This is a genomic window from Achromobacter arsenitoxydans SY8, from assembly GCF_000236785.1.
GTDB lineage: Bacteria > Pseudomonadota > Gammaproteobacteria > Burkholderiales > Burkholderiaceae_B > Achromobacter > Achromobacter arsenitoxydans.
The window spans coordinates 55,544-106,744 of record NZ_AGUF01000058.1 but is presented as its reverse complement, the minus strand read 5'-3'; the positions used below and the strand labels follow the sequence as shown (position 1 = coordinate 106,744).

Here is a 51,201-nt window from a genome sequence, read left to right as displayed (position 1 = left end):
GGCCAATGTTGGCTCGATTTTTTATAAGCCTTTGAAAACGCGGGATAAAAAACGGGCCAAAAATGGCCCGATCGGGCCAATATTGGCCCGCTTTGATCCTGAAGTGGGCGGCTACACGCGTCCTGCCTCGACCCTAATGCCTTGTCCAGTCCTTCACCGGTCAACACAAACCACGAGGCAGCACAATCGCGGCTCAGCGCCGGGGCGCGGCGATGCGCCCCAGTATTTTCTCCAGCGCCACGCCGATCGCGAGCACCTTGCGATCGGCGTCGGGCAATCCGTCTATCTCCAATCCCACCGGTAGCCCTCGCGCCGACAGTCCGGCGGGAACGCTCAGGCCGGGCAGTCCCGCGTTGCTGCCGGGATCGACGTTGCGCGCCAGGCGGGCGAAGGTCTCGAAGCTGCTGGCTTCGGGCGTGGCGGCGGGTGTTTCGACCGGCACGGTAGGGAACAGCAGGCCGTCCAGCGCGTGCGCCTGGAACGCGCGGCGGTAGACCTCGATGAGTTCGGCCCGATGCGTCGTGATGGCGCGTTCGTATAGCGGCTGCAACGGCAGGACCTGGCCGTCCGGCGTGGGCAGGACGCCCGGCACGATCAGGTTGTCGAATATGCCCTTCACATCGGGGCTGGATATCTGCGCCACCACGTCGTGGAAGCTCACGCCGACGCCGTGGCGGGCCAGGTAGTCCGTCAGGTCGGACTTCTGCTCGTACAGGCATAACGGCATGCCCACGGCCGCGTTGGCGGCGGGCAGGTCGGGCATGTCCAGGTCGACCAGTTGCACGCCGGCGGCGCGCAGGCGTTCCAGGGCCGCGTCCGCCACGGCCTGCAGCTCGGGGTCCAGATCGGTCCAGAAATAGCTTGCCAATCCCAGGCGGATGTCCGCGGCCGGCAGGGGCGCCAGCGGCTGCGTGTCGCCGGCCAGCACGGCGTCCAGCAGCACGATGTCCTCCATGCTGTTGGCAATGGGGCCCGGCGTGTCGCGGGTGCGCGAAATGGGCGTAATGCCAGAACCGTCGTAGCGGCCGACGCTGGGCCGGAAGCCCGCCGCCCCGTTCAGCGCGGCGGGCAGGCGCACCGACGCGCCGGTGTCGGTGCCCAGCGCGGCGGGGGCCAGGCGTGCGCCCACCGCCGCGCCGCTGCCGGACGACGAACCGCCGGCGATCAGCCGGGTATCGTAGGCATTGCGCGTGCCTTCGCCGTGCGGCCCGGGGAAGGCCGTGTTGTAGCCGGACACGCCAAACGCCAGCTCGTGCATGTTGGTCTTGCCCAGGATGACGGCGCCGGCCTGGCGCAGGCGCCGCACGACGGGCGCGTCCTCGCCGGGGCGGAAGTCGCGCAGCGCGGGCGTGCCGGCCGTGTTGGGCAGGCCGGCGACGTGGATGTTGTCTTTGATGGCGATGGGCACGCCGCCCAGCGCGCCTTTGCCGGGAGCGGCGTCGTAGGCGCGCGCCTCGGCCAGGGCGGCTTCGCGGTCCACGGTGATGAAGGCATTGAGGTCCTGGCGGGCGTCGATGCGGTCCAGGCAAGCCTGGGTCAGCGCAAGGCTGGTCAGTCGGCCCTGGCGGATCAGGGCCGCCGCGGCGGCGACGGTCAGGTCCGCCAGGGCGGACGGCAAGGGCTGTTCGGTCGTACTGGGCATAACGCTTTCCTTGGCGGTCTGTGGTCGACACGTATCTATACAAGGCCGCCGCCCAGCCTGTCGAGGGCAAGCCGCCCTTAGTGGTAAACCACGATAGCGAAAATTGGTGGACCAAATACGATTTGGTCTAACCAATTCGAGGCGCCATGACACAGCAACTGCTGTCCACGCCAGATGTTCCCGTCGCCCGTGCCGCGCCGGACCGCGGCTATGTCCGCCTGGCCGCCCAGATACACGCGCTGGTGGCGCGGGGCGAGTTTGCCGCCGGCCAGCGCCTGCCGGCCGAACGTGCGCTGGCGGAACGTTTCGACGTCAGCCGGACATCGGTGCGCGAAGCCATCATTGCGCTGGAGCTGCAGGGCGTGGTCGAGGTGCGGGGCGGGTCGGGCATCTATGTCTGCGACGCGGCGCCGGGCGCCGCTCGTGCGCCGGCCATGCAGGAGCCGGGAGCTGGCCCGTTCGAGCTGCTGCGCGCGCGCTGCCTCATCGAATCCGAGATCGCCGCGCTGGCCGCCGCCACCCGCAGCGACGCCGACCTGGACCGCATCTTCGAAGCGCTCACGGCCATGCGCGACCAGATGACCGACAAGGCCGCCAACGCCGAGGCCGACCGCCGCTTCCACCTGTGCATCGCGCAGTCCACCGGCAACAGCGTGCTGCTGGCGACCGTGACGTCGATGTGGGACCAGGCCCAGGGTCCGATCTGGGAAAAGATCGAACAGCACTTTCACACGCAGGCGCTGCGCCTGGCCTCGCAAGAAGACCATCAGCGCATCTTCGGCGCGCTGGTGGCGCGCGACGCGCCGGCGGCAAGGCAGGCGATGCGGGATCATATCGAGCGCGTCATCGGCGAATTCGCGCAGGGGTGGCGGTGATGCTCAACTGCACTATCCACGGGGCCAAGGACTTGCGCCTGGAACAACAGCCCGCCGAAGCCATCGGCCCCACGCAAGTGCGGGTGGGCGTCAAGGCGGTGGGCATCTGCGGATCGGACCTGCATTACTACCGGCACGGCCGCGTGGGCGATTTCGTCATCCGCGAACCGCTGACGCCCGGGCACGAGGCTTCGGGTCAGGTGCTGGAAGTGGGCGCCGCCGTCGCCACCGTCAAGCCGGGCGACCGCGTCGCGCTGGATCCGGCGCGCACCTGCGGCGTCTGCCGCTACTGCCGCCAGGGCGATTCCAACCATTGCGAGGCCGTGCATTTTTTCGGCAGCGCCAGCCGCTACCCGCACATGCAGGGCGCGATGCGCGAGCAGGTCGTGGTGGAGGCGCGGCAGTGCGTGCCCGTGCCTGACTCCCTGCCGTTCGAGCTGGCCGCCTTTGGCGAACCGTTGGCCGTGGCGCTGCACGCCGTGCGCAGCGCGGGGTCCCTGCTGGGCAAGACCGCCATGGTGGTGGGCGCCGGTCCGATTGGCGCCCTGGTCCTGATGGCAGCCCGCCTGGCGGGCGCCAGCCAGGTCATTGTGGTGGACATTGTGGATCAGACGCTGGCGGCCTGCGCCCGCGTGGGCGCCACGCGCACCATCAATGCCGCCGCCGACCCGGGCGCGCTGGACGCGCTGGCCGCGGGCAAGGGCTCGGTGGACGTGTGCTTCGAGGCATCCGGCAGTTATGCAGGATTGGCGAGCTGCCTGCGCGCGGCGCGGCCGCGCGGCGTCGTCGTCACGGTCGGCACGCTGGGCGGCAGCAGCGAGCATTGCCCGTTCAATCTGATCATGGTGAAGAGCCTGTCGTGCATCGGCAGCTTCCGATTCGTGGACGAATACGCCATGGCCGTGGACTGCCTGAGCCGCGGCGTGCTGGACGTGTCTGCGCTGCTGACGGCGGCGGTGCCGGCGGCGCGCGTGCACGACGCGTTTGCGCTGGCGGCCGACCGCCGCCAGGCGATGAAGGTGATGGTGACGTTCTGACCCGCGGGCCGCTGCAAGCGGCCTTTCCTCTCCTGTAGCCGGAAGTCCAAGATGAAGATTACGAATGCACGCGTGATTGTCTGTTCTCCGGGCCGCAACTTCGTGACCCTGAAGATCGAAACCGACCAGGGCTTGACCGGTATCGGCGACGCCACGCTGAACGGGCGTGAACTGGCGGTGGCCGCCTACCTGACCGAGCACGTGATTCCCTGCCTGATCGGGCGCGACGCGCACCAGATCGAGGACATCTGGCAATACCTGTACAAGGGCGCGTACTGGCGGCGCGGGCCGGTCACGATGACCGCCATCGCGGGCGTGGACACGGCCCTGTGGGACCTCAAGGCCAAGGCCGCGGGCCTGCCGCTGTACCAGCTGCTGGGCGGCAAGAGCCGCAGCGGCGTGATGGTGTACGGCCACGCCAACGGTTCCGACATCGAGCACACCGTGGACGAGGTGCTGCGCTACGCCGACATGGGCTATCGCGCCATCCGCGCGCAAAGCGGCGTGCCGGGGCTGGACAAGGTGTACGGCGTGGGCCGCGGCAGCCTGTTCTACGAACCGGCCGACGCCGACCTGCCCAGCGAGCACGACTGGTCCACCGAAAAATACCTGCGCCATGCGCCCAAGCTGTTTGAACGCATCCGTGAAAAGCTGGGCTTCGAGCATCACCTGCTGCATGACGTGCATCATCGGCTGACGCCCATCGAGGCAGGCAGGCTGGGCAAGTCGCTGGAACCCTGCAACCTGTTCTGGATGGAGGACGCCACGCCGGCCGAAAACCAGGAAGCGTTCCGGCTGATCCGGCAGCACACGACGACGCCGCTGGCGGTGGGCGAAATCTTCAACACCATCTGGGACTGCAAGGACCTGGTGCAGAACCAGTTGATCGACTACATCCGCACCACGGTAGTCCACGCCGGGGGCATCACGCACCTGCGGCGCATCGCCGACCTGGCTTCGCTCTACCAGGTGCGCACGGGCTGCCACGGCGCCACCGACCTGTCGCCGGTCTGCATGGGCGCGGCGCTGCACTTCGACCTGTGGGTGCCGAATTTCGGCATCCAGGAGTACATGCGCCATACCGAGGAGACGGACGCCGTGTTTCCCCATGCCTACACCTTCGAGCAGGGCATGCTGTATCCGGGCGACGCGCCCGGCCATGGCGTCGATATCGACGAAGCGCTGGCCGCCCGCTATCCGTACCAGCGCGCCTACCTGCCCGTGAATCGCCTGCAGCACGACGGCACGCTATGGAACTGGTAGCAGGCCGCCTGCATGCGGCAGGCGTGGCGGCGCTGCCGGCGGAGGTGGCGCGTCCCGGGTATGATCGGTCCGCGCTCAGGGCCGGCATCGTGCATCTGGGCCTGGGCGCGTTCGCGCGGGCCCATCTGGCGGCGGTGAACGACGCCGCGCTGCGCGCTGGCGCGGGCCCGGACTGGGGCATTTGCGGCGTGTCATTGCGCCAGCCCGCCACGCGCGACGCGCTGGCACCGCAGGACGGCCTGTACACGCTGGCCCTGCGCAGCGCGGACGATCTTGGCCGGCCGCGCCAGCAGTTGGGCGTGATCGGCTGCGTGCTGGAGGTCCTGGTCGCGCCCGAGGACCCGCAGGCCGTGCTGGCGCGCATCGCCAGCCCGGACACGCGCATCGTAAGCCTTACGGTCACCGAGAAAGGCTATTGCCATGACCCGGCGAGCGGATTGCTGAACCTGGCGCATCCCGACATCGTCCACGATCTGGCTCAGCCCGGCGCGCCGCGCAGCGCCATCGGCTTGCTGGCCTGGGGCCTGCGGCGCCGGCGGGAGGCGGGGCTGGGGCCGGTGACGCTGATGTCGCTGGACAACCTGCCCGCCAACGGCCGCCTGCTGCGCGGCATGGTGCTTGCGTTCGCGGCGCGGGTTGACGCGGCCCTGGCGGACTGGATCGCCTTGGGCTGCGCATTTCCGTGTTCGATGGTGGACCGCATCGTGCCCCGCACGACCGACGCCGATCGGCAGGAAATCGCCGACGCGCTGGGCGTGCGCGATGCCTGGCCCGTGCTGGCCGAGCCCTATCTGGAATGGGTGGTCGAAGACCGCTACGCGGCGGGGCGTCCGGACTGGACGGCGGGCGGAGCGCGCTTCGTGCCTGAAGCCGCGCCGTTCGAAACGCTGAAGCTGCGCATGGTCAACGGCGCGCATTCAGCCCTGGCCTACCTGTCGGTGATGGCGGGCTGGGCGACGGTGGATCAGGCCATTGCGCAGCCCGGCGTCGCGCGCTACCTGCGCGACATGATGCGCTCGGAAATCGAGCCCACGCTACCCAAGCTGCCCGGGCTGGATCTGGCGCGGTATCGCGAAGACTTGCTGCTGCGCTTCGCCAATCCGGCGCTCAGGCACCAGACGCTGCAGATCGCGATGGACGGCTCGCAAAAGCTGCCGCAGCGCCTGCTGGATACCGTGCGCGCGCGGCTGGCGGCGGACCTGCCCATGCCGGGATTGGCCCTGGCGGTGGCCGGTTGGCTGCATTTCCTGCGCGGCGCGGATCAGGCGGGGCGCCGCTACGACATCCAGGATCCGATGGCCGCTGCGCTGGCCGAGCGCTACGCGCAGGCCGAGCAGGCGGCGGGCCTGGCGGGCAAGGGGCCGCCGGCGATGCTGGCCTGGACCGGCGTGTTGACCGGCCTGGACGCCGTGTTCGGCGACCTGGGCCGGGACGCACGCTTTGTGCGGGCGGTGGCGCAGGCCGCGCAGTCGTTGCGCAGCCTGGGCGTGGCGGGGGCGCTGGACGCGCGGTATCCGCCGCCGCGCTGATCAGGCGGGCTTTTTCACTACGATCGTCGCGGTGTCGCTGGTGAAAGAGCCGTCATCGCGCACCTCGAAGTGCGCACGCACCACGTCCGGCGCGATGCCGCACATGTGGCGCAGCGCCGCCACCAGCGTGTCGGGGGTGCGCATGCGCGTGACCCAGGACTGGAATTCCAGCGGCAGGCGGCGAGGCGCCAGTTCCTGAAGGGTGAAGCCCGCCTCGGTCAGCATGCGGGTCCATTCGGCCACGGAGTAGTCGCGCACGTGCGACGTGTCGCGCAGCACTTCGATGGTCTGCAGCCAGGTATCGAGCAGCGGTTCGCCCGGCGACACCACGTCGGCGAACACGGCCGTGCCGCCGGGCTTGAGCACGCGGAAGGCTTCGCGCAGGCCGCGTCCCGCGTCCTGCCAGTGATGCGTGGAATAGCGCGACATCACCAGGTCGAACTCGCCGTCGCCGAACGGCAGGTATTCGGCCTTGCCCTGACAGGTGCCCAGGTTGGCCAGCCCGCGCTTGGCGGCTTCGCCCGCGACCACGTCCAGCATTTGCTGCGACAGGTCGTAGGCGGTGACCTGAGCGACCAGCGGCGCGACGTGAAAGCTCACGTGGCCGCCGCCACAGCCCAGGTCCAGCACCCGCGCGGCGGGATGACGGCCGGCAATGCCCGCCATCTGCAGCAAGTCTTCGCCCTGGGCGTGGACCGCGCTGGTCAGGTAGGCGGCCGCGCGCGGGCTGAACTGGCGGTCGACGGCGGCGTCATGCGAACTGGTAGTCATGGAAATCCTTGAATCGTGAAGGTGGGGCGGGTGCAGGCGCTAAGATAGGCGGGCCCGTATACACGTACAAGCCCATTGTTTATCCTGGTATGACTACTTCCCCCCAGGCCGGCGGCGCCGGCCACGAAGGCTCCCACCTGCGCCGCCAGGCGCTGGGCGAATTCGTGCGCAGCGCGCGCTCACGCATCACGCCCCAGATGGCCGGCCTGCCGGAAGGCTCGCGCCGCCGCACGCCAGGACTGCGGCGCGAAGAGGTGGCGCAGCTGTGCGGCATCAGCGTTACCTGGTACACGTGGATCGAACAGGGGCGCGAAGTGTCGGTGTCGCCGTCGGTGTGGTCGCGCATCGCCGGTGTGCTGCAACTGGCGCGCGCGGAACGCGCCTACCTGTTCGACCTGGCCGATTGCGCCGATCCGCAGCACGCCCGCGATGACGCGGGCGGAGCGCCCGGGCCGCTGCAGGAATGCGTGAACGCGATCAACGCGCCGGCCTATGTACTGGATCGCGCCTGGAACGTGCTGGCCTGCAACGAGCCGCTGCGCGACCTGTTCGACGACTGGCCCCAGCGCGACCCCGAGCCGAATCTGCTGCGCTACATCTTTCTGGACCCCGCCGCCCGAGAACTGGTGGTGGACTGGGACCAGCGCGCCCGCCGCGTGGTGGCGGAATTCCGCGCCGATGCCGGGGCGCATCTGGACGAGCCGGCGGTGCTGGCGCTGCTGGACAGCCTGAGCCGGCAGAGCGTGGTCTTCTCCCACTGGTGGACGCGCCACGCGGTCGTGGAGCGCGAAGGCGGCCTGCGGGAATTCCAGCACCCGCGCCGCGGCAAGCTCGCGTATCAGCAGATCACCTTCCGGCTGGCGACGCACCCGGATTTGAAGCTGGTGATGCTGCTGAGCGGGACCGGTGTCTGACACCGGGAGAGACAGTCTTGGGCTTGAGACAGTGCCGCGCGGGTGTCAGACACCCACGCAGAGAATGTCTACGCCGCGCCCTTTTCGCCGAACAGGCTGTCCTGCATCCCGGCGTCCACCAGACCCTGCAGCAATTTCTTCACCGGCGCGGGCAGCGCCATCGTGCCCAGCTTTTCGGCCGGCACCCAGCGTTCCGGCAAGGCCGGTTCGCGCAGGCTGGCCGCCCGCACGGGCACGAGCCAGGGGCGGATGTGCAGCCGGTAGTGCGTGAAGGTGTGGGCGAAGGCGGCCAGTTCGAAGCGCTGCTCCGGTTCCAGGCCCAGCGCGCGGGAGGCGCTGTCGGGATCGCCCGCGGCGTCGAATTCGGGCAGGCTCCACAGACCGCCCCATATGCCGGGCTCGGGCCGCTGCTGCAGCAGGAACGCGCCCTGGTGCCGCAGCACCAGCATACAGGTCTCGCGCTCCGGGATGGCCTTGCGCGCCTTGGGCGTGGGCAGCTCGGCCTGGCGGCCTTCGCGCCGGGCCACGCAGCTATCCATCACCGGGCACCTGTCGCAGGCGGGCTTGCCGCGCGTGCATAGCGTGGCGCCCAGATCCATCAGCCCCTGCGTGTAGGCGGCCATGTCCAGTCCGGGCGCGGCATCGACCTGCGCGTGCGCCAGCGCCCAAAGACGCTGTTCGACCTCGCGTTTAGCGGGATCGCCCGCGATGCCGAAGTGGCGCGTGAATACGCGCTTGACGTTGCCGTCCAGGATGGGAGAGCGCTCGCCATTGGCGAATGCCGCGATGGCCGCGGCGGTGGACCGGCCGATGCCCGGCAGGGTGGCGATGGCCTCGGCGGTCGGCGGAAAGCGCCCGTTCCAGTCGCGCACGATTTCCTGCGCGCAGCGGTGCAGGTTGCGGGCGCGGGCGTAGTAGCCCAGTCCCGCCCAGTACGGCATGACGTCTTCCTGCGAGGCGGCGGCCAGCGCCGCGACGTCCGGAAAGCGTTGCAGGAAGCGCTCGTAATAGGGAATGACGGTGGCCACCTGCGTTTGCTGCAGCATGATCTCGGATAGCCAGATCCGGTAGGGATCCCGGGTGTTTTGCCAGGGTAGATCGTGGCGGCCATGCTGGCGTTGCCAGGCGACGATGCGAGGGGCGAAGTCCATGCGGGCAATTATCGCATCGCCCTATTGCCGGGGTGGGGGGCAGCGGTTACAACCGAAAGGACGAGAAGCGCGATTCCGCCAGACTAACGCGCCGGGACTTCACTTTCACGGCCCTTGTTGGCCCGCGTGCGCTCCTCGGAGCCAACGCGCGAAGCTGGTGGGGGCATCAGGATACTGGAGTAGACATGAATGCCCCGCTTCCGCCCGCCGTCCGCGCGGCGCTTGAATCTGTCCAGCTCGACGACAAGTACACCCTGGAATCCGGCCGCGCCTGGATGAGCGGCATCCATGCCCTGGTGCGGCTGCCCATGATGCAGCGGATGCGCGACGCGCAGGCGGGCCTGAACACGGCGGGGTTCGTGTCGGGCTACCGGGGGTCGCCGCTGGGCGGCGTCGATCAGAACATGTGGAAGGCGGCCAGGCACCTGAAGGCCCACCACATCGAATTCCAGCCCGGCATCAACGAAGACCTGGCCGCGACCGCCGTGTGGGGCTCGCAGCAGGTCAATCTGTTTCCGGGCGCCCGGTACGACGGCGTCTTTGGCATGTGGTACGGCAAGGGGCCCGGCGTGGACCGCTGCGGCGACGTCTTCAAGCACGCGAACGCTGCGGGCACTTCGCGCCATGGCGGCGTGCTGGTGGTGGCGGGGGACGACCACCCCGCCAAGTCCTCGACCCTGCCGCACCAGAGCGACCACATCCTGAAGGCCTGCATGATCCCGGCGCTGTTCCCGTCCAGTGTGCAGGAAGTGCTGGATTACGGGCTGCACGGCTGGGCCATGAGCCGCTACGCGGGCGTGTGGGTCGGCATGAAGTGCATCACGGACATCGTCGAGGTTTCCGCGTCCGTCGACGTGGACCCGCAGCGCGTGCGGATCCTGCTGCCCGAGGATTTCCAGCTGCCGGCCGACGGCCTGAACATCCGGCTGCCGGATACGCCGCTGCAGCAGGAGGCGCGGCTCCTGGACTACAAGCTGTATGCGGCGCTGGCCTACGCGCGCGCGAACGGGCTGAATCGCGAGCTTTGGCAGGTGCCGCAGCACGATGCCCGCTTCGGCATCATGACCTCGGGCAAGGCTTATCTCGATACGCGCCAGGCGCTGGCGGACCTGGGCCTGTCCGACGACGTGTGCAAGCGCATCGGCCTGCGCCTCTTCAAGGTCGGCATGGTGTGGCCGCTGGAGTCGACCGGCATGCAACGGTTCGCGGAGGGGCTGGACGAGATTCTGGTGGTCGAGGAAAAGCGCCAGGTGCTGGAATATCAATTGAAGGAAGAGCTGTTCAGCTGGATCGGCAGCGGCAAGAAGATTCCGCGCGTGGTGGGCAAGTTCGACGACAAGGACGGCGGCGAGTGGTCCGTGCCCCAGGGCAACTGGCTGCTGCCGGCGCACTACGAGTTTTCGCCCGCCATGGTCGCCAAGGCCATCGCGGCGCGCCTGATGCGCTTTGAACTGCCGGACGACGTGCGCGCGGGCATCGAGGCGCGGCTGGCGTTCATCCGCGAACGCGTACAGGCGCTGGCGCGCCCGCGCGTGGTCGAAGAACGCAAGCCCTGGTTCTGTTCGGGCTGTCCGCACAATACCTCGACGCGGCTGCCGGAGGGCTCGCGCGGCATGGCGGGCATCGGCTGCCATTACATGGTCAGGTGGATGGACCGCGGCACGGATGTTTTCACGCAGATGGGGGGCGAAGGCGTGCCGTGGCTGGGACAGGCGCCGTTCACCGAGGAAAAGCACGTTTTCGCCAACCTGGGCGATGGCACTTACTTCCATTCGGGGCTGCTGGCGATACGCGCGGCGGTGGCCGCCAAGGCGCCCATCACGTACAAGATTCTGTTCAACGATGCGGTCGCGATGACGGGCGGGCAGCCGGTGGACGGGCCCATCAGCGTGCCCATGATCACGCGGCAGGTGGCGGCGGAAGGCATCGAGAAAATCGTGATCGTGACCGATGACCCGGCCAAGTACCTGGACGTGGGCGACCTGGCGCCGGGCGTGCCGGTGCGGCACCGGGACGAACTCGATGCCGTGATGCGCGAACTGCGCGAACATCCGGGCGTGTCGGTGCTGGTCTACGACCAGACTTGCGCTACCGAGAAGCGCCGCCGCCGCAAGCGCGGCGCCTATCCGGATCCGGCGCGCCGCGTGGTCATCAACGAACGGGTATGCGAGGGCTGCGGTGACTGCTCCACGGCGTCGAACTGCCTGTCGGTCGAGCCGCTGGATACCGAGTTCGGGCGCAAGCGCAAGATCAATCAATCGAGCTGCAATAAGGATTTTTCCTGTCTGAAGGGCTTTTGCCCCAGCCTGGTGACGGTGGAAGGCGGCAAGCTGAAAAAGCCGGCCGCGCTGGCCCAGGAAGACGAGGCGCCTGACGAGGACGTGCCGCTGCCGCGTGCGCATGCGCTGGATCAGCCTTATGGGGTGTTCATTGCGGGCGTGGGCGGCACGGGGGTGGTGACTATCGGGCAGTTGCTGGGCATGGCGGCGCACCTGGAGGGCAAGGGCTGTTCGGTGCTGGATATGGCGGGCCTGGCGCAGAAGGGCGGGGCGGTGTATTCGCATGTGGTGCTGGCGGGCTCGCCCGATCACCTGATGAATACGCGGGTGGCGATGGGCGAGGCGGACCTGCTGCTGGCCGGCGACCTGGTCGTGGCGACCAGCGCGGACGCGATGGCCAGGGTGAGCCCGGGCCGCACGCGGGTGCTGCTTAACAGCGATACCGCGCCGACCGCGGCGTTCGTGTCCAATCCTGGCTGGACGCTCCCGGCGGCGAGCCTGACCGGTGGGCTGCAGGAGGCTTGCGGCAAGGACCACCTGGACGCGGTGGATGCCGCGGCGATGGCCGTGGTGCTGCTGGGCGACGCCATCTATTCGAATCCGCTGATGATGGGCTATGCCTACCAGAAGGGCTGGATTCCGTTGTCGCGCGAGGCGCTGCTGCGCGCGATCGAGCTCAATGGGCAACAGGTGCCGTTGAATCTTGCGGCCTTCGCCTGGGGGCGGCGCGCGGCGCACGATGCGGCGGGCGTGGCGCGGCTGATGGCCAACGGCGGCGTGCCGGCCGCCAAGCCGCAGGACATTATCGAGATCAAGCGGCCGCGCGCGGCGAGCCCGGTGGTGGAATTGAAGAAGCCGGCGGGCGAGCTGGCGCAGGTGGTGGCGGTGCGCAAGGCGTTTCTGGCGCAGTACCAGGACGCTGCGTATGCGAAGCAGTACACGGACTTGGTGGACAAGGTGGCGCGCGCGGAGCGCGATGCCACAGGAACCGATCGGCTGGCGCTGGCGGTGGCGCGCTATTACTTCAAGCTGATGGCGTACAAGGACGAGTACGAGGTGGCGAGGCTGTATTCCGATGGCGAGTTCGTGAAGCGGGTGGGCGAGCAGTTCGAAGGGGACTGGAAGCTGCGTTTTCACCTGGCGCCGCCGGTGTTTGCGCGGCGGGATAAGGACGGGCATCTGATCAAGCGCAGCTATGGGCCGGGGATGCTGCGGGTGTTCCGCCTGTTGGCCAGGCTGCGGTTTTTGCGCGGGTCCAGGCTGGATCCGTTTGGGTATACGAAGGAACGGCGGGCCGAGCGCGAGCTCATCCGCGAATACGGCGAGACCATGTCGGCGATCCTGTCGAAGCTGAATCGGGGAAATCTGGACCGGGCGGTGGCCCTGGCGAGCGTGCCCGAGGAGATCCGGGGGTACGGGCACGTCAAGGAGGCGTCGATGGTTCGGGCGGAGGCGGTGCGGGAGGCGTTGCTGAAGGAGTTCAGCGCCAGGGTGGTTGCTATTGGGGTGCGGGCGGCTTGATGGGGAGTGTCAGGTTCTTTTGACGCCCGGCGCGTCGGCGGCCTGGGGCGCGCGGGGCTACGATTGCGGTCCGGAGCGTTCGCTCCGGACTTCCCCGTTGTCAACCTCGTCCGCCTTCGGCTCCCTACGGTTTCCCTCGGGCGCATCTACACGCCCCGCGCACCCCAGGCCGCCGCCACGCCGGGCTTCAGTGGTTGGATTTTGCCGGGTGCTGGGGCGGGCGGGGTTCTTTAGGTTCTTGCCAGCGCCGGGGTGGGGTTAGAGCGTCTTGCGGGGCCCGCCCCAGGCCGGCCGCGCGGGCGGCCTTTTGGGGCTTACGCGGTGTCTTGCGTCGGGGCGATGGCGCTGCGCGATGTTTCACCGGACCACTAAGCCATCGCCAAGTACTGGTGTGAGGCCTACTTCGCCGCGCCTGCCGACCAGCCCTTTGACAGTTCCACGGCCTGGCGCCACCGTTTCATGCGGGCCTCGCGTACGGATTGGGGCCAGGCGGGTTCGAAGGTGCGTTCGGCTTGCCACTTGGAGGCGAATTCGTCCTGGCTGGACCAGAAGCCGACGGCCAGGCCGGCGAGGCCGGCGGCGCCCAGGGCGGTGGATTCGGGGACGCGGGGGCGGACGACCGGGACGCCCAGGATGTCGGCCTGCATCTGCATCAGCAGGTCGTTGCGGGCGGCGCCGCCGTCGACGCGCAGTTCGGTCAGCGCGATGCCGCTGTCGGCGTTCATGCAGGTGAGCAGTTCGGCGCTTTGCAGGGCGATGGATTCCAGCGTGGCGCGGGCGATGTGGGCGCGGGAGGTGCCGCGGGTCAGGCCGACCAGGGTGCCGCGCGCGTAGGGGTCCCAGTGCGGGGCGCCCAGGCCGGCGAAGGCGGGGACCATGAAGACGTCGTCGGTGTCGGAGACGCTGGCGGCCAGCGATTCGATGTCTTCCGAGCGCTGGATGATGCCCAGGCCGTCGCGCAGCCACTGCACTGCGGCGCCGGCCACGAAGACGCCGCCTTCGAGCATGTAGGCGGGCTTCCAGCCGGCCTGGCCGGCCTGGGGCAGGCCCCAGCCGACGGTGGACAGCAGGTTGTTCCTGGACTGCACGGGCTTGTCGCCGACGTTCATCAGCATGAAGCAGCCGGTGCCGTAGGTGTTCTTGGCCATGCCGGGCTGGAAGCAGGCCTGGCCGAAGGTGGCGGCTTGCTGGTCGCCCGCCACGCCGGCGATGGGTACGGAGCCGCCCAGCCATTCGGGCAGGGCGTTGCCCACGATGGCGCTGCTGGGCGCGATCTGCGGCAGCACGCTGCGCGGGATCTTGAGCAGCGCCAGGATGTCGTCGTTCCAGTCCTGCGTGTGCAGGTCGAACAGCATGGTGCGGGAGGCGTTGCTGGGGTCGGTGCTGTGCACCGCGCCGCCGGTCAGTTGCCAGATCAGCCAGGTGTCGACGGTGCCGAAGGCGAGTTCGCCGCGGTCGGCCATCTGGCGCGCGCCGGGTACATGATCGAGCAGCCAGGCCAGCTTGGTGCCCGAGAAGTAGGCGTCCACCACCAGGCCGGTGCGCGACTGCAGGAAGTCGCCGTGGCCGTCTTTACGCAATTGGTCGCACAGGGGGGCGGTGCGGCGGTCTTGCCACACGATGGCGCGGGCCAGGGGGCGGCCGGTGGCGCGTTCCCAGATGAGGGTGGTTTCGCGCTGGTTGGTGATGCCGATGGCGGCCACGTCGGCGGCCGTCGCGGCGGCATTGCGCAGCGCTTCGCGCGCCACGTCGAGCTGGCTGTGCCAGATCTCGTTGGCATCGTGCTCGACCCAGCCCGGACGGGGGTAGTGCTGGCGGAATTCACGCTGGCCGACGCCGCGCACGACGCCTTCGCGGTCGAATACGATGGCTCGGGAGCTGGTCGTGCCCTGGTCCAGGGCTAGGACATATTCATTCGTCGTCACTGTTTTTCGCGCCGTTCAGGTGTGCCCCGGCCTGAGGGTCGAGGCGTCTAAAGGAGAAGGTCGATGCCATGCACAGCAGGCCGATGACGATGAAGCCCGCGACCACGTCGCTGATCGCCAGGGTTTCGGCGCCGCGCAAGGACATGCTGACGTTCAGCGTGACCGCGGCCACCCCGACGCCCAGGGTGATGCCCAGTTGCTGCGCCATGGCCGAGAAGCTGCTGGCGCGGCTCATTTTGGACGGGGGGATGTCGGCATAGGTTAGCGTATTTACCCCGGTGAACTGCAAGGACCGGAAGAAGCCCCCCACCAGGAGGATGGCGATCATCAGCCATACCGGCGTGGCGGGGCTGAACGTGCCGCAGACCACGATGAACAGGCCGGTGAGCAGGGCGTTCAAGGTCAGTACGCGGCGAAAGCCGAAGCGTTTCACGATGGGCGTGGCGACGAATTTCATGAGCAGCGCCCCGGCGGCGCTGGCGAAGGTGATCAGGCCGGCCGAAAACGGCGTCAGGCCGAAGCCCACCTGCAGCAGCATGGCCAGCAGGAAGGGGGTGGCGCCCACGGCAAAGCGGCACAGGTTGCCGCCCAGGGTGGAGATCGCGAAGGTGGGAATCCGCATCAGGGAAAGATCAATGATGGGGTGGTCCACGCGCCGGGCGTGCACGCCGTACAGCAGGCCGCAGGCGATGCCCAGGCCGATCAGGCCCAGCAGCACGGGCAGCGGCATCACGTCGCGGCCGATGGCCTCGAAGCCGCTGACCAGCGTGGCCAGGCAGACGGCGCTGAGCAGGAAGCCCACCCAGTCCAGCCGCGGGGCAGTTTCTTCGCGGATTTCCGCCACAAAGCGCAGCACCAGGAAGATGCCCAGGATGCCGATCGGGATGTTGATCAGGAAGATCCAGTGCCACGACATGTACGTGACCATGAAGCCGCCCAGCGGCGGGCCGATCACCGGCCCAAGCAGCGCCGGGATGGACAGGAAGGACATGGCCTTGAGCAGGTCTTGCTTGGGGACGGTGCGCAGCAGGATGATGCGGCCCACCGGGACCATCATGGCGCCCGCCATCCCCTGCACGATCCGCGAGATCACGAGTTGCGGCAGGTCTTGGGACAGGGCGCAGGCGACGGAACTCAGGGTGAACAGGCCGATGGCGGTTATGAACACGCGCCGGGCGCCGTAGCGGTCGGCCGCCCAGCCGCTGATGGGCACGAAGACGGCGACGGCCAGCAAATAGGATGTGATCGCCACATTGAGCCGCACCGGCGTGGATCCGAGGGCCCTGGCCATGGCCGGCAGGGCGGTGGCCACGACGGTGGCGTCGAGCATCTGCATGAACAGCGCGCAGCCCACGATGAAGGGAATCATGCGCGCCGCGCGCGCTGCGTCCAGGGTTGATGGCGGAGCGGGATTGGCGGCTGCTGCGGATTCTGCGGACATGTCGGGAGGCGGCGATGGGTGCCCGAAGATTGTAACGCCGGGGTTAAGCCCGCCGTGAAGTAAACTCCGGAGATCCGAAACCCATTGAAATTGGTGCCATGGCGACCAACTACGAATCCGAGATCACCCTTTTCCTGAAGGACTACAAGCAATCCCACCCTGGCACCGAAGAGCGCCAGCGCGAGGGCCGCGCCCGCCTTTGGGACAAACCGCAGGACTCGGAGCTGCTGGAAGGCTTCCGCGCGGCGCGCGTGCCGCAAAAGCCGTACGTGTATCAGGCAGACTGATACCCTTGCGGCGAAAATGGTCCAGAACCCCTCGGTGCCAGGCGATGCCCTGGCCGCGCTAGTGGAACCGTCCGTCGACAGCACGCCCGACACCATCGACAGCGTGGCGTTCGCGCGCCTCTATGGCGAGCCGCTGTTCCAGATGCCGACGGACCTGTACATTCCGCCCGATGCGCTGGAAGTCTTTCTCGAAGCGTTCGAAGGGCCCCTGGACCTGCTGCTTTACCTGATCCGCAAACAGAACTTCAACGTTCTGGACATCCCGATGGCGGATGTCACGCGGCAGTATCTGTCGTATGTGGACCAGATCCGCATCACCAACCTCGAACTGGCCGCCGAATATCTGCTGATGGCGGCCATGCTGATCGAGATCAAGTCGCGCATGCTGCTGCCGGTCAAGAAGACCGACACCGGCGAAGAGCCCGAAGACCCCCGCGCCGAACTCGTCCGCCGCCTGCTCGAATACGAGCAGATGAAGCTGGCCGCCCAGAAGCTGGACAAGATGCCGCAGCTGGGCCGCGACTTCGTCAGCAGCCAGGCCGTCGCCGACCTCAGCGTCGAGCGCGCGCTGCCCGATGTCAGCGTGGACGACCTGCGCGCGGCCTGGGCCGACATCATGAAGCGCGCCAAGCTGAATCAGCACCATCACATCACGCGCGAGCAGCTGTCGGTGCGCGATCACATGACGCACATCCTGCGCCGCCTGAACGACGTGCGCTTCATGGAATTCGGCGACCTGTTCATGGAGCGCGTGCGCGAAGGCGCGCCTGCGGCGGTTGTCGTCGTGCATTTCATCGCCATGCTGGAGCTGGCCCGCGAGTCGCTGCTGGAAATCACGCAGGCCGAGCCTTACGCTCCCATCTACGTGCGCCTGGCGTACACCAGCGTGGCGGCGGTCGCGGCCTGATCCTGACCGGGCTGCCCCAACCCCCGGAGATTCCCTTGAAAGTCGTACACACCATCCAGGAATTGCGCGATCACCTGCGCGGACAGAACCGCGTGTCGTTCGTGCCCACCATGGGCAACCTGCACGAAGGGCATCTTGCGCTCATGAAGCTGGCGCGCCAGCACGGCGATCCCGTGGTGGCCAGCATCTTCGTGAACCGCCTGCAGTTCGGCCCGAACGAGGATTTCGACCAATATCCGCGCACCCTGGCTGCCGACATCGAAAAGCTGGAACAGGCGCGCGACGTCTACGTGCTGTTCGCGCCGAACGAACGCGAGATGTACCCCGAACCGCAGAATTACCGGGTGCAGCCGCCCGACGATCTGGGCGACATCCTTGAAGGCGAGTTCCGCCCCGGGTTCTTCGCCGGCGTCAGCACGGTGGTGCTCAAGCTGTTCTCCTGCGTGCAGCCGCGCGTTGCGGTCTTCGGCAAGAAGGACTACCAGCAGCTCATGGTGGTGCGCAACATGTGCCGCCAGTTCCAGCTGCCCGTGGAAGTGCTGGCGCACGAGACCGTGCGCGCCGCCGACGGCCTGGCGCTGTCTTCGCGCAACCGCTACCTGAGCGACGCGGAACGCGCCGAGGCGCCGGCCCTGTACGCCGAGCTGCAGGAAATCGGCCGCCGGCTGTCCCAGGGCGAACGCGACGCCGCCGGCCTGGAGCACGACGCTGTCCAGCGCCTGAGCCAGCGCGGCTGGAAGGTGGACTACGTGGCCTTGCGCCGCCAGCGCGACCTGAAGCGCCCCGAGGCGGCCGACCTGCAGGCCGGCGAGCCCGTCGTGGCGCTGGCCGCCGCAAAGCTGGGCGCTACCCGCCTGATCGACAACCTGGAACTGGCCTACACGGCCTGATGCCATAGCGCGGCCATACCGGGGCGTTTTCATCCGCCCCTGTCAGAATTGCCAGCTTACGGCGGACGGGGCGTCCGGGCAGACTGGTTGCAATCCTATATTGCAAGCGAGCCGCCCATGCCGTCGCCCAGCCCCGATCTGGATGCCATCCTGTCGTCCCTTACTGCCCGTGAACGGCAGATCGTTGACTACGTGGCCGCCGGGCGGGCCAATAAAGTCATCGCCATCGACCTGGGCATCTCACTGCGCACGGTAGAGGCCCACCGCGCCAGAATCTTCGTCAAGCTGAACGCCCGCAATGCCATGCAACTGGCCTGCCGCCTCTGCGCGCACGGGAGGTCGGGCGCTACGCCGGTCCTGGCCGCCCGCAAGCAACATGCCACAGACGGCCGCGGGGCCGCACCAGCGTGCCGCGCGGGCGGCAATTCCGTGGTCTTGCACGAACCCGCAGGCGCATACGCGCCTGCGCCGCCGCCACAGCCGCACGTTGCCGGCCCCCATTCCGGGGCTGGTCCAAACCCTGATCCCTGGCCTGATTCCAATGCCTCGCCAGCGCCAGAATGAATCCGGGCCTGGCGGACAACGTGTCCGTCAGGCCCGGGGGCGTTGCTGCTGGCCAGCGGCGGTCAGGCGCCGCGGGCGGGGTTCAGGGGCACTTGGGCGACGCGGCCTTGGCCAGTTCGTCGATCGGGTCCAGATCCGGCTGGCGGGTCAGGTTGTAGTTCAGGTTGGGCGTCTGGCCGCCAATGGAACGCACGCGCAGCACGTTGTTGGCAGCCACCAGGAATTCCACGCGGACATTGCCCTGGCCGTCCATCAGAATGACGCGCGGCGGGCGTTCGTCGGTGGCGTCCCAGCAGCCTTGCTCGGCCACGGGCGGGCCCTTCTGGGGATCGTTGTCAAGGTAGGCCGTGCGACCACGCCAGCGGCCATTGGGCGCCAGGGTCAGCGTCACGCGCTGCGCCGTGCATTGCATGGCGGGCGAAAAACACGGCAGGGTGCCCATATAGGTCTGGGGCTGCGGCACCAGGCTGTGCGAAGCGGCGCTGGGGGCCGAGGCCGGAACCGCCGGGGCGACTGCGGCCGGCGACGATCCGCCCGCACTGCTATCGACGCCTTCCGGCACGGCCTGGCCGTCTTCGGTGGTCTGGCCTGCCGGGTTGGCCTGCGAGGCCTGGTTCTGCGTTCTGGGAGCGTCGCGCTTGAGTTCGATCTGCACCTGGGACGGCGCGCGGATGACGCTGCGGTATCCGGCGCCGGAGCCTTGGTATTGCGCGTCGGTTACCGTGCTTTCGGCGGGCAGGTCGTAATAGCCTTCGGTTTTCTGCTTGGCGCAGCCTGACACGCCGATCACGGTGCCCGCTAGCAGCAGCCCCATGACGCTGAGTTTGCGGGAGCGGGAAACGATGTCTACGCGCGCGGCCATGGCAGCTTATCCGTGAATTGAGTCTGTCTCCGATTTTACGCACTTATGCGAAGATTCGATACGTTCGCTTAGTTGTTGTTGGGTATTGCCGGTACTTTATGCACAAATTACGACAGGGCCTCTGGCGGCCCTTCATCCTTTGCGCCATCGCCCTCAAGGCGCAGGCTGCAACGCGCGCGCATCGCGGGGGCATCTGACGGCGATGTGGCACGTTTTCGACATGCCCCTGGGCGTTTTCATCGGGCTGGCGGCATTGGCCGGACTGTTCATCGGCAGTTGGCTCACGCTGCTGACCCACCGCCTGCCCCGCATGATGGAACGCGAATGGCAGGCGCAGTGCCTGGACGCGACGGGCGCCGCGCGGCCCGCTGGCGGCGCTTATGGCCTGCTGTCGCCGGCATCGCATTGCCCCGCCTGCAACGCGCCTGTCAGTCCCAAGGGGCGGATTCCCATCGTGGGCTGGATTCTGCTGCGCGGCCGCTGCGCCGCCTGCAGCGCGCCGATCGGCTGGCGCTATCCCGTGATCGAACTGCTGACGTGCGCGCTGTTCGCCGCCTGCGCGTGGCGCTTTGGCGCGACGCCCATCGCTCTGGCGGGCATGGGCCTGTCGGCCACGCTGGTGGCGCTGGCCTGGATCGACTTCGAGTCGACGCTGCTGCCTGATGTCCTGACCCAGCCCCTGTTGTGGGCGGGCCTGCTGGTCAATCTTTTCGACGCCTTCACGAGCCTGCAGATGGCGGTGGTCGGCGCCGTGGCGGGTTACCTCTTCCTGTGGGTTATCTTTCATGTGTTCCGCCTGCTGACCGGACGCGAAGGGATGGGCCAGGGCGACTTCAAACTGCTGGCTGCGCTAGGCGCATGGTTCGGCGTCGAGGCGCTGCCCATGCTGCTGCTGAGCGCTTCGCTGGTGGGCGTGCTGATCGGCGGCGCGCTGACGTTCAGCGGCCGCGCAAGCCGCGGCCAGCCTTTGCCCTTCGGGCCCTATCTGGCGCTGGCCGGCCTGGTCACGCTGTTGCTGGGCGGCGAGCAGGGACTCTGGCTGTTCATGAGCTAGGCAAGGACTAATGGGAAAGGCGGCATGTTCAAGATCGGACTTACAGGCGGTATCGGTTCGGGCAAGTCCCGCGTGGCGGACATGCTGGGCGAATGGGGCGCGACCCTGGTGGACACCGACGAAATCGCGCGCGCGCTGACCGCCGCGCAAGGCGCCGCCATGCCGGCCATCCTGCGCGAGTTCGGCCCGCAGGCGCTGGCGCCGGATGGCGCGCTGGACCGCGCCTGGATGCGCGCGCAGGCCTTCGCAGATCCGCGCGTTCGCCAGCGGCTGGAAGCCGTGCTGCATCCCGCCATCGGACGCGAAACCGAACGCCAGGCCGCCGCGGCCAGCGGATCGTATCTGGTGTTCGTGGTGCCGCTGCTGGTGGAGTCCCTGGACCGCTGGCGGTCGCGCGTGGACCGCATCTGCGTGGTCGACTGCGACCCCGAAACGCAGGTCGCCCGCGTGCAGCAGCGCAGCGGGCTGACGGAGCCGGACATCCGGCGTATCATGGCGGCACAGGCCGCGCGGGCAAGCCGGTTGGAGGTCGCGGACGACGTCATACTCAACGACGCCACGACATCGCCGGAACAATTGCGCGCGCGGGCATTGACCCTGCATGACCGCTGGCTGGCGCTGGCGACCACGACGGGCCGGTAAGCCAGCGGCTGCCGGCACCCCTGAATATTCTTGGCCCGGCGGCCAACCACTGATAGGGCCTGTAAAAAAGCGTGATCGTTTACGAATACCCCTTCAATGAGCGCATCCGCGCTTATCTGCGGCTGGAATACCTGTTCGACAGGCTGTTCTTCTTTGCTCGCGAAGGCGACTCACGCCAGCATCAGGTTGCCGTCACCTCCCTCTTTGATTTGCTCGACGCCTGCGAACGCACGGACGTCAAGGGCGCGGTCCTGCAAGACCTGGAACGCCAGCGCCTGGCGCTGGTCGGGCTGCGCGACCATCCCGGTGTGGCGCAGGATGCGCTGGAAGGGATGCTGCGCGAAATGGAAAAGGTGGCCGGCGCGCTGGCGGCGCCCGGCAAGACCGGCCAGTCGCTGCGCGAAAACGAATGGCTCACCAGCCTGCGGGGCCGCCTTTCCGTGCCGGGCAGCGCCACGCAGGTGGACATGCCGTCCTACTACGCCTGGCAGAACAAATCCGAAGCCGCCCGCTGCGCGGACCTGCAGGCCTGGGTGTCCCCCTTCATCCCCCTGTACGACGGCCTGACGCTGGCGCTGCGTCTCTTGCGCGAATCCGGCCGCAAGACCGATATCGTCGCGGAGCAGGGCGCCTACCAGCAGATGCTGGGCGGCAAGCAGTTCCAGCTGCTGCGCATCTGGGTAGATCCCGCCCAGGGCGTTTTTCCCGAGATCAGCGCCAATAAGTACATGATCTGGATACGTTTTTCCACCCAGGATGGTGAGTTCAAGCCCCAGCAGGTGGCGCGCGACGTATCCTTCCAGATGACGCTTTGCAGCTCATAGACGGAAGTTACGCAACGGTGACGCTGGCCTGATTCCTGTTGCGGGTAGTTTCAGCTTGACGGCCCGCCGGCCGAAACCGGGACGGTCTAGTAGACAATACGGCTTTCTCCGAGTGTGCCGGAACCGTTTCCATGTCCGATAGCCGTCCTGTTTCCCAACCCTCCCGCTGGAGCCGCCGCCGCATTGTCGGGCTGGCGCTGTTGGTGCTCGTCGTGGCCGGCGTCGCCTGGCTGGCGCTGCGGCCCTCGGCCAAGCAAGGCGGCCCGGGCGGAGCGGGGGCGCGCCCCGGCGGCCGGCCCCCCATGGCGGCCGCCATGGCGAACATGGCCGTGCCGGTGCGCGTCGCCACGGCAGCCCAGCAGGACATCGACATCTTCCTGCGCTCGCTCGGCACCGTCACCGCCTACAACACCGTTACCGTCAGAAGCCGCGTCAGCGGGGAACTCGTGGAGGTGGCCTTCCAGGAAGGCCAGCAGGTCAAGGCCGGCGACCTGTTGGCGCAGGTGGATCCGCGCGCGTTCCAGGTGGCGCTGGACCAGGCCCGCGGCACACAGATGCAGAACCTTGCGCAGCTGGAAAACGCCCGCCGCGACCTGCAGCGTTACCAGGCGCTTTTCAAGCAGGACTCCATCGCCCGGCAGCAGGTGGACACGCAAGCCGCACTGGTGCGCCAATACGAAGGCGCGGTCAAGAGCGACCAGGCCAATGTTGACAACGCCAAGCTGCAACTGGATTACGCGCGCATCACGGCGCCGATCAGCGGCCGCCTAGGCCTGCGCCAGGTCGACCGCGGCAACCTCGTGTCCAGTTCGGACACCAACGGCCTGGTTGTCATCACCCAGACCCAGCCCATCTCGGTGGTCTTCACGCTGCCCGAAACGCAGCTGCCCGAAGTGCGCGCCGAACTCGCGGCCGGCAGGACGCTGGCGGTCGAGGCCTACGACCGGGCCGATACGCGCCGCATCGCCACGGGCAAGCTGGAAACGCTGGACAACCAGATCGACGTCGCGACCGGCACGCTCAAGCTCAAGGCCCGGTTCGACAACACCGACGACGCGCTCTTCCCGAACCAGTTCGTCAACGTGCGGTTGCACGTGCTGACCCGCAAGGACGCGACCGCCATTCCCACGGCGGCGATCCAGCAGGGTTCGGCGGGCGCGTTCGTGTTCCTGGTGCAGCCCGACAACACGGTGGCCGTGCGCCAGGTGAAGCTGGGCGCCATCAACAGCGGCATGGTGGCCGTCAATGAAGGCCTGCAGCCCGGCGATCGCGTCGTCACCGAAGGCACCGACCGGCTGCGCGCCGGCGCCAAGGTCGAGATCGTGGGCGGCGAGCAAGTCATCCCCGCCACCCGCGACAAGACGCTGGGCCCCGGCGCCCCGGCCGGCACGACCCCGACCGCCAAGTAAGCAGGAAAGCCCGTGAGCCCGTCGCGTCTGTTCATCCTGCGCCCCGTGGCCACCACGCTGTCGATGGTGGCCATCCTGATCGCCGGCCTGATCGCCTACCGTTTTCTGCCCGTCTCCGCGCTGCCCGAGGTCGACTACCCGACGATCCAGGTGGTGACGCTGTATCCCGGCGCCAGCCCCGACGTGATGACGTCCCTGGTGACCTCGCCGCTAGAGCGGCAGTTTGGACAGATGCCGGGCCTGAACCAGATGTCGTCCACCAGTTCGGGCGGCGCTTCGGTCATCACCCTGCAGTTCAACCTGAGCCTTCCGCTGGACGTGGCCGAGCAGCAGGTGCAGGCGGCGATCAACGCGGCGTCGAACCTGCTGCCTTCGGACCTGCCGGTGCCGCCCACCTACAACAAGGTGAATCCGGCGGACGCGGCGGTGCTGACGCTGGCGATCACCTCGCCCACCATGCCCCTGCCGCAGGTGCGCGATCTGGTCGATACGCGGGTGGCGCAGAAGCTGTCGCAGATTCCCGGCGTGGGCCTGGTCAGCGTGGCGGGCGGTCAGCGGCCCGCGGTGCGGGTGCAGGTGAATCCGCAGGCGCTGGCGGCCAATGGCCTGTCGCTGTCGGACTTGCGCACCGCCATCGTCGGCGCCAACGTCAACCAGCCCAAGGGCAACCTGGACGGGCCCCAGCGGTCCACCACGATCAACGCCAACGACCAGCTCAAGACGCCCACCGACTACAACAGCCTGATCATCGCCTACAAGAACGGCGCGCCGCTGCGCCTGGCCGACGTGGCGCGCGCCGTCGAGGGCGCGGAAGACACTCGCCAGGCCGCGTGGGTCGGGGACAAGCCCGCGATCCTGCTGAACATCCAGCGCCAGCCCGGCGCCAACGTGATCGACGTGGTCAACCGGATCCAGGCGCTGATGCCGCAGCTGCGAGCCGCGCTGCCCGCCACGCTGGACCTGAGCGTGGTGTCCGACCGCACCCAGACCATCCGCGACTCCGTCGCCGACGTTCAGTTCGAAATGCTGCTGGCGGTGGGGCTGGTGGTCATGGTCACCTTCGTCTTCCTGCGCAGCCTGACGGCCACGCTGATTCCCAGCGTGGTGGTGCCGCTGTCGCTGGTGGGCACCTTCGGCATCATGTACCTGGCCGGCTTCTCCATCAACAACCTGACGCTGATGGCGCTGACCATCGCGACCGGCTTCGTGGTGGACGACGCCATCGTCATGATCGAGAACATCGCGCGCCACATCGAAGACGGCGAAAAGCCCATGCAGGCGGCGCTCAAGGGCGCCTCGCAGATCGGCTTCACGCTGATTTCGCTGACGTTCTCGCTGATCGCCGTGCTGATTCCGCTGCTGTTCATGACGGAAGTGGTGGGCCGCCTGTTCCGCGAATTCGCGATCACGCTGGCGGTGTCCATCCTGATTTCGCTGGTGGTGTCGCTGACGCTTACGCCCATGATGTGCGCGCGGCTGCTGCGCTCGGAATCCGAACAGAAGCACGGGCGCTTCCATCAGGCCACGGGCGCCTTCATCGACCGCGTCATCGCCGCCTACGACCGCATGTTGCAGGTCGTGCTGCGCCACCAGACGCTGACCCTGGTGGCGGCGCTGGCGACATTCGCGCTGACCGTGCTGCTGTATATGGTCGTGCCCAAGGGCTTCTTCCCGCAGCAGGACACCGGGCTGATCCAGGCCATCACCCAGGCGCCGCAGTCCATCTCGTTCCCCGCCATGGCCGAACGCCAGCAGGCCGCCGCGCGGCTGGTGCTGCAGGATCCTGACGTCCAGGCCGTGTCGTCCTTCATCGGGGTGGACGGCAGCAACGCCACCCTCAGCGCCGGCCGCATGCAGATATCGCTCAAGCCGCAGGCCGAGCGCACCGGCGACCTGCGCACGGTGATGGCGCGTCTGCAGGACGCGCTGAGCGCGCAGGACGGCCTGACCGTCTACATGCAGCCCGTGCAGGACCTGACCATCGAAGACCGCGTGAGCCGCACGCAGTACCAGATGACGCTGTCCAACCCCGACCTGAAGGTGCTGAGCGAATGGACGCCCAAGCTGGTCGACCGCCTGCGCAGCGTGCCGGGCCTGGTGGACGTGGCGGACGACCTGCAGGACGACGGCCTGCAGACCTGGGTCGAGATCGACCGCGATGCCGCCTCGCGCCTGGGCATCACGGCCGCCGTGATCGACGAGGCGCTGTACAACGCCTTCGGACAGCGCCTGATCTCCACGATCTTCACGCAGTCCAACCAGTACCGCGTGGTGCTGGAGGTGCAGCCGCAGTTCCAGATGTCGCCCGGCTCGCTGGGCCAGATCCATGTGCCGACGTCAACGGGCGCGCAGGTGCCGCTGTCGTCCGTGGCGCGCATCAGCGAAGGCAGGACGGTGCTGGCCGTCAACCGCCTGGATCAGTTCCCCATGGTGACGGTGTCGTTCAACCTGGCGCCGGGCGCGTCGCTGTCCGACGCCGTGCAGAACATCACCGCGGCCGAAGCCGAAATCGGCATGCCCGCCGCCGTGGAAACGCGCTTCCAGGGCGCGGCGCTGGCGTTCCAGAACTCGCTGTCCAGCACGCTGTGGCTGATCCTGGCGGCCGTGGTCACCATGTACATCGTGCTGGGCGTGCTGTACGAAAGCTACATCCATCCCATCACCATCCTGTCCACGTTGCCGTCCGCTGGCGTCGGCGCGCTGCTGGCGCTGCTGATCAGCGGCACCGAGCTCGACATGATCGGCATCATCGGGATCATCCTGCTGATCGGCATCGTCAAGAAGAACGCCATCATGATGATCGACTTCGCGCTGGACGCCGAGCGCAAGCGCGGCCTGGCCCCGCGCGCGGCCATCCACGAAGCGGCGCTGCTGCGCTTTCGCCCCATCCTGATGACCACGCTGGCGGCCCTGTTCGGCGCCTTGCCGCTGATGCTGTCCACCGGCACCGGCGCTGAACTGCGCCAGCCGCTGGGCCTGGTCATGGTGGGCGGCCTGCTGCTGTCGCAGGTGCTGACCCTGTTCACCACGCCGGTCATCTACCTGATGTTCGACCGCATGTCGCGCCGCTGGCGCGGCGTGGCCGAGGCGCCGGCCGGAGACGCCCGATGATCCTGTCGGCGCCCTTCATCGTCCGGCCGGTGGCGACCACGCTGCTGAGCCTGGCGGTCGTGCTGGCCGGCCTGCTTGCGTTCTTCCTGTTGCCCGTGGCGCCGCTGCCGCAGGTGGATATTCCCACCATCTCGGTGTCGGCCAGCCTGCCGGGCGCCAGTCCGGAAACCATGGCGTCCAGCGTGGCGACGCCGTTGGAGCGGTCGCTGGGCAGCATTGCGGGCGTGACCGAAATGACGTCGCGCAGCTCGCAGGGCTCCACCCGCATCACGCTGCAGTTCGACTTGTCGCGCGACATCAACGGCGCGGCGCGCGACGTGCAGGCGGCGATCAACGCGGCCCGTTCGCTACTGCCGACCAGCCTGCGCAGCAATCCCACGTATCACAAGTCCAATCCGTCGGACGCGCCCATCATGACGCTGGCGATGACGTCCGACACCCTCAGCCAGGGCCAGCTCTATGACCTGGCGTCCACCATCGTGGCGCAGAAGCTGTCGCAGGTGGACGGCGTGGGCGAGGTCACCGTGGGCGGCAGCTCGCTGCCTGCCGTGCGCGTCACCGTGCTGCCCGGGGCGCTGGCCAACCAGGGCGTGTCGCTGGATGAGCTGCGCGCCACGCTGTCCAACGCCAACGCCAACCGGCCCAAGGGCGTGCTCGAAAACGACCGCTACCACTGGCAGATCATGGCCAGCGACCAGCTCAACCGCGCCGAACAATACCGCCCGCTGATCGTCGCCTGGCGCGATGGCCGGCCGGTGCGCGTGTCGGACGTCGCCAAGGTCGAGGACTCGGTCGAAGACCTGTACCAGACCGGTTTCTACAACGAGCGCAACGCGATCCTGATGGTCGTGCGGCGGCAGGCGGACGCGAACATCATCGAGGCCGTGGACGCCGTGCGCGCGCAGCTGCCCGTGCTGCAGGCGCTGATGCCCGCGGACGTAACCATGACGGTCGCGCAAGACCGCACGCCCAGCATCCGGGCATCGCTGCACGAAGCCGAACTGACCCTGATCATCGCGGTCGGCCTGGTCGTGCTGGTGGTGCTGCTGTTCCTGCGCCGCTGGCGCGCGGCCATCATCCCCAGCGTGGCGGTGCCCGTGTCGCTGATCGGCACGTTCTGCATCATGTATATGTGCGGGTACACGCTGAACACCATTTCGCTCATGGCCCTGATCGTGGCGACGGGCTTCGTGGTGGACGACGCCATCGTGGTGCTGGAGAACATCATGCGCCACGTCGAGAACGGCATGTCGCCGATGCGCGCCGCGCTGCGCGGTTCTCGCGAAGTGGGCTTCACGGTGCTGTCCATGAGCCTGTCGCTGGTGGCCGTGTTCATCCCCATCCTGCTGATGGGCGGGGTGGTCGGGCGCCTGTTCCGCGAGTTCGCCGTGACGCTCTCGGCCGCCATCATGGTGTCGCTGGTGGTGTCGCTGACCCTCACTCCCATGATGTGCGCGCGCCTGCTGCGCCCCGAGCCCAAGGAAGAAAAGCCGCCCGGGCGCTTGGCGCGCTGGTCCGCCGGCGTCTTCGAATCCATGCTGGACGGCTACCGCGTGTCGCTGCGCTGGGCGCTGGCGCATGGCCGCCTGATGATGCTGACGCTGGCGATCGCGGTCGGCCTGAACGTCTACCTGTACACCGTGGTGCCCAAGGGCTTTTTCCCGCAGCAGGATACGGGGCAGTTGCTGGGCTTCTTCCGCGTGGACCAGGGCACCTCGTTCCAGGCCACCCTGCCCAAGCTGGAGGCGCTGCGCAAGGTCGTGCTGGCCGATCCGGCCGTGCAAAGCATGACGGGCTACGCGGGCGGACGCGGGGGCAGCAACAGCAGCTTCATGCAGATCCAGCTCAAGCCCCTGGAAGAGCGCAAGGTGTCGGCTGACACGGTCATCAACCGCCTGCGCGCCAAGCTGCAGAACATGCCGGGCGCGCGCATGTTCCTGGTGTCGCAGCAGGACATCCGGATTGGCGGGCGCCAGAGCCAGGGTTCCTACGACTACACCCTGATGTCGGGCGACCTGCAATTGCTGCGCACCTGGATGCCCAAGGTGCAGCAGGCCATGGCCAAGATTCCCGAGATCACCGATGTCGATGCCGACGTCGAGGACCGCGGCCGCGAAATCAACCTGGTGATCGACCGCGAAGCCGCGACCCGCCTGGGCGTCAGCATGTCCACGATCTCCACGGTGCTGAACAATTCGTTCAGCCAGCGCCAGGTGTCGGTGATGTACGGGCCGCTCAACCAGTATCACGTGGTGCTGGGCGTGGACCCGAAGTTCGCGCAGGACATCGAATCGCTGCGCCAGGTCGAGGTCATCACCGCGGACGGCGCCCGCGTACCGCTGTCCGCCTTCACCAAACTTGAGAATGCCAACGCGCCGCTCAGCGTGAGTCACCAGGGCCTGTTCGTGGCCGACACGGTGTCGTTCAGCCTGGCGCCCGGCGTGTCGCTGGGGCAGGCCACCACCGCGATCGACAACGCGGTGGCGCGCATCGGCCTGCCGTCCGACCAGATCCAGGCCGGCTTCCAGGGGACGGCGGCGGCGCTGCAGCAGACGCTGTCGCAGCAGCCCTGGCTGATCCTGGCGGCGCTGGTCACCATGTACATCGTGCTGGGCATCCTGTATGAGAGCTTCGTCCACCCGCTCACGATCCTGTCTACCCTGCCTTCCGCCGGACTGGGCGCGCTGCTGGCGCTGCTGCTGGTGCGCTACGATTTCACCCTGATCGCGCTGATCGGCGTGTTCCTGCTGATCGGCATCGTCAAGAAGAACGCCATCATGATGGTCGATTTCGCGCTGGATGCCGAACGCCATCACGGCATGACGCCGCGCGATGCTATCTTCCAGGCCTGCCTGACGCGCTTTCGCCCCATCATGATGACGACCATGGCGGCCATCTTCGGCGCGCTGCCGCTGGTGCTGGCCTCCGGCGCGGGCGTCGAAATGCGCCAGCCGCTGGGCATTACCATCGTGGGCGGCCTGGTGCTGAGCCAGATCCTGACGCTGTACACCACGCCCGTGGTCTATCTTTACCTGGACCGCTTCCGCCTGTGGGCCGCGCGCCGGCGCGCCCCGAAAGGCGGAGCGCCCGCTTCCATAGAACGCACATGACCCGACCCAAGCCGTACCCCTTCGCCTTCTTCCCCCGCGCCGCGGTCACGCTTGCGCTGTGCGCGCTGCTGGGCGCCTGCGCGGTCGGACCCGACTACCAGCGCCCGGCGCTGGACGTGGGCGAGGCCTACAAGGAAGGCCAGGCCGAAGTGCCCGGCTGGAAACCCGCGCAGCCGCGCGACGACGCCGACCGCGGCGCCTGGTGGAAGGTCTACGACGATCCCGTGCTCAATGGCCTGGTGGACCGCCTGAACGCATCCAACCAGACGATTGCGCAGGCCGAGGCCAACTACCGTCAGGCGCTTGGACTGGTGCGCGGCGCGCGTTCCGGCTTCTATCCCACCGTCAGCTCGGGCGCCGGCATGACACGGGCGGGCAGCGGCGGGCAGAACGGTTCGTCGTCGTCCTCGTCGGGCAGCAATGTGTACAACCAGTACTCGCTGACGGGCAGCGTCAGCTGGGAACTGGACGTCTGGGGCCGCGTGCGCCGCAGCGTCGAATCGTCGGAAGCCAGTGCGGCCGCCAGCCTGGCCGACCTGGGCGCGACCCGGCTGAGCGCCCAGGCGGCGCTGGCCCAGACCTACCTGCAGCTGCGCGTCCTGGACGAGCAGAAGCGGCTGCTGGACGCCACCGTGGCGGCCTATGAAAAGTCGCTGCAGCTGACGCAGAACCGCTACGAGGTTGGCGTTGCCGGCCAGGCCGACGTAGCCGTGGCGCGCACGCAGGTGGAGAGCACGCGCGCGCAGTCCATCGACCTGGACTGGCAGCGCGGGCAGTACGAGCACGCGATCGCCGTGCTGATGGGCCAGGCGCCGTCGCAGTTCAGCCTGCCGCCCACGGTGTTCGCGCTGCAGCTGCCGCAGATACCGGTGGGCCTGCCGTCCGAACTGCTGGAACGCCGTCCCGACGTTGCCGCCGCCGAACGCCGGGCCGCCGCCGCCAATGCGCAGATCGGCGTGGCGCAGGCCGCGTGGTTTCCCAGCCTGACGCTGTCGGCGGACGGCGGATTCCGCAACGGCGAGTTCGCGGACCTGCTGACGGCGCCCGCCCGCTTCTGGTCGCTGGGCCCGGCGCTGGCCCTGACGATATTCGACGGCGGCGCGCGCGAGGCCCAGGTTGAACAGGCCCGCGCCTCGTACGACTCGCAGGCGGCCGCCTACCGCCAGGCCGCGCTGACCGGCCTGCGCGAGGTCGAGGACTACCTGATCCAGCTGCGCGTCATGGAGCAAGAGCAGATCGTGCAGCGCCGCGCGCTGGAATCCGCGCGCGAATCGCTGCGCCTGATCCAGAACCAGTACAAAGCCGGCCTGGTCGACTACCTGAGCGTGGCCGTGGTCGACGCCACGGCGCTCAACAGCGAACGCAATGCCCTGAGTTTGCTGGGCAGCCGCCTGGTGGCCAGCGTCAACCTGATCGTCGCGCTGGGCGGCGGCTGGGAAGGCCTGCCGGCGGAGCAGACCGCGCGCGCGGACTGAACGCCTAGGGATTACGCCTAAACCCCCCTCGCATTCATTGACAAGCCAACGGTGCGGGTTCTTAATGCCGTCAAAGTGACCAATCGGTCACTTTAGCGCGCAGTAACGACGCACCGAATTCCGTTTGATCAATCGAACACGCGAAAAAGCGAAGGGGAAGAGGATGGGCTGGTTATCTCGTGGGCGGGCAGCCGCCATGGCAGGACGCTGGGCAGGCGCGACGGCAGTGGCCGCGCTGGCGTTGGGAGCGGCGGCGGTGTCCGCGCAGGAATGGCCCGCGCGGCCGATCACGCTGATCGTGCCGTTCCCGCCGGGCGGAACCACGGACATCTTCGCGCGCACCATTGCCGAGCACATGCGGCCCGCGCTGGGCCAATCCATCGTGGTTGAGAACAAACCGGGCGCGGCGGGCAACCTGGGTGTTGCGGCCGCCACGCGGGCCCACCCGGACGGCTACACCATCGTGCTGGGCTCGGTGGGCACGCAGAGCGTCAACCAGTTCCTGTACGGCAACATCGGCTTCAATCCCGCCACCGACCTGGTGCCGCTGGGCATGATCGCTTCCACGCCCAATGTCATGGCGGTGGCCGCCAACTCGCCATGGCGCAACCTGGAAGACGTGATGAAGGCGGTCAAGAAAGACCCCGGCAAGTTTTCCTACGCATCGCCGGGCATTGGCTCGTCGGTGCACCTGACAGGCGCGTACTTCGAGTCAATGGCGGGGCTGCAGATGCTGCACGTACCGTTCAAAGGCTCCTCTGCCGCCATTCCCGCCGTCATCGGCGGCCAGGTCGACATCCTGATGGACAACCTGCCCAGCTCCATGGGCGCGCTGAAGGCGGGCGACCGCCTGCGCGGCATCGCGGTAACGTCGGCCGAGCGCAGCCCCGCCGCGCCCGACCTGCCCACGATGGCGGAGGCGGGACTGCCGGGTTTCGAGGTCACTGCATGGTCGGGCCTGTACGCGCCGCGCGGCACGCCGGCGCCGGTGGTGGACAAGCTGATCGCTGCGATGAAACTGGCGCTGAAGTCCCCCGATCTGCAGAAGTCGCTGGCGCAAGGCGGCGCGACGCCAGGCAACATGTTCGGCCCCGACCTGGCCGCGTTCGAAGTGAAAGAACGCGACAAGTGGGGCAAGCTGATCCGGGACAGCGGCATCAAAGCGGACTGAGTGCCGCGGCCGGCGCCTATTGCAGGGCGAAGGCCGCCGCCTCGACGGCGGGATCGCGGCCCCGCATCAGATCGGCAAGCATGCGCGCGCTGCCGGCGGCCAGGGTGAATCCCAGGCCGCCGTGGCCGGTGTTCAGCCACAGATTGCGGTAGGGCGTGGTCCCGATCAAAGGCTTGCCGTCGGGGCGTGCCGGACGCAGGCCTGCCCAGGCGCGGGGCGCGCCCGCCGGATTCAGGCGCGGGAAAAATTTGGCCACGTCGCGTTCGAGGCTGCGCACGCGCGCAGGGTCGATGGCGGCGCCGCCCGTCCCGATATCAACCATGCCGGCGACGCGCAGCCGCTGGCCCAGCCGGGCATAGACCACCTTGCGCCGGATGTCGCTGATGCTGGCGCTGGGCGCGATGCTCTCCGGCGTCAGGTCGTATGTCAGGCTGTACCCCTTGAGCGGATAGATCTGCAGGTCCATGCCCATCGGCCGGGCCAGGGACTGCGCGCCCACGCCGTTGGCCAGCACGTAGTGGTCGGCGTCGATGGCGCCGGCGGCCGTGGCCGCGCTTACCACGCGGCCGCGTTCGGATCGCAAGGCCCGCACCGGCGTATTGAAGTGGAATTGCACGGGATCCGGCGCGGCGCGCAGGATGCGTTCCAGTTCCGTGCACAGACGCTGGCAGTCGCCCGCGTCTTCGGTCGGCGTGTAGATGGCGCCCGCGATGCTGGCGCCGATGTCGGCCAGCGCAGGCTCCATGTCCAGGCAGGCCTGGCGGTCCATCACGCGCTGCTCGCAGCCCAGCGTGGCCTGGTAATCGCGCTGCGACAGCGCGTGCTCGTAGGCCGCGGCGTCCTGGTAGACCAGCAGCTTGCCGGACGACGAAAAATCGAAATCCGGGCGCTCCTGCCGCACCAGGTCATGGACGCAATGCCGGCTGTAGAGGCCCAGCGCCAGCAGCTCCCGCGTGGTGGACCGGCTGCGCGAGCGCGTGCACGCACGTAGAAAGGCGAGGCTCCAGCGCCACTGGTCGGGGTCCAGGCGGGGGCGGAATCGCAGCGGCGTGTCCCGTCCCAGCAGCCACGAGGGCAGCCGGGGAAGCACGGCGGGATCGGCCAGCGGTGCAACGAAGCTGTAGCTGAGCTGCGCGCCGTTGGCCATGCTGGTGGCCTGGCCCGGGCTGGAGCCGGCGTCCACCACGGTGACGCGATGGCCCTCGCGGTGCAGAAAATAGGCGGTGGTCATGCCGACCACTCCCGCGCCGATGACTACGATGTGCATGGTGTTCCAATCGCGCGCCGCGCAGGGACGCGGCGCGCCGGGTTAAAGAGAGGGAGCCGCCCGGAGCGGCGCGTCAGGCCGCCCAGGCGGGCGATTCGAATCCCGGCGCGGCGCGGTCTTCGCCGCGCAGCAATCGGCCGGGGCGGGCGCCCGTCGCGGCGCCGTTTTCCTCGACCAGCACGCCATTGACCAGCACCGCGTGGATGCCGGAGGACGGCAGGGTGGGTTCGGCGAAGCTGGCCATGTCGGCAACGGTGTGCGGATCGAACACGACCACGTCGGCAAGGCATCCGGCACGCAGCACTCCGCGGTCCTTCAGTCCGAATTGCGCTGCAGTCAGGCTGGTCATGCGGCGGATCGCCTCTTCCATGCCCAGCACGCGCATTTCGCGCACATAGCGGGCGAGCACGCGCGAGAAGGCGCCCCACAGGCGCGGGTGCGGACGCTGGTCATGCGGCAGGCCGTCGGAGCCGATCATCACGCTGCCGTGGCTGATGACGCGCTTCACGTCGTCTTCGTCCATCGAGAAGTAGATGGCGCCGCCGGGCGACAGTTCTTCGGCCAGTCGGGTGGGATCCTTGCCCTCGCGTGCGGCCAGTTCGCGCAGATCCACGCCCTGGATCTCGGGGCGGGTCTGCGACCACGTCACGATGATTTTTTCGCCGGCGCCGACGCGGCGCGGTTCCAGGATGGTGGACGACGCCGAATAGGGATACACGTCCATGCCCAGCGGCTGATTCGCCCGGGCGCGGTCGTACAGCGCCAGGGTCTCGGCGGTGCGGCCGTGGTTGTTCTTGCCCGTGACCTTGTGATGCGACAGGATCGCGGGCACGTCGGCGGCGCGTCCGATCAGGAAGGCCTCTTCCATGGAATCGCAGACGTGATCGGCCTCGTCGCGCAGATGGGTGGTGTACAGCCCGCGCCACGACGACAGCGGCTCGGCCACGCCGATCACTTCCTCGGTGCTGGCGTGCATGGCGGTGGGGTAATACAGGCCGGTGGAAAGCCCTGCCGCACCGGCGGCCATGGACTGGTCCAGCGCGTGGCGCATCGCGGCGATCTCCGCCTTGTCGGCGGGGCGGTCCAGGCGGCTCATCGCGGATACGCGCAGGCTGGAATGGCCCACCAGCGCCAGACTGTTGACGGCCGCGGGCGCATCCTCCAGCGCCTTTACGTAGTCCCGCATGTGGCCGTAGAGTTCGCCGGGATGCTTGGCCAGCAGGTTCAGCGGCGGCGGCACGGCGTCGCCCGGCGCGCTGACCGGAGCCAGGCTGATGCCGCAGTTGCCCGTGACGACGGTGGTGATGCCCTGGCTGACCTTGGGGCGCATGAGCGGATCGCCCAGCAGCGCACGGTCGTCGTGGGTATGGCAGTCGATGAAGCCCGGCGACACCACCTTGTCCGTGGCGTCGATGCGGCGCCGCGCGCGCCATGCCGACCCATCGCCGATGGCGGCGATGCGCTCGCCCCGGATGGCAAGGTCGGCGCGGCGGGCGGGGCCCCCAAGGCCGTCGGCCACCTGGCCGCCGGTGATGATGATGTCGTAGTCCTGCTGTTCGGGATGCGCGGGCATGGCTGCTGGGTTGGGGGTCAGGTTTCGGGCGGGGCGGCCGGCCGGGGTGGACGGCGCGCTTCCAGGTTGGCAAGAGATTCGGTGTTCAGGGCCGGCGGAAAGCCCTGGGCCACCAAGTGTTCCAGCGCGCCGTTGATCCGGTCCCAGCCTTCGGGCGTGCGCAGCGGCACCCCCAGGAAGTGGGATTCGGTCTTGGCGCGCAGCATCAGGTACAGGACGCCGGCCAGCATGACGCTGACGACGGCGGGCATGTCCACGTCGGGCGCCAGGCCGTCGACGCGGTCAATGAAGCCGCGTGCGGCGCGTTCGCGGCGCTCGGCCAGCGGCGCCGATACTTCGTTGCGTTCAATCAGTTCCCAGCGGCGCACTTCGCGCAGCGTTTCATTGCTGGCCAGCGCGTCGATCTGGGCGCGCAGCATGGACAGCACCAGTTCGCCCGGGGTGCGCTGGCTGGATTCGTCCGCCGCCAGCAGACCCGGGTTGCGCGTCCAGAAGTCCTGCTCCTGCATCCAGGCCAGCATCAGTCCGGGCATGCCGTCGAAGTACCGGTAGATGAGCTCTTTGCTGACGCCGGCGCGCTTGGCGATGGCATTGATGCCGACGCCGCCCATGCCGGTTTCCAGGATCTGGGCTTCCAGGGCTTGCAATATCAGTCGCTCGGTATTCTCACGGCGGGACATAGGCCTATTCCTTCATGATGATGAGGGATCGGGCGGGGTCTGGCGCGCCGGACACCCGTCCGTCGGCCATGTCGACGATGAGTTCGCTGATGGTGTGGCCGATCCGCCTGCCATCTTGCCAGACTTCGCTGCCCAGATAAGCCGCATTGCCCCGGCGCGGGGACGCCGGAAGGGACGGGTCGGCCTGCTCGATGGCCAGGATGCGGCCTTGTCCGTCCACCAGCACGCGGTCGCGAGCGGCTGGGGTGATCGCGACGGAGACGGGCAGGAACAGCGCGCGGCAGGCGCCCGATACGCCGGACAGGGCATGCCAGGCCAGGTCGGCCATCGCGTCGGCCAGCGGCGCGCAGGGGTGGATGGAGTTGTGCAGCACCGCCAGCCGGCACGCGCCGTTGTCGCGCCACGCCTGCCCCTGGTCGGGCCGCCGCGCTACGCGCGGCGTGTTGCCCCAGCCGATCTCGCCCGTGGCCGAAAGCGCGATGAGGCCGGCGTCGACCTCCGGGTTCGCCTGCAGCACCCGCCCGACTGCGTCCGCGGCGGACATGCCCGCCGCCATCAGGCGCAAGGCTGCCGCGTTCAGGGGCGTGCCGTCCGCGCCGGGTCGGTTGGGCAGCCGGTGGCCGGTGGCCAGTCCAATGCCGTCGGCGCCTGGTAGAAACTGCGACAGCGGTTCGGGCCGGTCGGGACCGCTTTCGATCAGCGCGGCGTGCCGGGCGTCCAGCCACTCGGCGGGCAGGTCCAGCGCCGCCACACCGCCGCGCTGGCAGGCCGATCGCCGCACGCGGCCGTCCGCATCCAGGATGGCGAACACGGCAAATCCGCCGATGGCGCCGTGGCCCAGCAGCTCGGCGGCGAGCGCCGCCTTCCGCACCGCCGCGCCAGCGCCCGGGCCATATGCCGCTACGCCTATCGTCATCGGTCAGCAGCTCCTAGTCCGTATTGCTCGTCACGGGGTCGACGATGTTCAGGTTGGTGATGAAACGCTGGAACAGCATGGCCAGGGCCAGCGGCGGCAGGGCGGCCAGCATGCTGGCCGCGGCGAACAGCCCCAGGTCGGCGCGAAAGCCCGGCATCAGCGGCGACAACCCGAGGAGCGACGCGGACAGGGTCTGCGCGGCGGTGCCGCCCGTAAGCACGATGGCGAAAAGCAGATCGTTCCATCCCACCAGGAAGGCGATGATGAAGGCCGCGGCGATACCGGGCAGCGCCATCGGCAGGGTGACGTGGCGCAGCATCTGCCAGCGCGTGCAGCCGTCCATGCGCGCGGCGCGCTCGATTTCGACGGGCAGTGACGAGAAATAGCCCATCAGCACCCAGGACAGCAGCGGGATCACGGCCGTCAGGTAAACGACCCACAGCCCGAACAGACTGCCCGCCAGCCCGATGGCGGCAAAGAACACGTAGTACGGAATCAACAGCGCGATGGGAGGCAGGGTGCGCGAGGCCAGCAGCACGTAGAGCAGCGGCCCCTTGAACGGAAATTCGAACCGGCCCAGCACGTACCCCGCCAGCGTTGCGATGGCGGTCCCGGCGGCCGCGGCCGGCAGCGCCACCAGTGCGCTGTTCACGAAGCCCGTCATGATGGCCTTGGTCTGGCCGCCGAAGATGGAGTCCGAACTGGACAGGCCCAGCACGCGCAGGTAGTTGTCGAACGTGTAGCCGCCCGTATTGTGCGCAACGCCCATGATGATGGCGGACTCGTCCATGAAGGACGCCTTCAGCGTCCAGTAGATCGGGAACAGGCTCCATAGCGCCACCAGGACCACGCCTGCCCCGACCAGCCAGGGCCGCCAGCCTTCGCCGGTGACCTGCGCAGCGTCATTTCGCATGGGAGTCTCCTTGTGGGCGCTTCTTGCGGATCAGCATGAAGTAGGCGGTGGCCAGCAGCAGCGACAGCACGGTCAGCAGGAACGCCGCGGCAGACGCCAGCCCGTACTTCGAAAACTCGAAGTTGTAGCGGAAGATCAGCAGCGGCAGGATCTGCGTGGACGTGCCCGGCCCGCCGCGCGTCAGCGAGAAGAGCAGGTCGAATTGGCGCACGGCCTCCACTGTCATCACCACCAGCACGATCAGGGTCGTGTGCTTCAGGTGCGGCAGCGTGATGTGGCGAAAGCGCGAGAGCGGACCCGCCCCGTCGACCCGCGCCGCGCGATAGAGGTCGCGCGGAATGGTCTGCAGTGCGGCCAGGTAGAAGAAGCTGCCCAGCGGCGCGACGTGCCAGACGAACGCCAGCGCCACCCAGAACAGCGCCCACTCGCTGGACAGCCAGACAGTGGCTGCGTTGGCAAGGCCCAGCGGCGCCAGCAGGCCGGTCAGCGCGCCGAAGCTGGGGTTTAGCAGGAACGAGAACACGGTTGCGGTGACGACCTGGGACATGGCCCAGGGCAGGAGGGCCAGCCCTCGCACCAGTCCGCGCAGCGGCATCTCTTCGTTCAGCACCAGCGAGATGCCCAATGCGGCGGCGAACGATCCGGCCACGCACATCGCTACGAAGCCCAGGCTGCGCCAGATCGCGTCGATGACGGCAGGGTCGCCAAGCACCTCGCCGTACAAGTCCGCGCCCACGAATTCCTCTGTGCGCAGGATGGCGTTGGTGTCGTGCAGGCTGAGCCAGAACGAATAGCCGAGCGGCACGCCGATGATCAGCGTATTCAGCGCATACACCGCGACGATCACGGTCATCGCAAAGCCCAGGTCCGACATTTCTTTGCCGCCCTGCCGGGCCAGGACCGGGCGGGCGGGAGCCAGGCTGGCGGTATTCATGATCGCGGCTCCTCGCCGCCGTACACCCGCAATCCCTGGGCGTCGAACAAGTACAGTCGCGCAGCAGGCAGCGCCAGGGAAATCGGCGCGCCGACTTCATGGCGGCGTTCGGGCGACAGGCGGGCGCGCAGGCGCGGACCGTCGTCGCCGTCGCCCGCCACGACGTCCACGAACTGGTCGGAGCCCACGGGTTCCACGGCCCACACCCGGCCTTGCAGCAGCAGGCCGTCGTCCGCCAGCGGCGCGAGGCTGATGGCTTCGGGCCGGATGCCGATCGCGGCAGCGCTGCCGGCGGGCAGTCCGCGCGCCGCGGCGGCAAGCGCGGGCGGCAGCACGTAGCGGCCGGCTTGGGTCGCCAGCACGGGGGCGCCTTCGTGCGCCTCCAGCGTCCCGCGTAGGAAGTTCATGCCGGGATTGCCGATGAAGTCGGCCACTTCCATGTTGGCGGGACGGCGGTAGATGGTGTCGGGATCGGCGAACTGCAGCAGGTTGCCGCCGGACATCACCGCGATGCGGTCGGCCAGCGTCATCGCCTCGACCTGATCGTGCGTGACGTAGATGAAGGTGGCTTGCAGCGTGCGGTGCAGGCGCTTGAGCTCCACCCGCATGTCCGTGCGCAGCTTGGCGTCCAGGCTGGACAAGGGTTCGTCGAACAGGAACAGGTCAGGGTTGCGCACCACCGCCCGGCCGATAGCCACGCGCTGGCGCTGTCCGCCAGACAGCTGATAGGGCTTTCTGTCCAGCATGGATTCCACGCGCAGCAGGCTGGCGGCCTGATCGACCCGGGCGCGCACCTGCGCCGCCGGCATCTTCTGCATGCGCAGCGGAAAGCCGATGTTCTCGCGCACGGTCATGTGCGGATACAGCGCGATGCTCTGGAACACCATGGCCACGTTGCGCCGGTGCGGCGGCACCTGGTCCACGCGCCGGTCGGCGATGCGGATCTCGCCGCCGGTGGGGGTGTCCAGGCCGGCGATCATGTTCAGCGTGGTGGTCTTGCCGCAGCCGGACGGGCCCAGCAGCACCACGAATTCGCCGTCCTGGATGTTCAGGTCCAGCGAGCGCACGGCCTGGAAGTGGGAATAGGCTTTCTGGATGCCTTGCAGGGTGACGCTGGCCATATCAGCTCCGCTTCAGGATCTTGGCGTACTTCTTGTGGAGCGCGTCCCAGCGGGCGCGCAGTTCGGTCGCCACCTGTGCGGGCGTCTTGGAGCCCTTGATCAGCAGGTCCTGGGCGATCATCTCGTGCATGCCCGTGTCCCATTCCTGATACCAGGGCGCCTTCAGGATGTTGGCCGCAACGGCCTTTTCGCGGCCTTGGAACAGCCACTGGTATACCTGTTCGGGATGGCCCGGATACATCCATTTCATGATGGCGGACTTGCTGGCCGGATCGCTGTAAAGCTCCGGGAACGGCACTTCCAGGTTGGCCTTTGCGATCCAGTTCTTGTGCGTGGTGAGCTGGCCCGCCTTGTCCCGGTAGCCGAAATGCTTGACCAGCTCCCAAAGCGCCGCCTGCTCGGCGTCGCTGCGCTTGCGGGTGGACATGCACAGCAGCGCGTGGCCCACCAGCACGGTGTCGTGTGTGGCGCCCGGCACGACCGGGTTGTAGCTGGACCAGGCGGCGATCTTGCTCTTGGCCGGGTCGTTGTAATTGAAGCTGTAGTAGTCGATGTTCAGGTGGAAGGCGTGCAGGCCCTTCATCCACGAGCTGGAGGTCTCGGTGCCAGACCAGGTCAGCACGGCGCGCTGCACCAGCCCGTCGTCCCACCAGCGCTTCCAGTCGGCCAGCACCTTGGCCAGCGGCGTGTCGGCGCCGAACGTCGCGCGCAGTTCGCCGTCCACGAAGCGTTCGCCCTCGGCAAAGCACTGGGCGATGAGCGCCCAGGGCAGGCCGGTCCACGCGTTGTACCAGGGCATCAGCATGGGATGCTCTGCCAGACCCTTCTTCTTGATTTCGCGCGCCTGCGTTTCGACGGTGGCCCAGTCCTGCGGATAGTCGGCCGCGTTGGCTGTGCCGCCGAAACCCGCCTCGCCCAGCATCTGTTCGTTGCGGAACAGGGCGAACGGCCCGCCGTTGTAATAGGTCAGCCCCAGATAGCGGCCGTCGGTCGCCTTGGCGTCCTCGACGATGCCGGGGAACATCTGCTTCTGGATGTCGGCCAGGCCGGGCATGTCGTCGATGGGCCGGATCCAGCCGGCGGCGTACCAGCGCGAGGCCTGTCCGCGCTGTGCATAGAACATGTCCAGCGGGGCCTTGGCGGCAAGCTGAGTTTCCAGCACCGCAGCGTAGTCGCCGGGAATGGGCGACAGGTTCACGGGGACGCCGGTGTCCTGCGAGAAACTCGCGGCGCCTTGCTGCACGATTTCGCTGCCCCAGGGCCAAAATGCGAACGTCAACGGCGGGGACGCCTGGGCCAGCGCCCGCAGGGGCCAGCCGCCGGCCGCCAAGCCGGCTGCCCCGGCCAGGCCTGCGGCGCCGCGCAGCAGGAAATCGCGCCGGGCGGGATCGGCTTGGCCGGGAGACTCCGGGCCGGGGCGGCAGGTCTGGCTGTCGAGGAGAGAACGCTGGGGCATGCTGGACTTCCTTGTAGTTGAAACGACGACAAAGAGAGGGTGCAGCGGAGGCGTGTGACTACGTGGTCACATTTGGCGTTCAAGATATTCCCTTGGCAATGCCAGCAGCAAGAGGGGAGTTTCCCTAGGAATGAGAAGCGCGCGCGGCAGGCGTGCGCCGCGCGCTGTCTGACCGCGGCGGCCGGCCTACAGCCCGACCGCCTTCAGGTCCGGACTTTGGCGATGCCAGTCGGTCACGGCCTGGAATGCCATGCCGATCCGGCCCAGCACGCCTTCGGCGCCGGGCTTGCCCAGCAATTGCACGCCCAGCGGCAGTCCGTTGGCGGTGAAGCCGGCGGGCAGGGCAAGGCCGGACGCGTTGACGTAATTGCCCGCACGCGTGAAGGCGGCCAGCGGCGTGGCCGCCTCGTCGACTTCTTCCAGGCGGCGCGCGCCGAAGGGTGCGCTGGGCGTCAGCACCGCGTCAAAGTCGCTCATCCAGTCCAGCCAGTCCCGGCGCGCCTGGGCGTGCGCCTGCAGGGCGGCGATGTAGTCGGCGGCCGACAGGTCTTTGCCCGACAGCACGCGGGCGCGCACGTATTGGCCAATGGGTTGCGCGGGGTCTTCGATATAGCCGCGGTGGACGGCGTAGGCCTCGGCCGCAATGATCTGGCCGTTGCGCTGCATCATCTCGCGGAAGTCGAAGGGGAAGGGCGTCTCCGCCACTTCGGCGCCCAGGCCGGCGAGCACGCGGCGCGCGTCGTCCAGCGCGGACAACGCGTCGGCGTCTACGGCGATGGGGTGCTGGGAAAGCGGCATCAGGGCAATGCGCACGCCGCGCAGCGGCTGCTCGCCGGGGGCGGGTTCGCGGAATTGAAAGGCCGGCACGCCCAGCGTCAGGGGATCCTGCGCATCGGGGCCTGCCATCAGCGCGGTCAGCAGCATCGCGTCGCGGGTGTCGCGCGTCAGCGGGCCCAGGGTATCCAGGGTGGTCGACAGCGCCACCGCGCCGTAAAGGCTGATCAGTCCGCGCGAGGTCTTCAGGCCGGTCACGCCATTCAGCGCGGCCGGAATCCGTACCGAGCCGCCCGTGTCCGACCCCAGCGCGGCGGGCGCCAGGCCGGCGGCGACGGCCACGCCGGATCCGCTGGACGATCCGCCGGGCACGCGCGGCTGCTGCAAATCCCAGGGATTGCGCGGCGTGCCCATGACAGGATTGGTGCCCCAGCCGCCGAATGCGAATTCGACCATGTGGGTCTTGCCCAGCATCACCATGCCCGCGTCGAGCAGGCGGGAGACGGCGGTGGCGGTGACGCCGCTGCGGCGGTCGCGCCAGGCTTCGGAGCCCGCCGTGGTGATTTGCCCCTGGATGTCGCATAAGTCTTTGACCGCCACCGGCACGCCGTCCAGGGGGCTGAGCAGGCCGTAGCCCGACTGGCGGCGCGCGTCGGCGGCTTCCGCCAGCCGCAGGGCGCCGGCGCTGTCTACGCTGACGAAGGCGCCCAGCGCCGGGTTGGCCTGGGCGATGCGGTCCAGGAAATGGCGCGTCAATTCCACCGAGCTGTACTGGCCCTGGGCCAGGCCCGTCGCCAGTTCACCCAGCGTGGCAAATGCGATTTCAGACATGTTTTCCTCAGGTTGATGCCATGAACCTGCCCGCCAGGCCCACGTTGGCCCGCCGGCTTGCGGGGGGCCCGGGGAGAAGGGTGCATCGCCGCGCCGATTCGGTCTATGCGCGATTTCCCGGTCCGGAAATGAAACGGCCCATGCTGGGCATGGGCCGTTTCGTCTTGCCGAAGCGGGAGGGTCAGAGGATGCCGCGTATTCCCGCAATGCCGTGCGCGCCATGGCGCAGCGCCTGCGATACGGTCTGGGTGGATTGCCCGCCCAGCGCGAACACCGGAATGCCCGCGTCGCGGTTGCCCTGCACGAAACCATCCCAGCCCAGCGTCGGCGCGCCGGGGTGGCTGGGCGTATCCAGCACCGGGCCCAGCACCGCGAAATCCGCGCCGAGGTCGCGGGCATGCACGACCTGGGCGTTGTCGTGCGCGGACACGCCCACCAGTGCGGTCTTGGGCAGGTCGGGGCGGGCGGTCAGCCGCGCCGCGTCCGCCGTGCGCAGGTGCACGCCGTCGGCTTCCTTCCACCATGCGGCGGGGTGGATGCTGTTGACCAGCAGGCGCGCGCCCGCCGCCCGGCAGCGCTTGAGGGCCTGCTGCAGGACTTCGTGCAGCGAACTGGCGCCGACGCCGTCCGGCCATTGCGGTTCGCGCAATTGCACCAGCTTCACGCCGCGCGCCAGCGCGGCTTCCAGCCGGCCCAGGAACGGCGCGATGCCGGCGCGCGAGCCGACGGAACTGATGCCGTAGGTGGTGGGCAGCTGCAGCCAGCGCAGCGGGGGGAGGGTGGCGGGCAGCAGGTCGCCCACCGAGGCCGCGTTGGCCGGGTCCACCCATTCCAGGCGCTGGTTCTCCAGGCTTTGCGGTTCGCCTTCCCAGCCGGTGACGTGGCAGAACGCCAGCCGCACGGTGGTGTGCGGATAGACGTGCACATAGGTGACCCAGGGACGCGATTGCGTGACGCGGATGCCGATTTCTTCCTGCAGTTCTCGCGCCAGCGCTTCCAGTACGGTCTCGCCGGGTTCGAGCTTGCCGCCGGGAAGTTCCCACCAGCCCGACCACGGCTTGCCTTCGGGGCGCTGCCCCAGCAGCAGCTTGCCGTCGGGACGCAGGATCAGGCCAGCGGCGACGTCGACGATCTTCTCAGACATGGCGGGCCGCCCAGTCGCGTGCGAACTGATAGGCCACGCGGCCAGACCGCGATCCGCGTTCGATCGTCCATTGCAGCGCCTCGGTGCGCGAGGGTTCGATCTGCGCTTCGGGGCAGCCCAGTTCGCGCAGCCAGTGGTGCACGATGTCCAGGTAGTCGTCCTGCTTGAACGGGTAGAACGACAGCCACAGGCCGAAGCGCTCGGACAGCGAGATTTTTTCTTCGACGGTTTCGCCCGGATGGATCTCGCCGTCGGGCTGGTGCTTGGCCTGCAGATTCTCGCTCAAGTATTCCGGCATCAGGTGGCGCCGGTTGGACGTGGCGTAGATCAGCACGTTGTCGCCCGAGGCCGACACCGAGCCGTCCAGCACGGACTTGAGCGCCTTGTAGCCGGCTTCGCCTTCCTCGAAGGACAGGTCGTCGCAGAACACGATGAAGCGTTCCGGGCGCGAGGCGACCAGCTCCACGATGTCGGCCAGGTCGCCGAGGTCGGACTTGTCGACTTCGATCAGGCGCAGTCCGCGGTCGCCATAGGCGGCCAGCATGGCCTTGACCAGCGAGCTCTTGCCGGTGCCCCGGGCGCCGGTCATCAGCACGTTGTTGGCGGGCTTGTTTTCAAGGAACTGCAGCGTGTTGCGGTCGATGGTGGCCTTCTGGCGCTCGATGTGCTGCAGGTCTTCGAGGTCGATGCGCGCCACATGGCGCACGGCGTCCAGCCAGCCGCGCGCGCCGCGCTTGCGCCAGCGGAACGCGTGGGCCGTCCAGTCGATCTCGGGCGTGGCCGGAGGCAGGAAGGCCTCCAGCTGCGCCAGCACGCGCTCGGCGCGCTGGATGAGGTTGGTGAACTCGTTGGCCGTCATGTCGATCAGGAACGGTAGTCGGCGTTGATCGACACGTATTCGTGCGAGAAGTCGCAGGTGTAGACGGTGTCGCTGACCTGGCCGCGGCCCAGCGCGATGCGCACCGAGATCTCGGCCTGCTTCATCACGCGCTGGCCGTCGGCTTCCTGGTAGGCGGGGTTGCGGCCGCCGTCCTTGGCAACCAGCACGTCGTCCAGCCACAGGCGGATGTTGGACACGTCCAGGTCGTCGATGCCGGCGTAACCCACGGCGGCCAGGATGCGGCCCAGGTTGGGGTCCGAAGCGAAGAAGGCGGTCTTGACCAGCGGCGAATGCGCGACGGCGTAGGCGACCTTCAGGGCTTCCTCGGTGGTGCCGGCTTCCTCGACGCGGATGGTCATGAACTTGGTGGCGCCTTCGGCGTCGCGCACGATCTTGGTCGCCAGGTCCAGCGCGGCGGCCGTCAGCGCCTCGCGCACGGCCGCGTAGGCGGCGTCGGACTCGCTGTTGACGTTGACGCCGGACTTGCCGGTGGCGGCGATGATGAAGGAGTCATTGGTGGAGGTGTCGCCGTCCACCGTGATGCGGTTGAACGAGGCGTCGGCGATTTCCACGGCCAGCTTGCGCAGCAGCGGCTGGGCGATGCCGGCGTCGGTGGCCAGGAAGCTCAGCATGGTGGCCATGTTGGGGCGGATCATGCCGGCGCCCTTGCTGATGCCGGTGAAGGTGACGGTCTTGCCCTCGATCTGCACCTTGGCCGACGAGATCTTCGGCAGCGTGTCGGTGGTCATGATGCCGTGGGCGGCGCTGGACCAGTGGTCGGCGGCCAGGTTGGCGATGGCGCCGGGCAGGCCCGCGACCAGGCGGTCCAGGGGCAGCGGTTCCAGGATGACGCCGGTGGAGAACGGCAGGATCTGCGCGGCGGGCACGCCCAGCAGCTTGCCCAGCGCCTCGCAGGTGTCCTTGGCCTTCTTCAGGCCTTCCTCGCCGGTGCCGGCGTTGGCGTTGCCCGTGTTGATCACCAGCGCGCTGATCGGACCGCCAGCGGCCAGGTGGGCCTGGCAGACCTGCACGGGAGCGGCGCAGAAGCGGTTGCGCGTGAACACGCCCGCCACGCTGGCGCCTTCGGCCAGCCGGAACACCGTCAGGTCACGTCGGTTGGCTTTGCGGATGCCGGCCTCGGTGACGCCGATTTCTACGCCGGCAACAGGAAAAATTTCGGACTCGGAGGGGATCTGCAGATTAACGGCCATGACTTCGTCTCTTGGTGTGAGCGGGACGGAACCGCCGCCAGGCAAGGCGGCGCGCGGGAAAGCTTCGTATTATCCCACCGCTTTCGGGTGGAGGGGCGGGCAGGGCCGTCAGGGGCCGATGCGCATCGCGGCCACGTCCAGCACGCCGGCTTCCCGGTTGCCGAGCACGCTGCGCACGGTGCCGTCCGGCGCCTGCAGCACCGATTTGCCCGCGGGCACGTCTTCGCCGCCGGCCCGGCGCGCCGAGCGTCCGCGCGAAGGCGAAAACAGCAGGTCGCCGGTCTGCGCGCCTTGCAGGCGCGGGTTGGCGGACAGGACGCGGGTGCCGGGCGGATAGGTCATGTCGCCCAGCACGGTGTCGCGGGCGATCAGGCCCTCGAAGCCGACCATGCGGCGCTGGCCATCCAGTTGCATGTCCACCTTCAGCAAGGGGATCCGCGCCACGGTCAGGGCGTCGCTGCCTTCCGTGCGCAGCAGCCAGCGCGGGGTGGCGCTGGCGGCGTCCAGCGGCGTGCCGCGGGCGGCCTGCTCGACCTTGAGCCAGGCGCCCGCCGGCACCGGCTGCTGGTCCAGCGTATTGCCGATGGCCAGGTGGCAGCTGGCGAAATGGGGTTGCCCGCCCTGGACCACGAACTCGACCCGGTGGCCGTGCGCGCAAAGCCAGCCCTCCAGCGCCTGGTCGCGGGCGATCTCGGCGGACAGCGTTTCGGCCTGCCGGCTGGACGCCGGGTAGCGGAACAGCCGGGTGGCCTGCATGCCCTGGATGGGAGCGGGGTGGGCCTCGGGAAAAACGGCCTTGTCGAACGACGCCAGCTCGCCGGGCGTGGTCAGGCTGAGCACGGTGCCGGCAGGCATCTCCACGCCCGCCAGCTTGGTGGGCTGGGCCAGCACCGTCTTGCGGCTGTCGTCGGCCTGCGCTTCGCGCTGGGCCGAGAACCACAGGCTGAACTGCTGGATGGGGAAAATGGCGCCGATGACGGCCAGGAAGGCCATCATCAGGGTGCCGCGGCGGCGGTGGCCGCCCAGCCACTCGCGCGCGCCGCGCGACGTGGCCAGCACGGCCAGCCAGGTCAGCAGCGTAGAGAGGCAGGCCAGGGAGGCCGCCATCAGTACGTAGAAATTACCGCCAGGAAGGGAAACCGGAATCATGGCGGCAATTATGCGCCAAACGGGGCGCCGGTTTCAGCGCCCCGCCGGCGTCAGTCCCGGGCGGATTCCGACCGGGTGGCCACGACCTGCAGCTTGAGCTCGCCCAGGGCCTGGAACAGGGCGTTGCGGCTGGCTTCGGGCAGGTCTTCGAACATGGACTTGACCCAGGATTCGTGAGCGCGCGCCATGCGTGCAAAGCTCTTCTTGCCCTGCGGGGTCAGTTTGATCAGCGAGCTGCGGCGGTCGGATTCGACCTTGGTGCGGACCACCAGGCCCTCTTTTTCGAGCTGGTCAGTGATGCCCGTGATATTGCCGTTGGTGACCATCATGTGGCGCGACAGCTCGCCCATCTTCATGCCCTTGGGCGCGCGCTGCAATTGCGCCATCAGGTCGAAGCGGGGCAGGGTGGTGTCGAATTCGTTGCGCAGGCGGCTGCGGATCTCTCCTTCGATGAGATTGGCGCAGGTCAGCATGCGCAGCCACAGGCGCAGCGCGTGATGGTCGTCGGGCGCGGCGCGGGATTCCAGGTCGGGGGAGTCAGTCATGGCGGGGAAGGATACCGGGAATGCGTGAAGGAGCGGGCGCCAGACCCATCTGTTCGAAGATGGCTTGGGTCAGCGGGCTATGCGGATCATTGAGCGTCAGGACGATATCGTAGTGATTTGTGCCGGGCATCGGGACATAGCTGCCGGGAAAACCGCGTTCGCGCCAGGCGGCAAGATAGTCGTCGCTCTGGCGCTTGAATTCGTCGGTTTCGGATTCGCCGTAGCTGACCACCAGCGGGCAGCCGGCCTGCGGCAACTGCAGCGCCGGGCTGTTGCGGATGGCGTCGGCCTCGCTCATGCGCATCCATTCGTTGATGTGGGTGTGCACCAGCGGCCGCAGGTCGAACAGGCCCGACAGGGGCGCGGCGCCGCGGACCACGCCGGGCGGCACGTCGTAGCTGGCGTGCCAGCCCCCGGCCAGCAGCGCGCCGACCAGATGCCCGCCGGCGGAGCTGCCGCAGATGTGGATGCGCGCCGGGTCGCCGCCGTATTCGGCGATGTGGCGATGCACCCAGGCCAGCGCGCGCCGGTTCTGGTCGACGATGCGGTCCAGGGTGACGGCAGGCGCCAGCGAATAGTTCACCGACACGACCACCGCGCCCGCCTGCGTGAAAGCGGGCGCCATGCCGCTGGATTCGTTCTTGGAAAGCAGGCGCCAGTAGCCGCCGTGGATGAACACGAAGACGGGCGCGCCGGGCTTGCCGGGAGCGGCTCCCGCGGCTGGAAATATGTCCAGCAATTCGTCGGGATGCATGCCGAACGGCACGTCCAGCGCGCATTCCAGCGTGCGCCGCGCCACGGCGCTGTCCTCGGCGTATTTCTTGAGTATCGGCTGGATGTCGGGTACTGTCGCGCGAGCGTTGTACTGGACGTCCAGTGCGGCGCGGTCGTAGTTGCGGTAAAGGGTAACCATGGCGGCAGGTTCGTGGTTTGAACTCATGGGCAAGACATTGCCGGCAACGGCCCGAAGGCAGGGTTTGCGGACAATCGCTTGCGGACAAAGGCTTGTGGGCAAAGGCCCTCTTAGTAATAACCCTTTGGTAAAAACCCTAGACTTGTTTTGCCGAATACTTTAAACCTAAACTATGAACCACGCCAGTTTTCCCTTTGCTGCATGACGGGATCACGGCGTTGCAGGCAATACTTCTTGCCGGCACCGGCCTGACGGCGGCGCAATGGCGCCGGTTGGCCGGACATAGAAGTCTTTCGAATCGCACCTTCAAAAAGAACACCCTCTGCGCGGGCTCGCGCACGGAGCACACCACCATGCGTTTGATCACTTCCCTTCTGGCTGCCGCCGCCCTGGTTCCGGCATTGGCCCATGCCGACACCATCAAGGTCGGCATCGCCAACGACATCTCCGGCCCGTTCTCGGCGCTTGGCGCCGAAGCCCGCGACGGCTTCAACCTGGCCATCAAGCAGCTGGGCAGCAAGCTGGGCGGACAGCCCGCGGAATTTGTGCAAACCGACATGGGCGGCAATCCGGACCAGGCCCGCCAGCTCGTCACGCGCTACATCCAGCGCGAAAAGGTCGACTTCTTTACCGGCCCCATCGGCTCGAACGTTGCCCTGGCCGTCGGCCCGGCGCTGTTCGCCGCCAAGGTGCCCTACCTGTCGAACAATCCCGGCCCCAGCCAGTTCGCCGGCGCCCAGTGCAACAACTACTGGTTCGGCACGTCCTACCAGAACGACGCCTTCCATGAGGCGGCCGGCAAGGTCGCCGCGGACCGCGGCTTCAAGAAGATGTTCATCATGGCCCCGGACTATCCGGCGGGCAAGGATGCGCTGACCGGCTTCAAGCGCGGCTACAAGACCGCGCCCGGCGACGAGGTCTACACCAAGCTAGGCCAGATCGACTACGCCGCCGAGATCGCGCAGATCCGCGCCGCCAAGCCCGACGCCGTCTACATCTTCCTGCCGGGCGGCATGGGCATCAACTTCGTCAAGCAGTTCGTGTCCGCCGGCCTGTCGCAAAGCGTCAAGCTGATCGGCCCGGGCTTCTCGGCCGACGAAGACGTGATCCAGGCCGTGGGCGACCCCATGCTGGGCATGTACAACACGGCGCAGTGGGCGCATGACCTGGACGTGCCGCAGAACAAGGCCTTCGTGGACGCGTTCCGCAAGGAATACAACGGCCGCTACCCGTCGGTCTACGCCGCCCAGGCCTACGACGTGATCATGGCCATGGACGCCGCCGTCAAGCAGGCCGGCGGCAAGGCGTCAGACCGCGAAGCCATCGTGAAGGCGCTGGAAAAGGCCGATTACCCCTCGGTGCGCGGCAGCTTCACCTACGGCAAGAACCACTACCCCATCCAGGCCTACTACCTGCGCGTCGTCGAAAAGGACGGCAGCGGCCGCATCACCAACAAGCTGGTGGGCAAGGTGTTCGACAAGTATCAGGACGTCTACGTCGGCGACTGCAAAAAGATGTGACCCCCCCGAAGCGCTTTGCGCTTCCGGAATGGGGCCCACCCCCGAAGCGCTGCGCGCTTCCCCCTCAAGGGGGCGTCGCTGCGGACCGGCAAAGCCGGCTCCGCGCGACCGCGCGTGGCGGCGGCTCATGAATCGTGCGCTGCGGATAGTTGCGGGAAGCAGGTTGGATAGCTTAGTGATTTGGTCGCGAGGGCCCATCGGCATCGCGCGGCAAGGGGGAAGTTTTCATGACGTTTACGCTGATCGTCGAGCAATTGCTGAACGGTCTGCAGTTTGGGTTGATGTTGTTTCTGATCGCGGCCGGGCTGACCCTGGTGTTCGGCATCATGGACATCATGAATCTGGCTCACGGCTCGCTCTACATGGCTGGCGCCTATGTCGCCGCCGAAACCATGCAACGCACGGGTTCATTCACGGCCGCCGTCCTGGTGGCCGCGGTCGCGACGGGCATCGTCGGCATCGTGCTGGAACTCACGCTGATCCGCCGCCTGGCGCTGCGCGATCACCTGGCGCAGGTGCTGGGCACCTACGCGGTCATTCTCATCGCCAATGACCTGGTCAAGATGATCTGGGGACCCGCCCCGGTCATGCTCAACATGCCTGCGGTGCTGTCCGGCCCCGTGCGCCTCCTGCCCGACCTGCTGTACCCGGCCTACCGCCTGATGATCATCGTGTTCGGCGTGGCCGCCGCGGCGGGTCTGTACTGGTTCGTGACGCGCA

General features: G+C 68.2%; 41 protein-coding genes (1 of these 41 running past the window's edge). 20 read left to right on the top strand and 21 right to left on the bottom strand.

Going from position 1 to position 51,201, the window contains the following annotated elements:
* Nucleotides 1-193: 193 nt before the first annotated feature.
* Entirely contained in the window at nucleotides 194-1,642 is a 1,449-nt protein-coding gene (gene iaaH / locus KYC_RS19090; protein WP_008165376.1) for an indoleacetamide hydrolase, read from the bottom strand.
* A gap of 146 nt (nucleotides 1,643-1,788) precedes the next feature.
* Between iaaH and KYC_RS19085 the strand changes: the two genes are divergently transcribed.
* From KYC_RS19085 to KYC_RS19070, 4 genes are read left to right on the top strand one after another with little or no spacing between them, the layout of a single operon-like run.
* A complete protein-coding gene (locus KYC_RS19085) occupies nucleotides 1,789-2,517 on the top strand; it encodes a FadR/GntR family transcriptional regulator (protein ID WP_008165373.1) in 729 nt (242 codons plus the stop codon).
* Nucleotides 2,517-3,554 carry an L-idonate 5-dehydrogenase gene (locus KYC_RS19080; protein ID WP_008165372.1) on the top strand — a complete coding sequence of 346 codons (1,038 nt, stop codon included), beginning with the start codon at nucleotides 2,517-2,519 and terminating at the stop codon, nucleotides 3,552-3,554. Before KYC_RS19085 ends, KYC_RS19080 begins: the two co-directional genes overlap by 1 nt.
* Nucleotides 3,555-3,605: 51 nt before the next feature.
* Nucleotides 3,606-4,817, top strand: coding sequence for a D-mannonate dehydratase ManD (gene manD, locus KYC_RS19075; RefSeq protein ID WP_008165371.1), 1,212 nt, complete (start codon nucleotides 3,606-3,608; stop codon nucleotides 4,815-4,817).
* Nucleotides 4,805-6,346 (top strand): mannitol dehydrogenase family protein, encoded by a 1,542-nt coding sequence (locus KYC_RS19070; RefSeq protein ID WP_008165369.1) that lies wholly within the window; start codon nucleotides 4,805-4,807, stop codon nucleotides 6,344-6,346. Before manD ends, KYC_RS19070 begins: the two co-directional genes overlap by 13 nt.
* Here the strand turns inward: KYC_RS19070 and KYC_RS19065 are convergent, their stop codons facing one another.
* The gene (locus KYC_RS19065) at nucleotides 6,347-7,117 is read right to left on the bottom strand and encodes a class I SAM-dependent methyltransferase (RefSeq protein ID WP_008165368.1); all 771 of its coding nucleotides are present in this window, start codon (nucleotides 7,115-7,117) and stop codon (nucleotides 6,347-6,349) included. It lies immediately after the preceding gene.
* Nucleotides 7,118-7,206: 89 nt separating this feature from the next.
* Between KYC_RS19065 and KYC_RS19060 the strand changes: the two genes are divergently transcribed.
* On the top strand, nucleotides 7,207-8,031 hold the full coding sequence (locus KYC_RS19060; protein WP_008165366.1) for a helix-turn-helix transcriptional regulator: 825 nt from the start codon (nucleotides 7,207-7,209) through the stop codon (nucleotides 8,029-8,031).
* Nucleotides 8,032-8,099: 68 nt separating this feature from the next.
* Here the strand turns inward: KYC_RS19060 and mutY are convergent, their stop codons facing one another.
* Nucleotides 8,100-9,182 carry an A/G-specific adenine glycosylase gene (mutY, locus tag KYC_RS19055; RefSeq protein WP_008165364.1) on the bottom strand — a complete coding sequence of 361 codons (1,083 nt, stop codon included), beginning with the start codon at nucleotides 9,180-9,182 and terminating at the stop codon, nucleotides 8,100-8,102.
* Between the two features lie 185 nt (nucleotides 9,183-9,367).
* Here mutY and KYC_RS19050 point away from each other — a divergent pair, with 185 nt between their 5' ends.
* Nucleotides 9,368-12,982, top strand: coding sequence for an indolepyruvate ferredoxin oxidoreductase family protein (locus tag KYC_RS19050; RefSeq protein ID WP_008165363.1), 3,615 nt, complete (start codon nucleotides 9,368-9,370; stop codon nucleotides 12,980-12,982).
* A 398-nt stretch (nucleotides 12,983-13,380) separates the two neighbouring features.
* Here the strand turns inward: KYC_RS19050 and glpK are convergent, their stop codons facing one another.
* The gene (gene glpK, locus KYC_RS19045) at nucleotides 13,381-14,907 is read right to left on the bottom strand and encodes a glycerol kinase GlpK (protein WP_008165359.1); all 1,527 of its coding nucleotides are present in this window, start codon (nucleotides 14,905-14,907) and stop codon (nucleotides 13,381-13,383) included.
* Nucleotides 14,894-16,348 carry a DHA2 family efflux MFS transporter permease subunit gene (locus KYC_RS19040; protein ID WP_043518907.1) on the bottom strand — a complete coding sequence of 485 codons (1,455 nt, stop codon included), beginning with the start codon at nucleotides 16,346-16,348 and terminating at the stop codon, nucleotides 14,894-14,896. Before KYC_RS19040 ends, glpK begins: the two co-directional genes overlap by 14 nt.
* Nucleotides 16,349-16,446: 98 nt before the next feature.
* Between KYC_RS19040 and KYC_RS19035 the strand changes: the two genes are divergently transcribed.
* From KYC_RS19035 to KYC_RS30075, 4 genes are all read left to right on the top strand, one after another.
* Complete coding sequence (locus KYC_RS19035; protein ID WP_008165355.1) at nucleotides 16,447-16,635, top strand: DUF3460 family protein; 189 nt, start codon at nucleotides 16,447-16,449, stop codon at nucleotides 16,633-16,635.
* Nucleotides 16,636-16,651: 16 nt separating this feature from the next.
* Complete coding sequence (locus tag KYC_RS19030) at nucleotides 16,652-17,542, top strand: segregation and condensation protein A (RefSeq protein WP_008165354.1); 891 nt, start codon at nucleotides 16,652-16,654, stop codon at nucleotides 17,540-17,542.
* A 35-nt stretch (nucleotides 17,543-17,577) separates the two neighbouring features.
* Nucleotides 17,578-18,432: a pantoate--beta-alanine ligase gene (gene panC, locus KYC_RS19025; RefSeq protein ID WP_008165353.1), complete on the top strand. Its 855-nt coding sequence runs from the start codon at nucleotides 17,578-17,580 to the stop codon at nucleotides 18,430-18,432.
* Between the two features lie 117 nt (nucleotides 18,433-18,549).
* Nucleotides 18,550-18,996: a response regulator transcription factor gene (locus KYC_RS30075; RefSeq protein WP_008165352.1), complete on the top strand. Its 447-nt coding sequence runs from the start codon at nucleotides 18,550-18,552 to the stop codon at nucleotides 18,994-18,996.
* 82 nt (nucleotides 18,997-19,078) lie between these two features.
* Here KYC_RS30075 and KYC_RS19015 read toward each other — a convergent pair whose 3' ends face one another.
* A complete protein-coding gene (locus KYC_RS19015; RefSeq protein WP_008165350.1) occupies nucleotides 19,079-19,858 on the bottom strand; it encodes a copper resistance protein NlpE N-terminal domain-containing protein in 780 nt (259 codons plus the stop codon).
* A 202-nt stretch (nucleotides 19,859-20,060) separates the two neighbouring features.
* Between KYC_RS19015 and KYC_RS19010 the strand changes: the two genes are divergently transcribed.
* The 8 genes from KYC_RS19010 to KYC_RS18975 all read left to right on the top strand — a co-directional run bounded on the left by KYC_RS19010 (nucleotide 20,061) and on the right by KYC_RS18975 (nucleotide 32,654).
* The gene (locus KYC_RS19010) at nucleotides 20,061-20,912 is read left to right on the top strand and encodes a prepilin peptidase (protein WP_008165347.1); all 852 of its coding nucleotides are present in this window, start codon (nucleotides 20,061-20,063) and stop codon (nucleotides 20,910-20,912) included.
* Nucleotides 20,913-20,936: 24 nt separating this feature from the next.
* Nucleotides 20,937-21,554: a dephospho-CoA kinase gene (coaE, locus tag KYC_RS19005; RefSeq protein ID WP_008165345.1), complete on the top strand. Its 618-nt coding sequence runs from the start codon at nucleotides 20,937-20,939 to the stop codon at nucleotides 21,552-21,554.
* A gap of 71 nt (nucleotides 21,555-21,625) precedes the next feature.
* Nucleotides 21,626-22,378, top strand: a complete 753-nt coding sequence (gene zapD, locus KYC_RS19000; RefSeq protein WP_008165344.1) for a cell division protein ZapD — start codon at nucleotides 21,626-21,628, stop codon at nucleotides 22,376-22,378.
* Nucleotides 22,379-22,509: 131 nt separating this feature from the next.
* Nucleotides 22,510-23,787, top strand: a complete 1,278-nt coding sequence (locus KYC_RS18995) for an MdtA/MuxA family multidrug efflux RND transporter periplasmic adaptor subunit (protein ID WP_008165343.1) — start codon at nucleotides 22,510-22,512, stop codon at nucleotides 23,785-23,787.
* 12 nt (nucleotides 23,788-23,799) lie between these two features.
* Nucleotides 23,800-26,898, top strand: a complete 3,099-nt coding sequence (locus KYC_RS18990; RefSeq protein WP_008165341.1) for an MdtB/MuxB family multidrug efflux RND transporter permease subunit — start codon at nucleotides 23,800-23,802, stop codon at nucleotides 26,896-26,898.
* The gene (locus tag KYC_RS18985; RefSeq protein ID WP_008165339.1) at nucleotides 26,895-30,008 is read left to right on the top strand and encodes a multidrug efflux RND transporter permease subunit; all 3,114 of its coding nucleotides are present in this window, start codon (nucleotides 26,895-26,897) and stop codon (nucleotides 30,006-30,008) included. Before KYC_RS18990 ends, KYC_RS18985 begins: the two co-directional genes overlap by 4 nt.
* Nucleotides 30,005-31,483 carry an efflux transporter outer membrane subunit gene (locus KYC_RS18980; RefSeq protein WP_008165337.1) on the top strand — a complete coding sequence of 493 codons (1,479 nt, stop codon included), beginning with the start codon at nucleotides 30,005-30,007 and terminating at the stop codon, nucleotides 31,481-31,483. The genes KYC_RS18985 and KYC_RS18980 overlap by 4 nt, the downstream gene beginning before the upstream one ends.
* A gap of 196 nt (nucleotides 31,484-31,679) precedes the next feature.
* Nucleotides 31,680-32,654 carry a Bug family tripartite tricarboxylate transporter substrate binding protein gene (locus KYC_RS18975; RefSeq protein WP_043518903.1) on the top strand — a complete coding sequence of 325 codons (975 nt, stop codon included), beginning with the start codon at nucleotides 31,680-31,682 and terminating at the stop codon, nucleotides 32,652-32,654.
* 16 nt (nucleotides 32,655-32,670) lie between these two features.
* On the opposite strand, the gene KYC_RS18970 is transcribed toward KYC_RS18975, so the two are convergent.
* From KYC_RS18970 to KYC_RS18900, 15 genes are all read right to left on the bottom strand, one after another.
* Nucleotides 32,671-33,921 (bottom strand): D-amino acid dehydrogenase, encoded by a 1,251-nt coding sequence (locus tag KYC_RS18970; protein ID WP_008165334.1) that lies wholly within the window; start codon nucleotides 33,919-33,921, stop codon nucleotides 32,671-32,673.
* 73 nt (nucleotides 33,922-33,994) lie between these two features.
* Complete coding sequence (locus KYC_RS18965) at nucleotides 33,995-35,494, bottom strand: N-acyl-D-amino-acid deacylase family protein (protein WP_008165332.1); 1,500 nt, start codon at nucleotides 35,492-35,494, stop codon at nucleotides 33,995-33,997.
* Nucleotides 35,495-35,511: 17 nt separating this feature from the next.
* Nucleotides 35,512-36,174 (bottom strand): TetR/AcrR family transcriptional regulator, encoded by a 663-nt coding sequence (locus KYC_RS18960; RefSeq protein WP_008165330.1) that lies wholly within the window; start codon nucleotides 36,172-36,174, stop codon nucleotides 35,512-35,514.
* A 4-nt stretch (nucleotides 36,175-36,178) separates the two neighbouring features.
* On the bottom strand, nucleotides 36,179-37,090 hold the full coding sequence (locus KYC_RS18955) for a DUF6963 family protein (protein ID WP_008165329.1): 912 nt from the start codon (nucleotides 37,088-37,090) through the stop codon (nucleotides 36,179-36,181).
* A 13-nt stretch (nucleotides 37,091-37,103) separates the two neighbouring features.
* On the bottom strand, nucleotides 37,104-38,003 hold the full coding sequence (locus KYC_RS18950) for a carbohydrate ABC transporter permease (protein WP_008165327.1): 900 nt from the start codon (nucleotides 38,001-38,003) through the stop codon (nucleotides 37,104-37,106).
* The gene (locus KYC_RS18945; protein WP_008165326.1) at nucleotides 37,993-38,937 is read right to left on the bottom strand and encodes a carbohydrate ABC transporter permease; all 945 of its coding nucleotides are present in this window, start codon (nucleotides 38,935-38,937) and stop codon (nucleotides 37,993-37,995) included. Before KYC_RS18945 ends, KYC_RS18950 begins: the two co-directional genes overlap by 11 nt.
* Nucleotides 38,934-40,058 (bottom strand): ABC transporter ATP-binding protein, encoded by a 1,125-nt coding sequence (locus KYC_RS18940; RefSeq protein WP_008165325.1) that lies wholly within the window; start codon nucleotides 40,056-40,058, stop codon nucleotides 38,934-38,936. Before KYC_RS18940 ends, KYC_RS18945 begins: the two co-directional genes overlap by 4 nt.
* Nucleotide 40,059: 1 nt before the next feature.
* Nucleotides 40,060-41,514: an ABC transporter substrate-binding protein gene (locus KYC_RS18935; RefSeq protein WP_008165324.1), complete on the bottom strand. Its 1,455-nt coding sequence runs from the start codon at nucleotides 41,512-41,514 to the stop codon at nucleotides 40,060-40,062.
* Between the two features lie 186 nt (nucleotides 41,515-41,700).
* A complete protein-coding gene (locus KYC_RS18930; RefSeq protein ID WP_008165323.1) occupies nucleotides 41,701-43,119 on the bottom strand; it encodes an amidase in 1,419 nt (472 codons plus the stop codon).
* Between the two features lie 181 nt (nucleotides 43,120-43,300).
* Entirely contained in the window at nucleotides 43,301-44,263 is a 963-nt protein-coding gene (locus KYC_RS18925) for a Nudix family hydrolase (protein WP_008165322.1), read from the bottom strand.
* Nucleotides 44,256-45,122: an ATP-binding protein gene (locus tag KYC_RS18920; RefSeq protein ID WP_008165321.1), complete on the bottom strand. Its 867-nt coding sequence runs from the start codon at nucleotides 45,120-45,122 to the stop codon at nucleotides 44,256-44,258. Before KYC_RS18920 ends, KYC_RS18925 begins: the two co-directional genes overlap by 8 nt.
* A gap of 5 nt (nucleotides 45,123-45,127) precedes the next feature.
* Nucleotides 45,128-46,354, bottom strand: a complete 1,227-nt coding sequence (gene argJ, locus KYC_RS18915; protein WP_008165320.1) for a bifunctional glutamate N-acetyltransferase/amino-acid acetyltransferase ArgJ — start codon at nucleotides 46,352-46,354, stop codon at nucleotides 45,128-45,130.
* Nucleotides 46,355-46,462: 108 nt separating this feature from the next.
* On the bottom strand, nucleotides 46,463-47,503 hold the full coding sequence (locus tag KYC_RS18910; RefSeq protein ID WP_008165319.1) for a hypothetical protein: 1,041 nt from the start codon (nucleotides 47,501-47,503) through the stop codon (nucleotides 46,463-46,465).
* Nucleotides 47,504-47,553: 50 nt separating this feature from the next.
* Nucleotides 47,554-48,048 carry a MarR family winged helix-turn-helix transcriptional regulator gene (locus KYC_RS18905; protein WP_008165318.1) on the bottom strand — a complete coding sequence of 165 codons (495 nt, stop codon included), beginning with the start codon at nucleotides 48,046-48,048 and terminating at the stop codon, nucleotides 47,554-47,556.
* On the bottom strand, nucleotides 48,041-48,961 hold the full coding sequence (locus tag KYC_RS18900; protein ID WP_008165317.1) for an alpha/beta hydrolase: 921 nt from the start codon (nucleotides 48,959-48,961) through the stop codon (nucleotides 48,041-48,043). Before KYC_RS18900 ends, KYC_RS18905 begins: the two co-directional genes overlap by 8 nt.
* A 353-nt stretch (nucleotides 48,962-49,314) precedes the next feature.
* Here KYC_RS18900 and KYC_RS18895 point away from each other — a divergent pair, with 353 nt between their 5' ends.
* Together KYC_RS18895 and KYC_RS18890 are read left to right on the top strand one after the other, a co-directional pair.
* Complete coding sequence (locus KYC_RS18895; protein WP_008165316.1) at nucleotides 49,315-50,481, top strand: ABC transporter substrate-binding protein; 1,167 nt, start codon at nucleotides 49,315-49,317, stop codon at nucleotides 50,479-50,481.
* A gap of 227 nt (nucleotides 50,482-50,708) precedes the next feature.
* On the top strand, nucleotides 50,709-51,201 hold the 5' portion of the coding sequence (locus KYC_RS18890) for a branched-chain amino acid ABC transporter permease (RefSeq protein ID WP_008165315.1). It continues 428 nt past the right edge of the window; only the first 493 of its 921 coding nucleotides appear in the window; the start codon lies at nucleotides 50,709-50,711; its stop codon lies beyond the right edge, outside the window.

Coding starts and splice junctions, on each gene's coding strand:
- iaaH (WP_008165376.1), bottom strand. CDS start 1,642: ATGCCCAGTACGACCGAACAGCCCTTGCCGTCCGCCCTGGCGGACCTG.
- KYC_RS19085 (WP_008165373.1), top strand. CDS start 1,789: ATGACACAGCAACTGCTGTCCACGCCAGATGTTCCCGTCGCCCGTGCC.
- KYC_RS19080 (WP_008165372.1), top strand. CDS start 2,517: ATGCTCAACTGCACTATCCACGGGGCCAAGGACTTGCGCCTGGAACAA.
- manD (WP_008165371.1), top strand. CDS start 3,606: ATGAAGATTACGAATGCACGCGTGATTGTCTGTTCTCCGGGCCGCAAC.
- KYC_RS19070 (WP_008165369.1), top strand. CDS start 4,805: ATGGAACTGGTAGCAGGCCGCCTGCATGCGGCAGGCGTGGCGGCGCTG.
- KYC_RS19065 (WP_008165368.1), bottom strand. CDS start 7,117: ATGACTACCAGTTCGCATGACGCCGCCGTCGACCGCCAGTTCAGCCCG.
- KYC_RS19060 (WP_008165366.1), top strand. CDS start 7,207: ATGACTACTTCCCCCCAGGCCGGCGGCGCCGGCCACGAAGGCTCCCAC.
- mutY (WP_008165364.1), bottom strand. CDS start 9,182: ATGGACTTCGCCCCTCGCATCGTCGCCTGGCAACGCCAGCATGGCCGC.
- KYC_RS19050 (WP_008165363.1), top strand. CDS start 9,368: ATGAATGCCCCGCTTCCGCCCGCCGTCCGCGCGGCGCTTGAATCTGTC.
- KYC_RS19040 (WP_043518907.1), bottom strand. CDS start 16,348: ATGTCCGCAGAATCCGCAGCAGCCGCCAATCCCGCTCCGCCATCAACC.
- KYC_RS19035 (WP_008165355.1), top strand. CDS start 16,447: ATGGCGACCAACTACGAATCCGAGATCACCCTTTTCCTGAAGGACTAC.
- KYC_RS19030 (WP_008165354.1), top strand. CDS start 16,652: ATGGTCCAGAACCCCTCGGTGCCAGGCGATGCCCTGGCCGCGCTAGTG.
- KYC_RS30075 (WP_008165352.1), top strand. CDS start 18,550: ATGCCGTCGCCCAGCCCCGATCTGGATGCCATCCTGTCGTCCCTTACT.
- KYC_RS19015 (WP_008165350.1), bottom strand. CDS start 19,858: ATGGCCGCGCGCGTAGACATCGTTTCCCGCTCCCGCAAACTCAGCGTC.
- KYC_RS19010 (WP_008165347.1), top strand. CDS start 20,061: ATGTGGCACGTTTTCGACATGCCCCTGGGCGTTTTCATCGGGCTGGCG.
- coaE (WP_008165345.1), top strand. CDS start 20,937: ATGTTCAAGATCGGACTTACAGGCGGTATCGGTTCGGGCAAGTCCCGC.
- KYC_RS18995 (WP_008165343.1), top strand. CDS start 22,510: ATGTCCGATAGCCGTCCTGTTTCCCAACCCTCCCGCTGGAGCCGCCGC.
- KYC_RS18985 (WP_008165339.1), top strand. CDS start 26,895: ATGATCCTGTCGGCGCCCTTCATCGTCCGGCCGGTGGCGACCACGCTG.
- KYC_RS18980 (WP_008165337.1), top strand. CDS start 30,005: ATGACCCGACCCAAGCCGTACCCCTTCGCCTTCTTCCCCCGCGCCGCG.
- KYC_RS18975 (WP_043518903.1), top strand. CDS start 31,680: ATGGCAGGACGCTGGGCAGGCGCGACGGCAGTGGCCGCGCTGGCGTTG.
- KYC_RS18970 (WP_008165334.1), bottom strand. CDS start 33,921: ATGCACATCGTAGTCATCGGCGCGGGAGTGGTCGGCATGACCACCGCC.
- KYC_RS18965 (WP_008165332.1), bottom strand. CDS start 35,494: ATGCCCGCGCATCCCGAACAGCAGGACTACGACATCATCATCACCGGC.
- KYC_RS18960 (WP_008165330.1), bottom strand. CDS start 36,174: ATGTCCCGCCGTGAGAATACCGAGCGACTGATATTGCAAGCCCTGGAA.
- KYC_RS18955 (WP_008165329.1), bottom strand. CDS start 37,090: ATGACGATAGGCGTAGCGGCATATGGCCCGGGCGCTGGCGCGGCGGTG.
- KYC_RS18950 (WP_008165327.1), bottom strand. CDS start 38,003: ATGCGAAATGACGCTGCGCAGGTCACCGGCGAAGGCTGGCGGCCCTGG.
- KYC_RS18945 (WP_008165326.1), bottom strand. CDS start 38,937: ATGAATACCGCCAGCCTGGCTCCCGCCCGCCCGGTCCTGGCCCGGCAG.
- KYC_RS18940 (WP_008165325.1), bottom strand. CDS start 40,058: ATGGCCAGCGTCACCCTGCAAGGCATCCAGAAAGCCTATTCCCACTTC.
- KYC_RS18935 (WP_008165324.1), bottom strand. CDS start 41,514: ATGCCCCAGCGTTCTCTCCTCGACAGCCAGACCTGCCGCCCCGGCCCG.
- KYC_RS18930 (WP_008165323.1), bottom strand. CDS start 43,119: ATGTCTGAAATCGCATTTGCCACGCTGGGTGAACTGGCGACGGGCCTG.
- KYC_RS18925 (WP_008165322.1), bottom strand. CDS start 44,263: ATGTCTGAGAAGATCGTCGACGTCGCCGCTGGCCTGATCCTGCGTCCC.
- KYC_RS18920 (WP_008165321.1), bottom strand. CDS start 45,122: ATGACGGCCAACGAGTTCACCAACCTCATCCAGCGCGCCGAGCGCGTG.
- argJ (WP_008165320.1), bottom strand. CDS start 46,354: ATGGCCGTTAATCTGCAGATCCCCTCCGAGTCCGAAATTTTTCCTGTT.
- KYC_RS18910 (WP_008165319.1), bottom strand. CDS start 47,503: ATGATTCCGGTTTCCCTTCCTGGCGGTAATTTCTACGTACTGATGGCG.
- KYC_RS18905 (WP_008165318.1), bottom strand. CDS start 48,048: ATGACTGACTCCCCCGACCTGGAATCCCGCGCCGCGCCCGACGACCAT.
- KYC_RS18900 (WP_008165317.1), bottom strand. CDS start 48,961: ATGGTTACCCTTTACCGCAACTACGACCGCGCCGCACTGGACGTCCAG.
- KYC_RS18895 (WP_008165316.1), top strand. CDS start 49,315: ATGCGTTTGATCACTTCCCTTCTGGCTGCCGCCGCCCTGGTTCCGGCA.